General features: G+C 66.7%; 53 protein-coding genes and 1 tRNA gene (2 of these 54 only partly in view). 22 read left to right on the top strand and 32 right to left on the bottom strand.

What is annotated here, in order from left to right; all coding sequences use genetic code 11:
* On the bottom strand, positions 1-403 hold the start of the coding sequence (gene mfd, locus AC1DKV_RS18750; RefSeq protein WP_441616006.1) for a transcription-repair coupling factor. 3,056 nt of this gene lie to the left of the window's left edge; the window shows 403 of its 3,459 coding nt (coding positions 1-403); it begins with the start codon at positions 401-403; the stop codon falls past the left edge of the window.
* Positions 404-804: 401 nt separating this feature from the next.
* Here mfd and ispD point away from each other — a divergent pair, with 401 nt between their 5' ends.
* Together ispD and ispF are read left to right on the top strand one after the other, a co-directional pair.
* On the top strand, positions 805-1,572 hold the full coding sequence (gene ispD, locus AC1DKV_RS18745) for a 2-C-methyl-D-erythritol 4-phosphate cytidylyltransferase (protein ID WP_441616004.1): 768 nt from the start codon (positions 805-807) through the stop codon (positions 1,570-1,572).
* Positions 1,573-1,631: 59 nt separating this feature from the next.
* Positions 1,632-2,141 (top strand): 2-C-methyl-D-erythritol 2,4-cyclodiphosphate synthase, encoded by a 510-nt coding sequence (ispF, locus tag AC1DKV_RS18740; protein ID WP_441616002.1) that lies wholly within the window; start codon positions 1,632-1,634, stop codon positions 2,139-2,141.
* Between the two features lie 52 nt (positions 2,142-2,193).
* Here ispF and AC1DKV_RS18735 read toward each other — a convergent pair whose 3' ends face one another.
* The 6 genes from AC1DKV_RS18735 to ompR form a co-directional block, all read right to left on the bottom strand.
* Positions 2,194-2,763, bottom strand: a complete 570-nt coding sequence (locus AC1DKV_RS18735; RefSeq protein ID WP_441616000.1) for a GNAT family N-acetyltransferase — start codon at positions 2,761-2,763, stop codon at positions 2,194-2,196.
* A gap of 141 nt (positions 2,764-2,904) precedes the next feature.
* The gene (locus tag AC1DKV_RS18730; RefSeq protein WP_441615999.1) at positions 2,905-3,426 is read right to left on the bottom strand and encodes a carboxymuconolactone decarboxylase family protein; all 522 of its coding nucleotides are present in this window, start codon (positions 3,424-3,426) and stop codon (positions 2,905-2,907) included.
* Positions 3,427-3,566: 140 nt separating this feature from the next.
* Entirely contained in the window at positions 3,567-4,115 is a 549-nt protein-coding gene (locus AC1DKV_RS18725) for a peroxiredoxin (protein WP_441615997.1), read from the bottom strand.
* Positions 4,116-4,463: 348 nt separating this feature from the next.
* Positions 4,464-5,765, bottom strand: a complete 1,302-nt coding sequence (gene tcuC, locus AC1DKV_RS18720) for an MFS transporter (protein ID WP_441615995.1) — start codon at positions 5,763-5,765, stop codon at positions 4,464-4,466.
* Between the two features lie 378 nt (positions 5,766-6,143).
* Positions 6,144-7,493, bottom strand: a complete 1,350-nt coding sequence (locus tag AC1DKV_RS18715; RefSeq protein WP_441615993.1) for an ATP-binding protein — start codon at positions 7,491-7,493, stop codon at positions 6,144-6,146.
* 13 nt (positions 7,494-7,506) lie between these two features.
* Positions 7,507-8,229, bottom strand: coding sequence for an osmolarity response regulator transcription factor OmpR (gene ompR / locus AC1DKV_RS18710; RefSeq protein ID WP_006576352.1), 723 nt, complete (start codon positions 8,227-8,229; stop codon positions 7,507-7,509).
* A 292-nt stretch (positions 8,230-8,521) separates the two neighbouring features.
* Between ompR and AC1DKV_RS18705 the strand changes: the two genes are divergently transcribed.
* Positions 8,522-8,908, top strand: a complete 387-nt coding sequence (locus AC1DKV_RS18705) for a hypothetical protein (protein WP_441615991.1) — start codon at positions 8,522-8,524, stop codon at positions 8,906-8,908.
* Positions 8,909-9,021: 113 nt separating this feature from the next.
* Here AC1DKV_RS18705 and AC1DKV_RS18700 read toward each other — a convergent pair whose 3' ends face one another.
* The 3 genes from AC1DKV_RS18700 to hpnD form a co-directional block, all read right to left on the bottom strand.
* Positions 9,022-9,918: an SMP-30/gluconolactonase/LRE family protein gene (locus AC1DKV_RS18700; RefSeq protein WP_441615989.1), complete on the bottom strand. Its 897-nt coding sequence runs from the start codon at positions 9,916-9,918 to the stop codon at positions 9,022-9,024.
* Positions 9,919-10,023: 105 nt separating this feature from the next.
* Entirely contained in the window at positions 10,024-11,334 is a 1,311-nt protein-coding gene (locus AC1DKV_RS18695; protein WP_441615987.1) for a Zn-dependent hydrolase, read from the bottom strand.
* A gap of 108 nt (positions 11,335-11,442) precedes the next feature.
* Positions 11,443-12,279 carry a presqualene diphosphate synthase HpnD gene (gene hpnD, locus AC1DKV_RS18690; protein ID WP_441615985.1) on the bottom strand — a complete coding sequence of 279 codons (837 nt, stop codon included), beginning with the start codon at positions 12,277-12,279 and terminating at the stop codon, positions 11,443-11,445.
* Between the two features lie 495 nt (positions 12,280-12,774).
* On the opposite strand from hpnD, the gene AC1DKV_RS18685 reads away from it, so the two are divergent.
* Together AC1DKV_RS18685 and AC1DKV_RS18680 are read left to right on the top strand one after the other, a co-directional pair.
* Entirely contained in the window at positions 12,775-13,872 is a 1,098-nt protein-coding gene (locus tag AC1DKV_RS18685) for an efflux RND transporter periplasmic adaptor subunit (protein WP_441615983.1), read from the top strand.
* A gap of 10 nt (positions 13,873-13,882) precedes the next feature.
* The gene (locus AC1DKV_RS18680) at positions 13,883-16,996 is read left to right on the top strand and encodes an efflux RND transporter permease subunit (protein WP_441615981.1); all 3,114 of its coding nucleotides are present in this window, start codon (positions 13,883-13,885) and stop codon (positions 16,994-16,996) included.
* 37 nt (positions 16,997-17,033) lie between these two features.
* Here the strand turns inward: AC1DKV_RS18680 and AC1DKV_RS18675 are convergent, their stop codons facing one another.
* The 7 genes from AC1DKV_RS18675 to AC1DKV_RS18645 form a co-directional block, all read right to left on the bottom strand.
* Positions 17,034-17,444 carry a DUF3830 family protein gene (locus AC1DKV_RS18675; protein WP_441615979.1) on the bottom strand — a complete coding sequence of 137 codons (411 nt, stop codon included), beginning with the start codon at positions 17,442-17,444 and terminating at the stop codon, positions 17,034-17,036.
* A 93-nt stretch (positions 17,445-17,537) separates the two neighbouring features.
* Entirely contained in the window at positions 17,538-18,728 is a 1,191-nt protein-coding gene (locus tag AC1DKV_RS18670; RefSeq protein WP_441615977.1) for an amidase, read from the bottom strand.
* Positions 18,729-18,756: 28 nt separating this feature from the next.
* On the bottom strand, positions 18,757-19,737 hold the full coding sequence (locus AC1DKV_RS18665) for an ABC transporter ATP-binding protein (RefSeq protein WP_441616502.1): 981 nt from the start codon (positions 19,735-19,737) through the stop codon (positions 18,757-18,759).
* Positions 19,738-19,821: 84 nt separating this feature from the next.
* Positions 19,822-20,877 (bottom strand): ABC transporter ATP-binding protein, encoded by a 1,056-nt coding sequence (locus AC1DKV_RS18660; protein ID WP_441615975.1) that lies wholly within the window; start codon positions 20,875-20,877, stop codon positions 19,822-19,824.
* A 4-nt stretch (positions 20,878-20,881) separates the two neighbouring features.
* Positions 20,882-21,769 carry an ABC transporter permease gene (locus AC1DKV_RS18655; RefSeq protein ID WP_441615973.1) on the bottom strand — a complete coding sequence of 296 codons (888 nt, stop codon included), beginning with the start codon at positions 21,767-21,769 and terminating at the stop codon, positions 20,882-20,884.
* Between the two features lie 25 nt (positions 21,770-21,794).
* Positions 21,795-22,745 carry an ABC transporter permease gene (locus tag AC1DKV_RS18650; RefSeq protein WP_441615971.1) on the bottom strand — a complete coding sequence of 317 codons (951 nt, stop codon included), beginning with the start codon at positions 22,743-22,745 and terminating at the stop codon, positions 21,795-21,797.
* A gap of 152 nt (positions 22,746-22,897) precedes the next feature.
* Positions 22,898-24,586 carry an ABC transporter substrate-binding protein gene (locus AC1DKV_RS18645; protein ID WP_441615969.1) on the bottom strand — a complete coding sequence of 563 codons (1,689 nt, stop codon included), beginning with the start codon at positions 24,584-24,586 and terminating at the stop codon, positions 22,898-22,900.
* Between the two features lie 214 nt (positions 24,587-24,800).
* On the opposite strand from AC1DKV_RS18645, the gene AC1DKV_RS18640 reads away from it, so the two are divergent.
* Entirely contained in the window at positions 24,801-26,048 is a 1,248-nt protein-coding gene (locus tag AC1DKV_RS18640; protein ID WP_441615967.1) for a Zn-dependent hydrolase, read from the top strand.
* A gap of 77 nt (positions 26,049-26,125) precedes the next feature.
* Here AC1DKV_RS18640 and AC1DKV_RS18635 read toward each other — a convergent pair whose 3' ends face one another.
* The gene (locus tag AC1DKV_RS18635) at positions 26,126-26,965 is read right to left on the bottom strand and encodes an IclR family transcriptional regulator (RefSeq protein WP_441615965.1); all 840 of its coding nucleotides are present in this window, start codon (positions 26,963-26,965) and stop codon (positions 26,126-26,128) included.
* A gap of 402 nt (positions 26,966-27,367) precedes the next feature.
* Between AC1DKV_RS18635 and AC1DKV_RS18630 the strand changes: the two genes are divergently transcribed.
* The 7 genes from AC1DKV_RS18630 (at position 27,368) to AC1DKV_RS18600 (ending at position 32,613) form a co-directional block, all read left to right on the top strand.
* Positions 27,368-28,075 carry a GntR family transcriptional regulator gene (locus tag AC1DKV_RS18630; protein WP_441615963.1) on the top strand — a complete coding sequence of 236 codons (708 nt, stop codon included), beginning with the start codon at positions 27,368-27,370 and terminating at the stop codon, positions 28,073-28,075.
* A 37-nt stretch (positions 28,076-28,112) separates the two neighbouring features.
* Positions 28,113-28,790: a DUF2848 domain-containing protein gene (locus AC1DKV_RS18625; protein WP_441615961.1), complete on the top strand. Its 678-nt coding sequence runs from the start codon at positions 28,113-28,115 to the stop codon at positions 28,788-28,790.
* Positions 28,787-30,121, top strand: a complete 1,335-nt coding sequence (locus AC1DKV_RS18620) for an amidase (RefSeq protein ID WP_441615959.1) — start codon at positions 28,787-28,789, stop codon at positions 30,119-30,121. The genes AC1DKV_RS18625 and AC1DKV_RS18620 overlap by 4 nt, the downstream gene beginning before the upstream one ends.
* Positions 30,122-30,223: 102 nt before the next feature.
* The gene (locus tag AC1DKV_RS18615; RefSeq protein ID WP_441616500.1) at positions 30,224-31,513 is read left to right on the top strand and encodes an MFS transporter; all 1,290 of its coding nucleotides are present in this window, start codon (positions 30,224-30,226) and stop codon (positions 31,511-31,513) included.
* 239 nt (positions 31,514-31,752) lie between these two features.
* A tRNA-Leu gene (locus tag AC1DKV_RS18610) sits at positions 31,753-31,839 on the top strand.
* A 275-nt stretch (positions 31,840-32,114) separates the two neighbouring features.
* Positions 32,115-32,279, top strand: a complete 165-nt coding sequence (locus AC1DKV_RS18605) for a BrnT family toxin (protein ID WP_441615958.1) — start codon at positions 32,115-32,117, stop codon at positions 32,277-32,279.
* The gene (locus AC1DKV_RS18600; protein ID WP_441615956.1) at positions 32,263-32,613 is read left to right on the top strand and encodes a BrnA antitoxin family protein; all 351 of its coding nucleotides are present in this window, start codon (positions 32,263-32,265) and stop codon (positions 32,611-32,613) included. The genes AC1DKV_RS18605 and AC1DKV_RS18600 overlap by 17 nt, the downstream gene beginning before the upstream one ends.
* 647 nt (positions 32,614-33,260) lie before the next feature.
* On the opposite strand, the gene AC1DKV_RS18595 is transcribed toward AC1DKV_RS18600, so the two are convergent.
* Both AC1DKV_RS18595 and AC1DKV_RS18590 read right to left on the bottom strand, forming a co-directional pair.
* The gene (locus tag AC1DKV_RS18595; protein WP_441615955.1) at positions 33,261-33,752 is read right to left on the bottom strand and encodes a hypothetical protein; all 492 of its coding nucleotides are present in this window, start codon (positions 33,750-33,752) and stop codon (positions 33,261-33,263) included.
* Positions 33,753-34,289: 537 nt separating this feature from the next.
* On the bottom strand, positions 34,290-35,300 hold the full coding sequence (locus tag AC1DKV_RS18590; RefSeq protein ID WP_441615953.1) for a GlxA family transcriptional regulator: 1,011 nt from the start codon (positions 35,298-35,300) through the stop codon (positions 34,290-34,292).
* Positions 35,301-35,356: 56 nt separating this feature from the next.
* On the opposite strand from AC1DKV_RS18590, the gene AC1DKV_RS18585 reads away from it, so the two are divergent.
* Together AC1DKV_RS18585 and AC1DKV_RS18580 are read left to right on the top strand one after the other, a co-directional pair.
* Complete coding sequence (locus AC1DKV_RS18585) at positions 35,357-36,136, top strand: MBL fold metallo-hydrolase (RefSeq protein WP_441615951.1); 780 nt, start codon at positions 35,357-35,359, stop codon at positions 36,134-36,136.
* Positions 36,137-36,464: 328 nt separating this feature from the next.
* A complete protein-coding gene (locus tag AC1DKV_RS18580) occupies positions 36,465-36,827 on the top strand; it encodes a hypothetical protein (RefSeq protein ID WP_477137768.1) in 363 nt (120 codons plus the stop codon).
* Positions 36,828-36,839: 12 nt separating this feature from the next.
* On the opposite strand, the gene AC1DKV_RS18575 is transcribed toward AC1DKV_RS18580, so the two are convergent.
* The gene (locus AC1DKV_RS18575; RefSeq protein WP_441615947.1) at positions 36,840-37,154 is read right to left on the bottom strand and encodes a hypothetical protein; all 315 of its coding nucleotides are present in this window, start codon (positions 37,152-37,154) and stop codon (positions 36,840-36,842) included.
* Between the two features lie 39 nt (positions 37,155-37,193).
* Entirely contained in the window at positions 37,194-37,904 is a 711-nt protein-coding gene (locus AC1DKV_RS18570; RefSeq protein ID WP_441615945.1) for a phospholipase D family nuclease, read from the bottom strand.
* A gap of 160 nt (positions 37,905-38,064) precedes the next feature.
* On the opposite strand from AC1DKV_RS18570, the gene AC1DKV_RS18565 reads away from it, so the two are divergent.
* Positions 38,065-38,346 (top strand): excalibur calcium-binding domain-containing protein, encoded by a 282-nt coding sequence (locus AC1DKV_RS18565; RefSeq protein WP_441615943.1) that lies wholly within the window; start codon positions 38,065-38,067, stop codon positions 38,344-38,346.
* Between the two features lie 89 nt (positions 38,347-38,435).
* Here AC1DKV_RS18565 and AC1DKV_RS18560 read toward each other — a convergent pair whose 3' ends face one another.
* Together AC1DKV_RS18560 and AC1DKV_RS18555 are read right to left on the bottom strand one after the other, a co-directional pair.
* Entirely contained in the window at positions 38,436-40,025 is a 1,590-nt protein-coding gene (locus tag AC1DKV_RS18560) for an arylsulfatase (RefSeq protein ID WP_441615941.1), read from the bottom strand.
* A gap of 313 nt (positions 40,026-40,338) precedes the next feature.
* Positions 40,339-41,397, bottom strand: a complete 1,059-nt coding sequence (locus tag AC1DKV_RS18555) for a helix-turn-helix domain-containing protein (protein WP_441615939.1) — start codon at positions 41,395-41,397, stop codon at positions 40,339-40,341.
* 378 nt (positions 41,398-41,775) lie between these two features.
* Between AC1DKV_RS18555 and AC1DKV_RS18550 the strand changes: the two genes are divergently transcribed.
* On the top strand, positions 41,776-42,171 hold the full coding sequence (locus AC1DKV_RS18550) for an avidin/streptavidin family protein (protein ID WP_441615938.1): 396 nt from the start codon (positions 41,776-41,778) through the stop codon (positions 42,169-42,171).
* A gap of 4 nt (positions 42,172-42,175) precedes the next feature.
* Here AC1DKV_RS18550 and AC1DKV_RS18545 read toward each other — a convergent pair whose 3' ends face one another.
* The gene (locus AC1DKV_RS18545; RefSeq protein ID WP_441615936.1) at positions 42,176-42,979 is read right to left on the bottom strand and encodes a BPL-N domain-containing protein; all 804 of its coding nucleotides are present in this window, start codon (positions 42,977-42,979) and stop codon (positions 42,176-42,178) included.
* A 146-nt stretch (positions 42,980-43,125) separates the two neighbouring features.
* Between AC1DKV_RS18545 and AC1DKV_RS18540 the strand changes: the two genes are divergently transcribed.
* A complete protein-coding gene (locus AC1DKV_RS18540) occupies positions 43,126-43,827 on the top strand; it encodes a GntR family transcriptional regulator (RefSeq protein WP_441615934.1) in 702 nt (233 codons plus the stop codon).
* 5 nt (positions 43,828-43,832) lie between these two features.
* Here AC1DKV_RS18540 and AC1DKV_RS18535 read toward each other — a convergent pair whose 3' ends face one another.
* The 7 genes from AC1DKV_RS18535 to accB are packed head-to-tail and all read right to left on the bottom strand — an operon-like array spanning position 43,833 to position 51,941.
* Positions 43,833-45,002 carry a thiolase C-terminal domain-containing protein gene (locus tag AC1DKV_RS18535; RefSeq protein ID WP_441615932.1) on the bottom strand — a complete coding sequence of 390 codons (1,170 nt, stop codon included), beginning with the start codon at positions 45,000-45,002 and terminating at the stop codon, positions 43,833-43,835.
* 10 nt (positions 45,003-45,012) lie between these two features.
* On the bottom strand, positions 45,013-46,557 hold the full coding sequence (locus AC1DKV_RS18530; protein WP_441615930.1) for an AMP-binding protein: 1,545 nt from the start codon (positions 46,555-46,557) through the stop codon (positions 45,013-45,015).
* A complete protein-coding gene (locus AC1DKV_RS18525; protein ID WP_441615928.1) occupies positions 46,554-47,009 on the bottom strand; it encodes a Zn-ribbon domain-containing OB-fold protein in 456 nt (151 codons plus the stop codon). Before AC1DKV_RS18525 ends, AC1DKV_RS18530 begins: the two co-directional genes overlap by 4 nt.
* Positions 47,010-47,019: 10 nt before the next feature.
* Positions 47,020-48,522, bottom strand: coding sequence for a carboxylase (locus AC1DKV_RS18520; RefSeq protein ID WP_441615926.1), 1,503 nt, complete (start codon positions 48,520-48,522; stop codon positions 47,020-47,022).
* A gap of 4 nt (positions 48,523-48,526) precedes the next feature.
* Complete coding sequence (locus tag AC1DKV_RS18515) at positions 48,527-49,996, bottom strand: hypothetical protein (RefSeq protein ID WP_441615924.1); 1,470 nt, start codon at positions 49,994-49,996, stop codon at positions 48,527-48,529.
* Positions 49,993-51,444, bottom strand: coding sequence for an acetyl-CoA carboxylase biotin carboxylase subunit (gene accC / locus AC1DKV_RS18510; protein ID WP_441615922.1), 1,452 nt, complete (start codon positions 51,442-51,444; stop codon positions 49,993-49,995). The genes AC1DKV_RS18515 and accC overlap by 4 nt, the downstream gene beginning before the upstream one ends.
* Before the next feature lie 2 nt (positions 51,445-51,446).
* Positions 51,447-51,941, bottom strand: a complete 495-nt coding sequence (gene accB, locus AC1DKV_RS18505) for an acetyl-CoA carboxylase biotin carboxyl carrier protein (protein WP_441615921.1) — start codon at positions 51,939-51,941, stop codon at positions 51,447-51,449.
* 146 nt (positions 51,942-52,087) lie between these two features.
* On the opposite strand from accB, the gene AC1DKV_RS18500 reads away from it, so the two are divergent.
* The 4 genes in view from AC1DKV_RS18500 to AC1DKV_RS18485 are tightly spaced (at most 5 nt apart) and all read left to right on the top strand, a layout consistent with a single transcriptional unit that may run on beyond the window.
* On the top strand, positions 52,088-52,312 hold the full coding sequence (locus tag AC1DKV_RS18500) for a biotin/lipoyl-binding carrier protein (protein ID WP_441615919.1): 225 nt from the start codon (positions 52,088-52,090) through the stop codon (positions 52,310-52,312).
* 5 nt (positions 52,313-52,317) lie between these two features.
* Positions 52,318-53,097 carry a GntR family transcriptional regulator gene (locus AC1DKV_RS18495; RefSeq protein WP_441615917.1) on the top strand — a complete coding sequence of 260 codons (780 nt, stop codon included), beginning with the start codon at positions 52,318-52,320 and terminating at the stop codon, positions 53,095-53,097.
* The gene (locus AC1DKV_RS18490; protein WP_441615915.1) at positions 53,094-54,671 is read left to right on the top strand and encodes a class I adenylate-forming enzyme family protein; all 1,578 of its coding nucleotides are present in this window, start codon (positions 53,094-53,096) and stop codon (positions 54,669-54,671) included. The genes AC1DKV_RS18495 and AC1DKV_RS18490 overlap by 4 nt, the downstream gene beginning before the upstream one ends.
* On the top strand, positions 54,668-55,717 hold the 5' portion of the coding sequence (locus tag AC1DKV_RS18485) for an acyl-CoA carboxylase subunit beta (RefSeq protein WP_441615913.1). Its footprint extends 582 nt past the window's final position; only the first 1,050 of its 1,632 coding nucleotides appear in the window; it begins with the start codon at positions 54,668-54,670; its stop codon lies off the right edge, out of view. Before AC1DKV_RS18490 ends, AC1DKV_RS18485 begins: the two co-directional genes overlap by 4 nt.

Genomic DNA, 55,717 nt, shown 5'->3' with positions numbered 1-55,717 from the left:
AGGCCGCCAGGAAGGCAGGTGGCGCCAGCCGGTAGAGCACGGTCTGCGCCGGCACCAGCATGATGTCGCACTGGCCGCCCTGGATATCGTGCAAGGTCGCCAGGCGCTCGGAGACCAGGTCCTGGTGCGGCGAAAAGCTGTCGTACGGCAAGGTTTCCCAGTCCGGCAGCAGCCGCACGCGCAGTTCCGGCGCGAACCAGGGGATTTCTTCGGCCAGGCGCTGGGCATCGGTCGCGTTGGCGCACACCACGGCCAGCATGGGCACGCGCTCGCGGTGCTGGCGGGCGTAGGCGGCCAGCGCCAGCGCATCGGCGGAGCCAGGCAGGCCGGCGACGGTATTGCGCTGGCCTGCCTTGACCAGGGGCAGGTTGGCGAAGGGGGCGGGGCGAATGGCTTCGGGCATCGGGTACGGACTGGCGGTTGGCGTGCTGCGCGCGCTGTAGGTGTTTGGGCCTGGACGGAAAACCGCACGCAATCATGCGAAAAAGGCGCGCACGAAAGAGACCAGGCATGAATGCGCGGCCACGCAACGGCAACGCCCCGCCGGCGTCGCGGGCGGGGGGTGGGCGGTGCATGCGCCGCCCGCAAAAGACAAACGGGCCGCACGCTTTCATCGGCTTTTATCGCCCGCTTGTCCGCGGGCGAAGGCCGTATTATAGAATGCGCACCGAATCCACGTTTCAAGAAGCACGTTTCCATCGCCGCGTTTCCACGGCCGCGCCTGCCTGCCCCCCGAGGGGGCGGAATCCGCCGGCCTTGCAGCGCGTCCTGTGCCCCGCACCCACCTTGCTCCTTGCGCTATCCGTGTCTGCCCGCCGTTTTGCCCTGATTCCCTGTGCCGGTACCGGCAGCCGCGCCGGCGGAAGCCTGCCCAAGCAATACCAGACCGTGGCCGGCAGGCCGATGATCTGGTACGCACTCGCCGCCTTTGCTGCCTGTGACGCCATCAGCGCCACCGCGCTGGTGCTGGCGCCCGACGACATGCCGCTGGAGTCGCGCTTCGGCGCCGATGCCTTTGCCGGCCTGCGCTTCGATACCGCCTTCGTGGGTGGCGATACGCGCCACGCGTCGGTGCTGGCTGGCCTGCATCACCTGGCGCAGCTTGGCGCGACCGATCGCGACTGGGTGCTGGTGCACGATGCCGCGCGTCCCGGACTCACGCCCGCCATGATTCACGCGCTGGTGCGCGCGGTGGAGGGCGAGGGCGGCGAGGAAGACGGCCCCGACGCCGCCATCGGCGGCATCCTGGCCGTGCCGGTGCCCGACACGCTCAAGCGCGCCAACCCGGCGCCCGGCCAGAGTGCGGTGGTGCGCATCGGCGCCACAGTCTCGCGCGAAGGCCTCTGGCAGGCGCAGACTCCGCAGATGTTCCGCATCGGCGTGCTGCGCCAGGCCCTGCAGGAGGCGCTGGCGGCCGGCGCGGTGGTGACCGACGAGGCCAGCGCCATCGAGCGGCTGGGCCTGCATCCGCGCCTGGTGAACGGTTCGCTGCGCAACTTCAAGGTGACCTATCCGGAAGATTTCGCGCTGGCCGAACTGCTGCTGGGCGATGCCGCCGCGGTCAAGTCCTGAACTGCATTGCCTGATCCCGAATCCCGAACTCGTCTTTTTCCTCAAGGAGTGACGCTTCCATGACCCCATTCGATATCCGCGTCGGCCAAGGCTACGACGTGCACGCACTGGTGCCCGGCCGCAAGCTCATCCTGGGTGGCGTGGACATTCCCCACGACCGCGGCCTGCTGGGGCATTCCGACGCGGACGCGCTGCTCCATGCCATCACCGATGCGCTGTTCGGCGCGGCCGGCCTGGGCGATATCGGCCGTCATTTCCCCGATACCGATGCGCGCTTTGCCGGCGCGGACAGCCGCGCGCTGCTGCGCGAGGCGGCCAGGCGCGTGCGCGAGGCCGGCTACGAGATCGGTAACGTGGATGCGACGGTGATTGCGCAGGCGCCCAAGCTGGCGCCGCATATCGGCGGCATGGTAGCTAACCTGGCCGAGGATCTCGAACTGCCCGCGTCGAGTTGCAACGTCAAGGCCAAGACCAACGAGAAGCTCGGTTTCGAAGGCCGTCAGGAAGGGATCGTGGCGCAGGCCGTGGTGCTGATCTGGCGCGGCGCGATCACGCCTTCGCAGGACTGAAGACGCGGCTCGGGGGAGGTCGCCTCCAGGGGCGCGCGGGTAGTGGCGGCGTTCAGCCCGCGGGCGCGGCGGCGCCTTCGGGCGGCACGGCGTAGATGTAGTCGATCAGCCCGGCCATCGGCCCCGAGCGCGCACCGGCCTCGGTGCGCTTGACGAAGCCCATCTGCTGGCACAGCTGGTTGGCCGATTTCATCTCCGGCATGGTACGCACCAGCAGCGCACCGGCGCCGATGTCGCGCGCGCGCTGGATGCATACCTGCATCAGCGTGCGGCCCAGGCCGAGTCCGCGGGCCTGCGGGCTGACCGCCAGCAGGCGTGCCTCGGGCAGGGCCAGCGTGATGGTGCTGCCGTCCAGCGCCTGCAGGGTGGCGCCCGGGTGGCAGAACAGCACCGCGCCGCTGACGCCGTGATCGGTCTCGGCCACCCACCATTCCATTTCCGATGTGTTTGCCGCCAGTACGGATTTCATGCCCTGCTGGAACGATGCACGGCAATCCTCCATGATATCCAGCTCGTACTGCCCGTAAGCCTGCTGGGTCACGGCGGCGATGTCGCCCCAGTCATGCACGGCGGCAAGCCGGTAGCGAAAGCGCGGGGAGGTATGCGAGGGGAGGGTGCTCATGGCGAAGGGGGGCGAAGGCTGTGACCTTGCTGGATTGTAGGCCCTTCGGAGCACAAATGCAGTCAGTGAATTACCGACTTGGCGCGTCGGCAACAAAAGCCGGCGCGGCGGGACGGCTAGCGCCGTCCCGCCCGTGGATGCTTACTCTGCAGCGATCACATTGGCGGCTGCCACGATCACGGCGGCGATGCGGCCCACGTCACGCAGTTGCTGCGCCGTCATGCCTTGCTCGTTCTTGAGCAGATGGTAGTGCGACTTCACGCAGAACTGGCACTTGCCGACGATGGACGCCGCCAGCGCGTACATTTCGAAGCGGCGCTTGTCCACGCCGCCGTGCGTGGCGTACGCGTTCATGCGCAGGCCCGCGGGCTGGCTGGCCAGGTCGGGATCGTCGGCCATCTCGATGTACGGATACCAGACATTGTTCATGCCCATCAGCGCGGCGGCGGTCAGCACCGCGTTGGTTTCCTCGGGCGAGAGCACGCCGGCGTTGCGGATCGCATCGACGAGCACGCGGCTCTTGGCGGCGAAGGCGGCGGCCAGGGCCACGGCCACGGCATCATTGCCCTCGAGCGAGGAGCGCACGATGGTGCCGTCGAGGTTCAGGCGGATATCCTTGGCGTAGTCAGGAATCAGGCCCTTAATCGTGCTGATGAATTCCATACAAATCTCCTATCGGTACGGGCTCAAAAAACCCGCCATGGCGGGTTTCGAGGCGCGGGCCGAAGCCCGCGCGCAGATCGCCGCAGGCCGCCGGCAATGCATCACCGGCAGCCTGCGCAGCATGCAAGCGGTGCGGCTGCTTACAGCGTGGCGCCACCAACGGCGCGGTTGCACGGGCACAGTTCGTCCGTTTGCAGGCCGTCCAGGATACGCAGGACTTCGTCCGGGTTGCGGCCGACGTTCAGGTTGTTCACCGAGACGTGCTGGATGACATTGTCGGGGTCGACGATGAAGGTAGCGCGCAGGGCGACGCCGGCAGCGTGGTCACGCACGCCCAGCTGGTCGATCAGCGAGCCGGTCACGTCGGCGAATTGCCACTGGTCCAGCTTGCTCAGGTCCTTGTGTTCGCGGCGCCATGCCAGCTTCACGAATTCGTTGTCGGTCGAGCCGCCCAGCACGATCGCGTCGCGGTCGGCGAAGTCGCCGTTGAGCTTGGCGAAGGCAACGATTTCGGTCGGGCACACGAAGGTGAAATCCTTCGGGTAGAAGTAAATGATCTTCCACTTGCCTTCGAACGACTTCTCGGTGATGTCTTCAAAGGCCGACTGGCCATTCTCTTCATGGTTGTTGAAACCCGGCTTGACACCGACGACGTGGAAGGCTTCGATCTTGTCACCAACGGTCTTCATAGACTGCTCCTGGATACGGTTGAAGAGAGACGCTCGCGCTGCCGGCCAGCCGGGGGGGCGGGCCGCAGCGCAACGAACATGGATTATGCGTCATCCCCGCAGGCTGGGCTAATTGATATTCTCAAAGAGCCCGATAGCCAGCGCGGGAAGTCCGCGCGACCGGCAGTGCGTGCCAGGCGAGTGCCGGCTGACGACGAATGCCACGAATGCCGGCAGACGATAGTGGCCGCCTGATATTGCGGCCCCGTGTCAGCCAGGGCGGGGGCGCGCCGCACGCGTCGCATCGACCCGCCCGCCAGGGGCGGCGTGCCGGAACCGGAAGTCTACTCCACCGGCGCGCGCGGCGGTTCAGGCGGTCTTGCCCGCCGGCGCCGCATAGACGTGCTGCCGGCCGGCGCGGAAGATCACCAGCGTGGCGACCAGCCCGCACGCCGCGGCGAACATCAGCCACAAGCCGGGCGCGGCCTTGTTGCCGGTGCTGTGGATCAGGTAGGTGGAGATCGCCGGCGTGAAGCCGCCGAACAGGGCCGTGGCCAGGCTGTACGCGAGCGAAAAGCCTGCCGTGCGCACCGCGGGCGGCATCACTTCGGTCAGCGTCACCACCATGGCGCCGTTATAGCTGCCGTAGAGGAAGGACAGCCACAGCTCCACCATCAGCAGGCGGCTGAACGACGGTTCTGCCACCAGCCACGACACCGCCGGGTAGGCCGTGACCAGCGTGGCGATGGTGAAGATGATCAGCAGGGGCTTGCGGCCCACGCGGTCCGACACGGCACCCATCAGCGGCAGCCAGATGAAGTTGGACAGGCCGATGCAGATGGTCACGACCAGGTTGTCGACATCGTCGAGCTTGAGCACGGTCTTGCCGAAGGTCGGCGTATAGGCCGTGATCATGTAGAACGACACGGTGGTCATCACCACCAGCAAGCAGCCGGCAACGATGATGCGCCAGTTCTCGGCCATCGAGCGGTAGATCTCGCTGATGCTGGGGCGATGCTTGCGCGTCTTGAACTCCTCGGTTTCCTCCAGCGAACGGCGGATCAGGAACAGGAAAGGCACGATCAGGCAGCCGATCAGGAACGGCACGCGCCAGCCCCATTCGCCCATCTGCTCGGGCGACAGCAGCGAGTGCAGTATCACGCCGAGCAGGCCGGCGAAGATCACCGCCACCTGCTGGCTGGCCGATTGCCAGGCCACGTAGAAGCCCTTCTTGCCGGGCTTGGCGATTTCGGCCAGGTAGACCGAGACGCCGCCCAGTTCCACGCCGGCCGAAAAGCCCTGCAGCAGGCGGCCCGCCAGCACCAGCAGCGGCGCGGCCACGCCGATCGAGGCATAGCCCGGCACGCAGGCGATCAGCAAGGTACCCAGCGCCATCAGCACCAGCGTCAGGATCAGGCCTTTGCGGCGGCCGTGATGATCGATATAGGCGCCCAGCACGATGGCGCCGAGCGGGCGCATCAGGAAGCCCGCGCCGAAGGTCGCGAGCGAAAGCATGAGCGAAGCGAACTCATTGCCGCTGGGGAAGAACGTCTTGGCGATGGCGGCGGCGTAGAAGCCGTACACCATGAAGTCGTACATTTCCAGGAAGTTGCCGCTGACGACACGGAACACGGTACGGAACCCGTGCTGCTGGGATGGGGAGCTTGACATGTGGCTGTCTCTCGCAGACGCCGCCGGTTGGTCCCGGTGGCTTGATTGTGGTGATGACGGTCAGCGTGGCGGAGGCACCGTTCCCGGGCTTTTGCCTTGTCCTGGGGCGGCCTCCGGCTGATGGCGGGAGTGTGCGCCGGGGCGCTGTCATTCCGCTGTCAAAGGGCTTTCAAACAGATATCAATGGCTGTCGAAAACCTGTCAATGCGAGAGCGGGGTGTGGGGAGCGCCACTTGTCGGGTGCCACAGGAGTCGGCTTCGCAAGCCCGTGCGCGCCCGCAAAAGCGAAAGGCCATCGCGCGGTGCCCAGGCGGGCGCCGCGCGATGGCCTTCGATATGCGCGCCGGAACGTTGGCGCGAAGTGGCGGGAACGAGCGCCTAGGCCCGCTTGAAGAAGGCGCTGACCACCAGCCCGGTGCGCGGGGGCGGGCGGTTGGCCAGCATCAGCCTGCCGCCGTTGCGTTGCAGTATCCGGTTGACGATCGACATCCCCAGGCCTGCGCCCTTGGCTTCGCTGCGCGCGCCGTCGAGCCGGTAGAACGGCCGGGTCAGCAGCGGCAGTTGCGCCTCCGGCACGCCGCTGCCATTGTCGGCCACGGTCAGCACCGCTTCCTTGTCCTCGATGCGCGTGCTGATCTCGACCACGGCCACGCCGTTATCCTCGTCCTTGGCATAGCGCCGGGCGTTTTCCACCAGGTTGTCCAGGATGCGCTGCACTTCCATGCGGTTGGCGACGGCCATGACCGGCTCGCCGGCGCGCACATGCACGCGCACGTCGTCGTGCGCGCCGTAGACGCCCACCGCGTCCTGCACCAGCGCCGACAGGTCCACCGGCTCCACGGTTTCCAGCGCCGGCCGCGCATAGTTGAGGAACTGGCCGATGATGGCGTCCATCTGCTCGATGTCCGCGATCATGGCCTCGCGCGTGGAGTCGTCCACGGGCGACATCTCGGTCTCCAGCCGCAGCCGCGTGAGCGGGGTGCGCAGATCGTGCGAGATGCCGGCCAGCATGACCACGCGATCGTCGTCGAGCTGGCGCAGGTCGTGCACCATCTGGTTGAAGCTGTGATTGGCCAGCGCCACTTCGCTGGCGCCGTGCTCGGGCAACGTGGGCGGGTCGCCGCCGCCGCCGATGGCGCGCGCCGCGTTGGCCAGCCGCTTGAGCGGGTGGTTGACCAGCGAGGTGATGAAGGCGGCGCCGATGATCGACAGCAGCAGCGCGGCGATACTCCACCATAGCCACTGGATGCCTGGCACGCGTTCGAAGCGCTCGGGGCTGATCGCTACCCAGTAGTCATCGCCCTCGATCTCGAAGCTGACCCACACGCCGGGAATATCGTTGACGGTGGTGGCGAGGACGGTGTCCTCGCCGAGCCGGCCGCGGATCTCCTGCTGCACCAGCTGGGTCAGGAAGGGGTTCGTGGTCGGTACCGAGAAGTCGTCGTCTTTCTCGCGCGGGTAGACCTTGATGCCTTCGTTCTGCACCAGGTCGAGCAGCAGGAAGCGCCGCCGCGCGGGGTCGGAATAGAGCAGGGCAGCGCGCGTGAGCTTGACCACGCTGACCACCTGCATGGCAATCTGCTGGGCGCGCGGCGCGCGTTCGAAGAGCCGGTAGCTCTGGAACCAGATACCCAGCGAGAGGGCCAGCAGGAGGGCGATCAGCATGAAGGTTCGCCAGAATAGCGAACCGAACAGGCGCGTAGCCGTGCGGCTGAAAACAGTCGCCACGATCCCCGGCGCCTTACTTCACGCCATCGGGGATGAATACGTAGCCGAGGCCCCAGACCGTCTGGATGAAGCGCGGGTTGCCCGGGTCGGGCTCGATGAGCTTGCGCAGGCGGGAGATCTGCACGTCGAGGCTGCGGTCGAAGACTTCATACTCGCGGCCGCGCGCCATTTCCATGAGCTTTTCGCGCGACAGCGGCTGGCGCGGATGGCGGGCAAATACCTTGAGCACCGAGAATTCGCCGGTGGTCAGGGTGATTTCTTCGTCGTTCTTGGTCAGCGTGCGCGTGGCGAGGTTGAGCACGAAGTCGCCGAAGGCGAACGTTTCCGGCGTCTCCGACGGTGCGCCGGGCACTTCGGCCGGGCCCTTGCGGCGCAGCACCGCATGGATGCGTGCGATCAGCTCGCGCGGGTTGAACGGCTTGGGGAGGTAGTCGTCGGCGCCCATTTCGAGCCCGACGATGCGGTCGACGTCCTCGCCCTTGGCGGTGAGCATGATGATGGGCGTCTGGTCATTGGCGCCGCGCAGGCGGCGGCAGATCGACAGGCCGTCCTCGCCGGGCATCATCAGGTCGAGGACCAGCAGGTCGAAGCGCTCGCGCAACCACAGCTTGTTCATCGCGGTGGCGTTTTCCGCTACCAGTACCGTGAAGCCCTGTTCGCCAAGGTAACGGCGCAGCAGGTCGCGCAGACGGGGGTCGTCGTCTACGACGAGAATCTTGTGACTGGTATTTTCCATGGCGGTATCTTAGCGACAATCGCTTTCGGTCAAAATGGCTTAACAAAAGGTTACATACTTTACCGCGTGGTATGGCGGTGCGCATCCACCCTGCTTGTACACTGCCGCATACCGTTTCCGCAGCTGCCTCCGCGCGCGCTTTTTCTGCTCTGTTCGCGTGCTTTGTCAGCGCATTTCGCGGTTGCCTGCCAGGCTGGCAGGCAAGCCCCGACGGCGTGCGGCTGGATAACGGGATTTCCGGCTTCCGGCGGCCAGACGGCCGCTGTTTCAGAAGCTAAAACCGCTATTATCAATGAAAGTCACCCGCAAGCGCGCCGGGCAACTCCTTTATCATGCCGGCGCGACGGCAGTACTGCTGCTTGCCGCCGGCGCAGCGCTCCCCCAGTCGCCCGGCATCGCACATCTGCTGCCGGCACCGGGCCGGGCGGCTTCCCCCGTCGCTCCCATGCCCGCGGGCACTCCCAATGGCCTCGGCGCCCGCGACGGGTTTCCCCGCAACGACCGCGAGCGCCTGAACCAGGACGAGGCGCGCGCGCACGCCGGCAAGGCCCGCGCCGAGCGCAGCCTCAATGACCGCCTTCCGCGCACCTTGCCCAACGACAAGCTGTCGCCCGACGAGCGACGCAAGCTGCGCCAGAGCCTCTACGACCTCGGCAGGGAGATGTACCAGGGCGGCTGACGCCACTCTGGCATGAGCTTGCCACCATTCGTGGCAGCGGGGATATCGGCGTCCGTCCTACTTGGCCGGGTCCGGGCTTGCACGTGGCTGCCGGCCCCGGCGGCGCAACGCGCTCAGGGCAGGCCGGCGTGCGGCACTTCCACCTCGGTCATCAGGACATGGCCAAGGTGGGAGGCACGCCGCTGCGCCTCGTCGAAGTTCGGCGCCGCGGCGAGGAACAGGGTCCTGCCGTGCGGGCCACCCAGCGCGGCGGCAAAGACGCCCGTGCCGCAGGCGATTTCCTCGGCGATATGGCCGCCCGGCATGACCCGCAGCACGCGGTTGCCGATCGCATCCGCCACCCACAGCGCGCCTTCGGCATCCTGCGCGCAGCCGTCCGGTGCGACCCTGGCGCCGCCCAGGACCTGCGCCAGTTCGGTCCCGGCAGGCTGGCTGCCGAACAGCGCCCAGTCGCGCCGCGGGCCCAGCGAGCCATCGTCGTGCAGGTCGAAGGCCGATATGCGGTTGCCCAGGGTCTCGCCCACCACCAGCGTCTTGCCGTCCGGCGTGATCACCGAGCCATTGGGGAAGAACAGGCCATCCGCCACCACCGACACCGTGCCGTCCGGGTCGACGCGCGCCAGGCTGGCGGTGCGCATCGGCGCGCCGGCCATCAGGTCGAAGCCGAAATTGCCGACGTAAGCGCGGCCGTGCCGGTCGACCACCATGTCGTTGACGTGCCCGGTGGCGACGGCCGAGAGGTCGGCGTGCACCGCCAGGCTGCCATCGGGCTCGCGCCGCAGCAGCTTGCGGTCGCGCATGGAGACGATCAGCAGGCGCCCGTCCGGCAGCCAGCCAAGGCCGGACGGCTGCTGCGGCACCTCGGCGATCTGCTCCACGCTGCCGTCCAGGCTCACCGCGATCACCCGCTGGCTATAGAAGTCCGAGAGCCAGAGCCGGTCCTCATGCCAGCGTGGGCCTTCCAGGAAGGTGTGGCCCTCCGTCAGCACCGACAGTCTGCGTTGCGCCATGCGCGTCTCCTTTGTGATCTTTCGATCTTGTGATTGGTGTGCCTTTCATCCAATACGATTTACGGGGAGACCGCAAGCGCACCGCGCCCGGACAGCAAAGCGGGATCAGGCGCGCGGCTGGAAATGCCGCAGGAAATCGACGAACACCTCGGCCGCGAGCTGGGCGTCTTCGGCGGTGATGGTCTCCAGCGGATTGTGGCTGATGCCACCGTTGCCGCAGCGCACGAACAGCATGGCCACATCGGTGATGCGCTGCATCATCATGGCGTCGTGGCCGGCGCCCGAGGGCAGCTCGAACGCGTCCAGCCCGCGCTTCCTGAGCACGGCGCCGAACTGGTCCATCAGCCAGCGCGCGCAGGGCGCATTGTTGACCGGCGTCACCCGTTCGACCTCGGCGGCCAGGCCGCGGCGCGCCGCGATGGCCTGGATGCCGGCCAGGATGTCGGCGATGGCGGCTTCGCGGATGGCGTCCTCGCCGGCACGGATGTCCATCGAGAACACGCATTCGGCGGGAATGACGTTGCTGGACCCGTTCGGCACCTGCAACTGGCCGACGGTACCCACCAGCGTCGGCGCCTCGCCGCAGCGCCGCTCCACCAGCAGCACCATCTCGGCGGCGGCGGCGGCGGCATCCTTGCGCATGGTCATGGGCGTGGTGCCGGCGTGGCTGGCGAGGCCCTGCACGCGCACCTGGAAACGGCTGCTGCCGGCGATCTGCGTCACCACGCCGAGCGGCAGTTCGTGGTGGAGCAGGACCGGCCCCTGTTCGATATGGACTTCGACGAAGCCGTGCAGGGTGGCAGGGTCGACCGCAGCAGCCCGCAAGGCATCGGGGTCGCCCGCGCCCGGCAGGCCGGAGGTGGCCAGCGCTTCGCGCATCGTTACCCCATCGGTATCGCTGCGCTCCGGCAGGGCCGGGTCGAAGCGGCCGGCCAGCACGCTGCTGGCCAGGAAGCTGGTCTTGAAGCGCAGCCCTTCCTCCTCGGCAAAGGCCACCACGTCGAAGTGGTAGGGCAGGCGGATGCCGGCCGCGTTGAGCGCACCCGCCACGGCGACCGGCAGCAGGATGCCGAGCCGGCCGTCGTAGCGGCCGCCGTTGCGCACCGTGTCGAAGTGCGAACCCGTCATCAGCACGCGGGCCGCTTCGCCCGCGGCGGGATCGGCGGCGTAGCGGCCGATCACGTTGCCAATGGCGTCGATGCGCACCGCCATGCCGGCTTCGCGCATCCAGTCAGCCAGCTGGGCTTGCGCGGCGCGGTGGGCCGTGGTCAGGTAGGCGCAGGTCAGGCCGCCTTCCATGTCCGAGAAGCGCGCCAGCGCGGCGGCCTGGTCGAGGATGGCCTGGCCGAGCGACAGGCTGGCTTGCGGGGATTGGGCGGATTGGGCGGATTGGCTGGGTTGGGCCGATGGGGTCATGGCAGGCAGGGCAGGGGGAAGCGCAAATGGCCGCACGCCCTTGGGCGGGCAGCGCGGATCAGGACAATCAGATTCAGGATGATAGCGCCGGCGCGCCGGGGGCGGTGCCTAGCGGTTGAGCATCCACGTCTTCCATGCAATCCACAGCTTGCGCATGGGGGTGAGCGAGATGCGCTGGCCGAGCACCTGGAAGTCGCTGGCCTCGAGTTCGTCGAGCAGCGTCTGGCAGAGCGCGCCCATCACCAGGCCGGCGCGCTGGGCACGGCGGTCGGTGCGCGGCAGCAGGGCCAGCGCCTCGCGGTACAGCGTGCGCGCCTGGCCGGCCCGTTCGCGCATCAACGCCACGAAGCGGTCCGAATGCGTGCCCTGGGTGATCTCCGAGGCAGGCACCTGGAAGCGCTGCAGCGTGTTTACCGGCAGGTAGATGCGGCCGCGGCGCGCGTCCTCGCCCACGTCGCGCAGGATATCGACCATCTGCAGCGACAAGCCGAGCTTTTCGGCGAATTCGAGCGTGCGCGGATCCTGGTAGCCGAGCATGCGCGCGCTCATGGTCCCGACCACGCCGGCCACGCAATGGCAATAGCGCGCCAGCGCGATGTCGTCGAGGTAGCGGGACTGGGTCAGGTCCATCTCCATGCCTTCGAGCACCTCGCCGAACATGGCCTGCGTCAGGCCGCTGGCCTGCAGGTGCGGCTGCAGCGCCTTGGTCACCGGGTGGGTGGGGGCGCCCCTGAACATCTGGCCGAGTTCGTTGCGCCACCAGGCAAGCTGCTGGTGCGCCACGCTTTCATCGTGGGTGTCATCGACGACCAGGCTGAGTTCCTTGCACCAGGCAAAGAGCGCGGTCATCGCCTGCCGCCGCGCGGGGGGCAGGAACAGGAGGCTGTAGTACAGGCTGGAGCCGCTCGCGGCGGCTTTTTCTTGGCAATACTGATCGGGCGTCACGCCGTTCTCGGGTCGGTGAAGTGGGGCATTCCGCGGTGCGCGGCGGGGTCCGCGCGGGCGAAGCGGCGGATTGTAGCACTGCGCTCGCGCGGCCCGCGCCGCCGCCGCCGCGGGTGCAGCGGATGCAGCGAGGGGCCGGAACGCGCGCAAGGTCTCGCCCGGACACGGCTGCGGCATTTCGCCACTGGAGCCAGGCTGCGGCCTGGCGCCTGTGCTTTCTGCGCCCGGCCGGCCGGTCCGCGGGCGCTTTTGGCTGTGTCCGTCGCGGATGGCAATTTGACGCATCCGGGTCAGCCCCGCTATATTACTGACCGACGAGTTATTAAATTCGCCATCGTCCCGTGCATAGCCCGCAGTCCCACCGCGCAGTCCCACCGATCTCACGCTTAACTCATGCCAGTGCCTTGTCCCAGGCCGGATGTTGCGGCCGTCGATGTGCTTTTCCCATCGCTTCCTGATGTTGCCAGGCCCGCTTCCGGGACTGGCGGGCTGCGCATGCCCGGACGGGTCACCACGCTGGCGCTGGCCTGCCTGCTTTGCCTGCTGGCCGGCTGCGGCCCCAAGGCCGCGCGTGCGCCGGAGATCCGCCCGGTGCGCCTGATGCACCTGCAGGCGGGCGCGGGCAAGACCGATCTGGAGTTCTCCGGCGATGTCCGGCCCCGCATCGAGTCGCGGCTGGGATTCCGCGTCGGGGGCAAGATTGCCGCCCGGCTGGTGGACGTGGGCGCCACGGTGCGCAAGGGGCAGCCGCTGGCGCGTCTCGATCCGACCGACCTGGGTCTGGCCGAAGCCAGTTCGCGCGCGCAGTTCGATGCGGCCAGGACCGACCGCGATCTCGCCGCGGCAGACCTCAAGCGTTACAACGACCTGTTCGCCAAGGGCTTTATCAGCGCCGCGGAGCAGCAGCGCCGCCAGGCCACGCTGGACGCTGCCGCGTCGCGCCTGCGCCAGGCCGAGGCGGGGCTGCGCAACCAGTCCAACCAGACCGCCTATGCGGTGCTGCCCGCCGATGCCGACGGCGTGGTCACTGCGATCGATGCCGAAGTCGGCCAGGTAGTCACGGCCGGGCAATCGGTGGTGCGGGTGGCGCAGACCGCCGAGAAAGAAGTGGCGGTGGGCCTGCCCGAGGATCAGGTGGAACGCCTGCGCGGCATTTCCGACGTGACGGTGCGGACCTGGGCCGGGCCGGCTCGTGCGCTGCCCGGCCATGTTCGCGAGATCGCGCCGATGGCGGACCCGGTCACGCGGACCTACGCCGCGCGCATCAGCGTGCCCAACCCGCCGGCCGACTTCAAGTTCGGCATGACCGCGGTGGTGACCTTCACCCGTACCGGCGACAGCACGGCGCTGCGCGTGCCGCTGTCCGCCTTGCTGCAGCAGGACGGCAGCAACCAGGTCTGGGTATACGAAAGCGCTGCCGGCACGGTAAGCCCGGTCAGCGTGACGCTGGGCGAGCTGCAGGGCAACGAAGTGCAGGTCACCAAGGGGCTGGTGCCGGGGCAGACCATCGTCACGGCCGGCGTGCACCTGCTCAAGCCGGGCCAGAAGGTCAAGCCGCTGCAATCCGTGGCGCCAGCCACCGCGCGCAACTGAGGCGCGCTGCATGGAACATTCCCGCTTCAATCTTTCGCGCTGGGCGCTCGAGCACCAGCCGCTGACCCGCTACCTGCTGGTGGTGCTGCTGCTGGGCGGGCTCTTCGCGTTCTTCCAGCTCGGGCAGGACGAGGATCCGCCCTTCACCTTCCGCGTGATGGTGGTGCAAGCCTTCTGGCCCGGCGCCACCGCCGAGCAGATCGCGGTGCAGGTGACCGACAAGATCGAGCGCCAGTTGCAGGAAGTGCCGTACGCCGACAAGATCCGCAGCTTCTCCAAGCCCGGCGAGACCACGGTGATCTTCCAGCTCAAGGACACCTCGCCGGCCAGGGACACCGCGCAGATCTGGTACACGGTGCGGAAGAAGGTCGGCGACATCGCGCAGACGCTGCCGGCGGGCGTGCGCGGGCCATACTTCAACGACGAGTTCGGTGACGTGTACGGCTCGATCTACGCGCTCTCCGCCGACGGTTTCAACTACAAGGAGCTGCGCGAGTACGCCGACCTGGTGCGCCAGCAGCTGCTGCGCGTGCCCTCGGTGGCCAAGGTGGCGCTGATCGGGCTGCAGGACGAGAAGATCTTCATCGAGTTCAACCAGGCCCGCTTCGCCCAGCTCGGCCTCGATATCAACGCCATCGCCGACCAGATCTCGCAGCAGAACAGCATGAACGCCAGCGGCGTGCTGGTGACGCCGGGCGACAACCTGCAGGTGCGCCTGTCGGGCCAGTTCGCCAAGGTGGCCGACCTGGAGAACCTGGTACTGCGCGGGCCCAGCGGCGCGGCCAATATCCGCCTGGGTGACATCGCCCACGTCTACCGCGGCTATGTAGACCCGCCGCAGAGCAAGATGCGCTTCCAGGGCAAGGAAGTGATCGGCCTCGGCATCTCGATGGAGAAGGGCGGCGACATCATCGCGCTGGGCAAGAACCTGCGCGCCGCCATGGACGGCATGCGCGGGCAGCTGCCGGTCGGCATCGAGCTGGACCAGGTGCAGAACCAGCCCGAGGCGGTGGAGCGCTCGGTGGGCGAGTTCGTGCACGTGCTGATCGAGGCGGTGGTGATCGTGCTGGGTGTCAGCTTCGTTTCGCTCGGCCTGCACACCAGGCCGTTGCGGCTGGACGTGCGCCCGGGGCTGGTGGTCGCATTGACCATCCCGCTGGTGCTGGCCGTCACCTTCCTGTTCATGAACATGTTCGGCATCGGCCTGCACAAGATCTCGCTCGGCGCGCTGATCGTGGCGCTCGGCCTGCTGGTGGACGACGCCATCATCGCGGTGGAGATGATGGTGCGCAAGCTTGAAGAGGGCTTCTCCAAGATGGAGGCGGCCACCTTCGCCTACACCTCCACCGCGATGCCGATGCTGACCGGCACGCTGATCACCGCCGCCGGCTTCCTGCCGGTGGGGCTGGCACGCTCCACCGTGGGCGAGTACACCTTCGCCATCTTCGCCGTGACGGCGCTGGCGCTGGTGCTGTCGTGGCTGGCCGCGGTCTACTTCACGCCCTACCTGGGCTACCTGCTGCTCAAGGCCAGGCCGGCCGGCGAGGGCGCCCATCACGAAGTCTTCGACACGCCGTTCTACAATCGCTTCCGCCAGCTGGTGAACTGGTGCGTCACCTGGCGCAAGACCGTGATCGCCGTCACCCTGGTGGCCTTCGGGCTCGGCTTGTACGCCTTCAAGTTCGTCGAGAAGCAGTTCTTCCCGGATTCCAGCCGCCCCGAGCTGATGGTGGAGCTGTGGCTGCCCGAAGGCAGCAGCTTCGCCCAGACCGAGGCCGAGACCAAGCGCTTCGAGCGCGCGCTGCGCGCGGACCGCGAGATCGCCAGCCTGACCAGCTTCGTCGGCAGCGGCGCGCCGCGCTTCTACCTGCCGCTGGACCAGATCTTCCCGCAGAGCAACGTGGCCCAGGTGATCGTGCTGCCCGCCGACGTGGCGTTGCGCGACCGCGTGCGCCAGCGCGTCACCAGCCTGCTGGCGACCGATTTCCCGCAGCTGCGCGGACGTGTCAAGCTGCTGCCGAACGGCCCGCCCGTGCCTTACCCGGTGCAGTTCCGCGTGATCGGCCCGGACGCCGCCGGCGTGCGCAAGCTGGCCGACCAGGTCAAGGCCGTGATGAGCGCCAACCCCAACACGCAGGGCGTCAACGATAACTGGAACGAGAGCGTCAAGGTGCTGCGCCTGGATATCGACCAGGACAAGGCGCGCGCGCTCGGCGTCAGCAGCACCGCCATCGCCCGCGTGACCCAGACCGTGCTCACCGGCGTGGCGGTCGGCCAGTATCGCGACGGCGACAAGCTGATCGATATCCTGATGCGCGCCCCGCGCAACGAGCGCGATGCCATGTCGGACCTGCAGAACGTGCAGGTGCCCACGGCCAATGGCCGCGTGGTGCCGCTGACGCAGGTGGCGCGCATTGCCTTCCGCTCCGAGCCCGGCGTGATCTGGCGCGAGAACCGCGACTTCGGCGTGACCGTGCAGTCCGACGTGGTGGAGGGCATCCAGGGACCCACCGTGACCGCGCAGATCAATCCCAAGCTCGATCCGCTGCGGGCGCAGCTGCCGGCCGGCTACCGCATCACCATCGCCGGCGCCGAGGAAGAAAGCGGCAAGGCCGGCGCTTCCATCGCCGCGCAGTTGCCGCTGTGCATCTTCCTTATCTTCACGCTGCTGATGCTGCAGCTGCACAGCTTCTCGCGCGCGCTGATGGTGTTCCTGACCGGCCCGCTGGGGCTGATCGGCGCGGCCGCCACGCTGCTGCTGCTGAGCGCGCCGATGGGCTTCGTGGCCCAGCTCGGCATCACCGCGCTGCTCGGCATGATCATCCGCAACTCGGTCATCCTGGTCGACCAGATCGAGCAGGACGTGCGCGGCGGCGCGGCGGTATGGGATGCGATCGTGGAATCGGCGGTGCGCCGCTGCCGCCCCATCATCCTGACCGCGGCGGCGGCCGTGCTGGCCATGATCCCGCTGTCGCGCTCGGTGTTCTGGGGGCCGATGGCCGTGGCCATCATGGGCGGGCTGATCGTGGCCACGGCGCTGACGCTGCTGTTCCTGCCGGCGCTCTATGCGGCCTGGTTCCGGGTCAGGGCGCCGGAGGCAGGATCCGCCCTGGTGGCGCGCTGAGCGCCGGATGCGGGGCGCTGCCGGCGCGCCCCGCGACTCACATCGCTTCGAACACCACGTCCTGCGCGCCTTCCCACAGCACCTTGGTGCCGAGCGCCCGCAGGTTTTCCTTGCCTTCCACGATGGTCAGGAAGTGGTTGCCGGCAAGCTGGCCCATCTTGCTGGCGAAGCAGCAGCTGCCGTAGGCCAGGATGATCTCGGTCTCGCTGTAGCCACCCGGGTAGAACAGGATGTCGCCCACCGACGGGTGGCTGGTGTGGTTCTCGAAGTCCACGCCGAGCCTGAACTCGCCCAGCGGGATCCAGCAGCCTTCGCCGCTCCAGCGCACATGGATCAGTTTTTGCCGGTAGGGCAGCAGCTTGGTGAAGGCCGCCACGGTCAGCGGGGCGTCGGGGTTGGTCTCGGCGACGAACTGATAGCCGCCGGCGGCGATGCGGATGCGGGCCATTGAGGCTCTCCTTGTCTTGTCGGAAAATCGGGCAGAAATGCGCGCGCCGCCGGGTTGGCCGGCGGCGCGCGGGAAAAGCAGGCGCAATGTAGCTTAGCCTAGTGCCTTCACCAGGCTTTGCGCAAATGCGATCAGGCTGCGGTCGCTGCCGGCGGGGCCCATCAGGGACAGGCCGAGCGGCGCGCCGGCGCGGCCCGACAGCGGCAGGCTCATCTGCGGGAAGCCGGTCAGCGGCGCCAGGCAGAGGATCTGGGACGAGCGGTTGCGGTAATCCTCGAGCGTGTCGCCGTCGGCGTCCGAGAGCGGCGCGATGTCGGGCATGCTCGGCATCAGCAGGACGCCGTCGTCGCCGAGCAGGGCGCCGATGTGCGCGGTGACGGCGCGGCGGAGCGCGCTCGAGGCCTCGAACTGCGCCGCCGTGACCCCCTTGGAAAAGGCAAAGCGCCCGGCCACGTCGGGGCCGAGCTGCAGGCCGTATTGCTCGATCAGCTCGCCGTCGGCCTGCCAGGCTTCCCAGCCCTGCACGTAGCGGAAGGCCCACCAGATATCCTCGATCGGCCGGTCCGCCACGGCGACCGGCGCGGCCTTGCCGAGGGCGGCTTCGATGCGGCCGACCACCGGTAGCAGCGCATCCAGCGCGGGCGCGGTGGGCAGGCGGAACAGGTCTTCGGCCAGCAGCAGGCGCGGGGCCGACGGCAGGGGGCGGCTGTCGGTGCCCAACAGGACGTCGGCCACGCGCGAGAAGGTGCCGATATCGCGCGCGAAGAAGCCGCAGGTGTCGAGGCTCTCGGCCAGCGCCAGGGTGCGCTCCAGCGAGATGCGGCCGTGGGTGGGGCGGATGCCGTACAGGCCGCAATGGCTGGCCGGCGCGCGCACCGAGCCGCCGGTGTCGCTGCCGAGCGCGAAGTCGCACAGCCGGTTGGATACCGCCGAGGCCGAGCCGGACGAGGAGCCGCCGGTGATGCGCCCGGGCGCAGCGCCGTTGACCGGCGAGCCGTAGTGGGCGTTCTTGCCGTTCATCGAGAAGGCCAGTTCGTCGGTATGGGTCTTGCCGACGAAGGCCGCGCCGGCGTCCAGCAGGCGCTGCACGGCGGGTGCGGTGCCGGTCTTGATGCCGGACAGCGCCAGCACATGCGGATTGCCGCCGCCGGTGGGGTAGCCGGCCACGTCGAACAGGTCCTTGGCCGCGAAGGTGAGGCCGTGGAGCGGGCCCGACGGCGCATTGGGGACGTCGGCGGCGGGATACGGCATGAAGGCGCGGGCGGGATGGGTGGCCAGGGACATATCGGTCGGGTTCCTAGTATCGGGATTCTCAGGCGGCAACTTCTGCAACGGCGGGCTCGGACACCAGCATACAGCTCACGCGGTGTCCGTGGCCAAGATCGGTGGCGGCGGGCACCTGGGCCAGGCAGGACGGGCGCGCATGGGCGCAGCGCGGCGCAAAGGTGCAGCCGGGCGGCAGCGCGGCCAGGTCGGGCGGCGAGCCGGCAATGGTCTGCAGCCGCTGGCCGCGGTCCATGCCGTGCTGGCGGCTTTGCAGCAGCGCGATGGTGTAAGGGTGGCGGGCGGCGCGCAGCAGCGTGCGGATCGGCCCTTCCTCGACGATGCGCCCGCCGTACATCACCGCCACGCGGTCGGCGATCTCCACCGCCGCGCCGATGTCGTGCGTGACGAACACGATCGACAGGCCCAGCTCGCGCTGCAGCTCGCGCAGCAGGATCAGCACCTGGATCTGCACGGTGGCGTCGAGCGCGGTGGTGGGTTCGTCGGCCAGCAGCACCTTGGGGCTGGCCGACAGCGCCAGCGCGATCATGGCGCGCTGGCGCATGCCGCCGGACATCTCGTGCGGGTAGGCCGCCAGGCGCCGCTCGGGGCTGGGAATGCGCACCGACTCCAGCGCGCGCAGCGCGCGCTGGCGCGCCTCGGCGGCGGACACGCGCGCATGGGTGCGGATGCACTCGATGATCTGCTGGCCCACCGTGTAGACCGGGTCCAGCGCCAGCAGCGGCTCCTGGAACACCATCGCCACCGTGCCACCGCGCAGGCGCTGCAGCGCGCGCGCATCGAGCGCCATGACGTCGGCGCCGTCGATGCGGATGCTGCCTTCCATGCGCGTGCGGCGCGGCGGGTGCAGGCGCATCAGCGCGCGCAGGGTCACGCTCTTGCCCGAGCCGGACTCGCCGATCAGGGCCAGCGCCTCGCCCGGCGCCACGTCCAGCGACACGCCGTTGACGGCGCGGATGGTCTTGCCGCTGCCGGAGAAAGTCACGCGCAGGTCGCGCACCGATACCATCGGGGCCGTGGAGGCTTGCTGTTCGGTGTTGTTGTCTTGTGGGGTCACTTGTGGGGTCACTTGTGGGGTCACGATAAGCCTCGCTCAGATCCTTGCAGCCAGATGGCGGCTGTGGCCGCCGTCCGCATTGGCCATCAGGCAGGCCACGGGATGCCCGGCCAGCGCGTCGGACAGCACCGGCGCGCGGCGCGCACAGACCGCCTCGGCCATGGCGCAGCGCGGGTGGAAGCTGCAGCCGGATGGCGGGTTGATCGGGTTGGGCGGATCGCCCGCCAGCGGCGCGACCAGGGTGCGGTGGTCCGGGTCGGTGGCCGGCATCGAGGCCAGCAGCGCGCGCGTGTATGGGTGGGAAGGGTTGGCGTAGAGCGTCTCGGTGTCGCCCACTTCGACCACCTTGCCCAGGTACATCACCATCACGCGGTCGCACAGGTAGCGGATCACGTTGAGGTCGTGGCTGATGAAGACGTAGGTGAGGTCGAACTCGGCCTTGAGCTCCAGCAGCAGGTTCAGCACCTGCGCTTCGACCGACTTGTCGAGCGCCGAGACGGCCTCGTCCAGGATCACCAGGCGCGGGCGCAGCACCAGCGCCCGGGCGATGTTCACGCGCTGGCGCTGGCCGCCGGACAGCTCGTGCGGATAGCGCCCGGCGAAGCGCGCCGGCTCCAGGCCCACGCGGTCGAGCAGGGCGCGCGCCCGCGCGCTGGCCTCGGCCGCGCCGATGCCGTGCACGCGCGCGGTGAAGGCGATCGATTCCTCGATGGTCAGGCGCGGGTTGAGCGAGGAGTAGCTGTCCTGGAACACCATCTGCACCTGGCTGCGAAAGCGCTTCATCGGCAACTGCGCCGAGCCCACGCCCTGCGCGTCGAAGATCAGCTCGCCGCTGTCCTGCTCGATGAGCTGCATCAGCAGGCGCGCGGTGGTGGACTTGCCGCAGCCCGATTCGCCCACCACGCCGAGCGTCTCGCCCTTGAGGACCTCGAAGCCGACGCCGTCGACGGCGCGTACCACGCCGGCGCGGCGCCCGGGGATCTTCGACTTGAGCGGGAAATGCTTGACCAGCTCGCGGGCGATCACCAGCGGCTGGGCCGGGCCGCCGACGTCGGCGTTGCGCAGGGCTTGCGGCAAAGTGGTTTCGGTCATGGCGTCAGTCCTTGATTTCCATCGCCGAGCGGATGCCGTCGGCGAGCAGGTTGAAGGAGATCGAGGTCAGGAAGATCATCGCGCCGGGCAGTGCGGCCACCCACGGCTGCGTGTAGATGGCGGTGCGCAGCGTGTTGAGCATCAGGCCCCATTCCGGCTCGGGCGGCTTGACGCCGAGGCCGAGGAAGGACAGCCCCGAGGCCAGGATCATCGACACCGAGATCAGGCTGGTGGCGTAGACGAAGATCGGGCCCAGCACGTTGTTGAGCACGTGCGCGCGCACGATGGTGAGCGACGACGCGCCCGAGGCGCGCGCCGCGTCGACGAATTCGCGGTTGCGCACCTGGGTGGTCACGCTCTCGGCCACGCGCACGATCTGCGGCACGAACACGATGGTGAGCGACAGCAGCGCATTGCCCACGCCCGCGCCCAGCGTGCCCGACAGCGCAATGGCCAGCAGCACGGAGGGGAAGGCGTAGAGGATGTCGACCAGGCGCATGATCACGGTATTGGTCCAGCCGCCGGCGTAGCCCGCCACGATGCCCAGCGCGCTGCCGACCACGAAGGCGATCAGCACCGGCGTGATGCCCATGAACAGCGACAGGCGCGCGCCCAGCATCAGGCGCGAGAGCATGTCGCGCCCGAGTTCGTCGGTGCCAAGCAGGTAGTGCTCGGTGCCGACGGGCTTGAGGCGCTTGAGGATCGACGCGGCGTAGGGATCGGCCGGCATCAGCGCCGGCGCGAAGAGCGCCATCAGCACCAGCGCCAGCAGGATCAGCGCGGCCAGCATGGCCAGCTTGTTGCGCAGCAGGCGCCGGCCGACCGTGGTCCAGTAGCCGGGCGAGCGCTGCACGAGCGGCGCGACGGCGGGCTTCTTCAAAGTCATTTCCATGATGGCTTCCGGTTGGCTTGCTGGGTCAGTTGCGCTGGATGCGGGGATCGAACAGCGTCTGCAGCGCGTCCACCAGCAGGTTCAGCAGCACGAAGAACACGGCCAGCACGAGGATGGTCCCCTGCAGCAGCGGGAAGTCGCGCTGGAAGATCGCCGAATTGAGCAGGAAGCCGGTGCCGGGCCAGGAGAACACGGTCTCGATCAGGATCGAGCCGCCCAGCAGGTAGCCGAGCTGCAGGCCCATCACCGACAGCGCGGTCGGCGCCACGTTCTTGAGCACGTGGCGGAACACCGCGAGCTCGGACAGCCCGCGCGCCTTGAGGCCGACGATGAACTCGTTGGAGAGGATCTCCGCGACCAGCGCGCGGATGGTGCGCGCGACGATGCCCATCGGAATCACCGACATCGTGATCGCCGGCAGCAGCATGTACTGCAGATGTTCCCAGTCCCATTGCCAGTCGGCGGAGCCGCCCGGCCCCGCGCCGGTGGCGGGCAGCCAGCCGAGGAAGACCGAGAATACGATCACCAGCACCATGCCCAGCCAGTAGTGCGGCATGCTGACGCCGAACACCGACAGGAAGGATGCGGTGCGGTCGGCCACGGAATCGCGGAAGTAGCCCGCCACGAAGCCGAACAGGCAGCCGAAGGTAAAGCCGATCAACGTGGCCACGGCGGCCAGGCGCACCGAGTTGACCACCGCGGTCATCACTTCGCTCATGACCGGCCGGTTGGTGGCGATGGAGGTGCCCAGGTCGCCGTGCAGCGCACGGGCGAGCCAGTGCAGGAATTGCTCGAGGAAGGGCTTGTCGAAGCCGTACAGCGCGGTGAGCTGGCGGCGCAGGTCCTCCGAGGCGTCGGGCGGCAGCACCGACACCAGCGGATCGCCCGGCGCGATATGGACCAGCGAGAAGCACAGCAGGGCGACCCCGAGCAGGATGGGGATCGCATAGACGATGCGGCGGAGCAGGTAAGTCATGGGCTTGGCCGGCTAGAGAAAAGGAAAGAGTGGGGCAGGGCAATGCAAGGCGATGCGCTTGTTGTTTCCCCCAATCCCGCTTGTGGGCGAGGGAGCGGGGGGCCAAGCCGGCGCGGCGCATCTCCCCCTTGCGCCCGCACCGGCAACACGGCTCAGTCCATCGACATCGTGGCCAGGTCGATGAACCAGCTTTGCGGCTGCACCACGCCCTTGACCTTCTTCGAGATGGCGCGCGGGCCCACGTCATGCGCAATCAGCACGAAAGGCGATTCTTCCACGATGCGCGCGTGCAACCTGGCCAGCGCGGTGTCGCGCGCCTTGTCATCGAAGGAGGTGCGCGCGGTCTCGATCAACTTGTCGAACTCGGCGTTGCCGAAGTAGCCCCAGTTGTTGGAGACCGGTGGCTGCGTCTTGGTGCTGACGAAGCGGACCATGGCGAAGAACGGGTCCATCGCCGCGAAGCTCACGTTGATGGCGTTGGCGCCGTGCGCGCTCGGGTCCTTGCTGCCGACGCGCCAGTTGGTAAACAGCGTGTTCCACTCGACCACGTCGAAGTCCACGTCGAAGAAGCACTCCTTCAGGTTCTGCTGCACATACTCGTTCATCGGCAGCGGCTGCATCTGGCCCGAGCCCGAGGCAGACACCTGCACCTTGACCTTGAGCGGCTTGGCTGCCGAGTAGCCGGCTTCCGTCATCAGCTTGCGCGCGGCGCTGGCGTCGTACTTGACATCGAACTTGGGATTGCCCCACCACGGGCTGCCCGGCTCGACGATGCCCTTGGCCTCGGCCATGTAGCCGCCCAGCAGCGTCTTCAGGCCCGAGCGGTTGACGCACAGGTTGGCCGCCTCGCGCACGCGCTTGTCGAGCCAGGGCGAGCCGGGCGCGAAGGACAGCTGCCACGGCCACATATGCGGCTGCGCATTGGCGTAGACCTCGAAGCCGCGGCTCTTGATCTGCGCCACGGCGTCAGGCGCCGGCGCCTCGATCCAGTCCACCTGGCCGGACAGCAGCGCGGCGGTGCGCGCATTGGCTTCCGGCATCGGCAGCATCACCACCTTGTCGATCCTGGGCACGCGCTTGCTGTCCCAGTACTGCGCGTTCTTCACCACCTCGAGCCGCTCGCGCGGCACGAAGCGGCTCATCTTGAACGGGCCGGTGCCGGAGGCGTCGGCGGCGAAGGCCACCCATGCCTGCTTGCTGCGTTCGGCCGTATCGGTGACCGAGGCCGGCACCGCGGCGAGCTTTTTCTCCCACTGCGCGGGGGAGGCCATGAACAGGTTGCTCAGGTTGTAGGGCAGGAAGGAGTCGGGCTCGGAGGTGACCAGCTCCACCGTGAGGTCGTCGATCTTCTTGGCCGAGCGCAGCGTCGGCATGCGCGAGGCGGTCACGCCGACCTGGCTGGGGTCGAACTGCCTGGCAGTCTTGTCGAGCACCTTGTTCACGTTCCACACCACGGCGTCGGCGTTGAACGCCGAGCCGTCGTGGAACTTCACGCCGGGGCGCAGCTTGAAGACCCACCTGGTCTTGTCCTTGGCATCCACCTTCCATTCCGTGGCCAGGTCGGGGATCAGCAGGCTCGGGCCGTTGCCCTTGGAGAGATCCCACTGGGTCAGGCCGTCGTACATCGGGATGCCGGTGAACCGGTTGCCTTCGAAGCCCTGGTCGGGCTGGCCCAGCGTGCGCGGGATGTCGGCGGCGGTCATGCCCACGCGCAGCACCTTCTCGGCATGGGCGGCGCCGGGCAGGGCGAGCAGGGAAAGCGAAGTGAGCGCGGCGGCAGCGGCGACGGCTTTCAGGCTGGGTTTCGTGCTTCCGGCGGCGGGGGAAGAAAAAACGGTCACGGGCAGTGCTCCTGGGTGGGGGGAAGGGCGGACGCATCCCTTCAAGCAAGTCATGTGCCAGTTGCCGCGGCACCCGGCCGAGGCAGAGGCGTTGCGGCGACCGGTGTCACGCAGGCGCAAGGGGGGCGTCCGCTTCATGGCTTGTGCCTGCCTTGCCCATGGCCTGCTTTTTGCTGGCCTGTCCTTTCGTTTTCCAACCAACCGGCTTCCCGACATGGACCAGCAACACCTTCCCCGCATCAACGCAACCCGCCTGTGGCAATCGCTGATGGACCTGGCGCAGATCGGCGCCACGCCCAAGGGCGGCGTGTGCCGCATCGCCCTGACCGAGTTGGACCGCCAGGGTCGCGACCTGGTGGTGGGCTGGTGCCGCGAGGCCGGGCTCGAGGTGCGCACCGACGAAGTGGGCAATGTGTTCGCGCGGCGCGCGGGCAGCGATCCCGATGCGGCCGCCGTGGCCACCGGCAGCCATATCGACACCCAGCCCTCGGGGGGCAAGTTCGACGGCAACTTCGGCGTGCTGGCCGGGCTGGAGGTCATGCGCACGCTCAACGACCTCGGCATCGTCACCCGCGCGCCGCTGGAACTGGCCTTCTGGACCAACGAGGAGGGCACCCGCTTCACGCCGGTGATGATGGGCTCGGGCGCCTTTGCCGGCGTGTTCGAGGCCGGGTTCGTGCGCGCCCAGCGCGACCTCGATGGCATCAGCGTGGGCGAGGCGCTGGCGCAGATCGGCTACCGCGGCGAGCATGCGGTGGGCGAGGTGCCCGGCGGCATGTTCGCTGCCTATTTCGAGGCGCATATCGAGCAGGGGCCGGTGCTCGAAGCCGCCGGGCTGCCGATCGGCGTGGTCTCCGGCGCGCTCGGCCAGCAGTGGTACGACGTGACCGTGACCGGGCAGGACGCGCATGCCGGCCCCACGCCGCTGGCGCTGCGCCACGACGCCATGCTGGCGGCCGCGCGCATGATCGACGAGGTCAACCGCATTGCCGTGGCCGAGGCCCCGCATGGCCGCGGCACGGTCGGCTACGTGCACGTGGCGCCCAACTCGCGCAACGTGATCCCGGGCCACGTGGACTTCTCGGTGGACTTGCGCAATCTCTCGCAGGAGGGGCTTGACCGCATGGACGCGGCCATGCGCGCGCAGTTCGCCCGGATCGCGCGCGACGGCGCGGTGCAAGTGGAGATCCGCCAGGTGGTGAAGTTCGAGCCCTGCGCGTTCGCGCCCGCCTGCGTGGACAGCGTGCGGCGCGCGGCCGCGGCGCTGGGGCTGCCGCATATGGACGTGGTCAGCGGCGCAGGCCATGACGCCGTCTACGTGGCCCAGCGCGCGCCGACCGGCATGATCTTCGTGCCTTGCAAGGACGGCATCAGCCACAACGAACTGGAAGACGCGCTGCCCGAGCATGTCGAGGCCGGCGCCAACGTGCTGCTGCAGGCCATGCTGGAGCACGCCCGCTAGCCCGGCCTTTCCCGCTTCCTTCCGCCCCGCTTCATTCCGCCCCGCGCGGCTGTTTCAGGGCACGGCGAAGCAGCCTCTCAGTGGGCGATGGAGCGGGAGATTGCCCATGCGCACTCGATCACCATCGGCGCCAGCTTCTTCTGCGCCTCGGCCATGCTCCAGCGGCTGGCGGGCGGCGATACATGGACCGCGCCCACCGCCTGGCCCTGGCTGTTGACGATGGCCGCGCCAATGCCCATGTCGCCCAGGAACAGTTCCTCGTTGTTGCAGGCATAGCCCACCTTGCGGCAGGCCGCCACGGTCTCGAAGATCGCCGCCACATCGGTCAGCGTGGCCGGCGTGCGCGCAACGCGCGCGGAGCTTTCCAGCATCGCCATCACTTGCTCGTCCGGCAGCGTGCTGAGGTAGGCCCGGCCGCTGCTGGTGCAATACATGGGGATGCGCATGCCAACCGGGGTCAGCACCGGGATGTACTTCGACGTCATGAGCTGCGCCACGTAGACCATGTCCAGGCCGACCGGCTCGGTCAGGTTGGCGGTTTCGCCGCTGGCATTGGCGAGCTGCGACAGATAAGGGCTGGCGGCCTGGATCAGCGCGTCCGCGGACAGGTAGTTGTAGCCAATCTCCATCACCTTCGGGGTCAGGCGAAAGCGCCGCGTCTGCGGATGCTTGGCGACGTAGCCGAGCTTCTCCAGCGTATGCACGGTGCGCTGCGCCGAACTCTTGGTCATGCCGGTGAGCCCGGCCAACTCCGCCAGGGTGAGCGTGCGATGCACCGCACTGAAGGCGCGCAGGACCTCCAGGCCCTTCTCGAGCGACTGGTTGAAAAGCGGGTCCGGGCGGGTGGTGTCCTCGCTGCTTTCTGCGGTGGCCGCCGGCGTGTCGGCGTCCTCGTTTTTTTTGTACTGCCCGGTCATGTTCGCATTTTCCGTCGAGGTCGCATGCAGGTCTGGGCACCATCGCTGGGAGGTCTTGCACCACGATGAATGCATATTGCACCAATATACGACTGAATCGATTATCGATTCTAGGTCGATGTGGACATGATAGAAGGGCTGCGAGTTTTTGGGAATAGCGATAGCGGGCACGGTATTGCGCATCATGCGGGAACGCTTTTGATGGCGCACCGGAAAGCTTTGCCCAGCATGGGTTTGCGGGGAGCTCTCGCCATGCGGCGAAGCGATGCAAGGGCGGCGCTGCGTGGATTCCCGTCGCCTGGCGGTGCCGCAGCCTAGCGTTTACCCTGCGCTTCATCGTGTTGACGATCAGTGAAATATCAGGCTAGTATCACAACAACTTCAACACCGCAGGAACGCATCATGGCGAACCCGATCAGGCTCGTTGCCAGTGCCGGCGAACCCGCCGCCGAGAGTGGCGCCGCAAGCCGCGCCGCGACCGGCGCCGCCATGCGCGAGCAGGCCTACGCCGAGATCAAGCGCCGCATCATCGCCTGCGAGTTCCGCCCGGGCGAGCCGCTCAACGAGGCCCAGGTCGCGGGCCTGCTCGGGCTGGGCCGCACGCCTGTCCACCAGGCGCTGCACCGGCTCGAGGTGGAAGGGCTGGTCTCGATCATGCCGCGCAAGGGCGTGCTGGTCTCGCCGCTGTCGCTCAATGAAGTGCTCGACATGATCGAAGTGCGCGCGACCAACGAGGTCCTGTGCGCCACGCTCGCCGCCGAGCGCGGCCACGAAAGCGATTTCAAGGCCATGCGCGAGATCCTCGGCCGTTCGCCGGAGCTGATCGCGCGGCGTGACATTGCCGGCCTGGCCTCGCTCGACCTCAAGTTCCATACCGCCATGTCGGCCGCCTCGCGCAACCGCGTGCTGGCCGACCTGCTGCGCAACCTGCACGAGAAGCAGGCCCGTTTCTGGTTCCTCTCGCTATCCGATCCGCAGCACCTGGAGAACGTCTACCAGGAGCACCTGCTGATCGTCGACGCGCTCGAGCGGCGCGACATCCCGGCGGTGCGCGAGGCCATCCGGGAACACATCGACGAATTCCGGAAGAACATCATCCGGACCATCTGACCCACTGACCGTTTTTCTCCGCAACAGGTAGTACGACATGCCGACACTGCAATTCCAGGTCGCCGGCGAGGGCGCACTCGCCCTCGACATCCAGCGCCTCATCATCGCCGGCTGGACCGGCCGCGACGCCGACGCCGTCAACCATCACATCCGCGAGCTCGAAGAGATCGGCGTCAGGCCGCCCTCGACCGTGCCTTGCTTCTACCCGCTGGCCGCCTCGCTGCTGACCACCGAGACGCTGCTCGAAGTGCCGCGCGAGGATTCCTCGGGCGAGATCGAGTTCGTGCTGCTGGCCGGCCAGGACGCCATGTACATCGGCGTCGGCTCCGACCACACCGACCGCAAGGTCGAGGCCTACGACGTCACCGTCTCCAAGCAGATGTGCGCCAAGCCGCTCGGCACCGAACTCTGGCGCTTTGCCGACGTGGCGGATCACTGGGACCAGCTGCAGATGCGCTGCTGGCGCACCCGCAACGGCCAGCGCGAGCTGTACCAGGAAGGCCTGGTGACGCGCCTGCTCGATCCGCGTGACCTGATCCGGCGCCTCACCGGTGAAGACACGCTGCCGCCCGGCACCGCCATGTTCTGCGGCACGCAGGCGGTGATCGGCGAACTCGGCAGTGGCGAAGCCTTCGAAGTGGAGCTGCACGACCCGGTACGCAAGCGCACCCTGCGCCATGCCTATCGCGTGGCCTGCCTGGCGGTGGCACCATGAGCGCCGCGCAACCGACCATCGCCGCGCTCGCCGCCGAACTCGGCGCGGGGCGCACCACCAGCGTGGCGCTGACCGAGCAGGCGCTGGCGCGCATCGAAGACCATCGCGCTAAGGGCGGCGTCGCCTTCCTGGAGGTGGACGCGGCCGGCGCGCTGGCCGCCGCGCGTGCCGCCGACCAGGCCCGCGCGGCCGGCCTGGTGGCGTCGCCGCTGGCCGGCCTGCCGATTTCCATCAAGGACCTGTTCGACGTAAAAGGGCAGGTGACGCGGGCCGGATCGAAGGCGCTTGCCGGCGCGCCCGCCAGCGCAGACGCAGTCGCCGTGGCGCGCCTGCGCGCAGCGGGCGCCGTGCTGATCGGGCGTACCAATATGAGCGAGTTCGCCTTCTCCGGCCTTGGGCTGAACCCGCACTACGGCACGCCGCGCACGCCGTTCGACGAAGCCCGCATCGCCGGCGGCTCCACCTCGGGCGGCGCCGTCAGCGTGGCGCTCGGCATGGCAGCCGCGGCGCTCGGCACCGATACTGGCGGCTCCATCCGCATCCCCAGCGCATTCTGCGGCCTGACCGGCTTCAAGCCCAGCGCGCGCCGCGTGCCGCTGGATGGCGGCGTACCGCTCTCCACCTCGCTCGACTCCGCCGGCCCGCTGGCACGCTCGGTGGCCTGCTGCGCGGCGTTCGACGCCATCGTCAGCGGCGAGGCCCTGGACAGCAGGCCCGCGCCGCTGGCCGGATTGCGCCTGCTGGTTACGCGCGATTTCGTCTGCGACAGCCTCGACGCCGAGGTCGCCCAGGCCTTCGACGCCACGCTCGACATGCTCGCGCGCCTTGGCGCGCGCATCGTGCCGTTCAATTTCCCCGAACTCAAGCGCCTGCCGGACATCAACGCCGGCGGCGGCCTGACCGCGGCCGAGGCGTGGCACTGGCACAAGCAACTGCTGGCCGAACGCGGCGGCGATTATGACCCGCGCGTCGCCATGCGCATCCGCCGCGGCGAGCAGCTCGGCGCCGCCGACTACCTCGACCTGCTGGCCGCGCGCCGCGCCATGCAAGCGCGCGCCGCCGGGCTGCTGCGCGAGGCCGACGCCTGGCTGATGCCCACCGTGGCCGTACGCCCGCCACGGCTGGATGCGCTGCAAAGCGACGAAGCCTTCTTCGCCACCAACGGCCTCGTGCTGCGCAACGCCAGCGTGATCAATTTCCTCGACGGCTGCGCCGTCTCGCTGCCGCTGCCGGTGGCCGGGCAGGGCATCGGCCTTGGCGTGTGCGGCCTCAACGGGCAGGACGCGCGCGTGCTGCAGGTAGCGGGCGCCATCGAGACCGTGCTTCAGTAATCCAGGAACGAACCGAGGGCCGCAGCCACGCAGCGCGGCCCCGCCATCCACACCCAAGGAGTTACACCGATGACCACCGTGATGACCGGAGCCCCCGACGCGATGGCGCCCGCCGCCGCGCCCAGCGCCGCCGAGCGCGACCACGCCTACCGCAAGATCGCGGTGCGGCTGATTCCCTTCCTCGTCTTCCTGTTCGTGCTGGCCTGGATCGACCGCGTCAACGTCGGCTTCGCCAAGCTGCAGATGCTGCAAGACCTGCAGTTCAGCGAAGCCGTGTACGGCTTCGGCGCCGGCATCTTCTTCATCGGTTATTTCCTCTTCGAAGTCCCCAGCAACCTGCTGCTGGAAAAGATCGGCGCGCGCCGCACGCTCGCGCGCATCACCATCCTGTGGGGCCTGGCGTCGATGGCGATGATCTTCGTCAAGACTCCCATGCAGTTCTACGCGCTGCGCTTCCTGCTCGGCATCTTCGAAGCCGGCTTCTTCCCCGGCGTGGTGCTCTATCTCACCTACTGGTTCCCCGCCCAGCGCCGCGCCCGCATCAACGGCCTGTTCATGACCTCGTTCGCCATCGCCGGCGTGATCGGCGGCCCGCTTGCCGGCTTCATCATGAGCCGCATGGAAGGCGTCGAAGGCCTTGCCAACTGGCAATGGCTGTTCGTCATCGAAGGCATCCCCTCGGTGCTCGCCGGCATCGCCGTGCTCATGTTCCTGCCAGAAAAGCCCGCCAGCGCCAACTGGCTCACCCAGGGCGAGCGCGATCTCGTCAGCCGCGAGATCGAAGCCGAGAACCGCGACCCCGCCAAGCACTCATCCCTGCGCGACGCCTTCGCCAACGCCCGCGTCTGGATCTGCGCCGCCATCTACTTCTGCGTGGTCAGCGGCAACGCCACCATCGCCTTCTGGTCGCCGTCCATCATCAAAGAGCTCGGTGTGCAGGGCAATCTCCAGATCGGCCTGGTCTCCGCCATCCCCTTCATCGCCGGCACCATCGCCATGGTCTGGAACGGCATCCACTCCGACCGCACCGGCGAACGCCGCCTGCACTGCGCCCTGGCGACACTCATGGCCGCCGCCGGCCTCGTGCTCACCGGCATGTGGCTGCACAGCGCCGTGCTCGCGCTCGTCGCCCTGACCATCGCCTCCGTAGGCATCCTCGCCGCCTTCCCCGTATTCTGGTCCCTGCCGTCCGCCTTCCTCGCCGGCACCGCGGCCGCCGGCGGCATCGCCCTGATCAACTCCATCGGCAACCTGGCCGGATTCGTCGCCCCGTACATGATCGGCTGGTTCAAGACCAGCACCGGCCAGCTATCCTCCGGCCTGTACTTCGTCGCCGCCCTCGAAGCCTGCGCCACCGTCCTTGTACTCTCCTGCATCAAGGGCAAGCGCTGAAACCGTGGGCAGCGCACGTTGATTGCGCCGATGCAGGCAAGGGGCTGGATTCCCCGCGCGCTTTGCGCTAGAATCCGCAGCCTCGTTGCGCTGCATGCGCAAAGTGCGCCGGCAGCACAGGAAACACAAGCCAGGCGGGCAGTCTTGCCCGCCGCTTCTGTGACCTCACACGCTGCCCGGCCCGCCTGCAACGCCAGCGAGCACAGCGGCCTCCCGCCAGGGATGCGCCCGCAGGGACTGCGAGGGTGGCGAAATTGGTAGACGCACCAGGTTTAGGTCCTGACGCCAGCAATGGTGTAGGGGTTCGAGTCCCCTCCCTCGCACCACCCACCCCTTTCCGCAGTACACAAATCCACACCAAAGTAGACCGCAAACCTAAGCCCCACAAGGGTTTCTAGGATTTTGCACGTCCTCGCTTTCGTGTCGGGAAAGCCGCACAAAAACCCGCGAAAATACGCCTCATTACGCTTGAATTACGCCAGCACTACGTCCGGGTCTGCCGGCGCGCGGCCTGCTCGGTACAATGGCCATGTGCCAAGCGCACCACAATATCGGGATGAGCGCGTTTGCTCTGGCTCCGGGGCCCTAAGGAATTTGGGCAGTGGCAAGTCGGTTCGAGTACGGTGAAACGCGCTTTGTCGCTACAGGCATGATCGGTGAGCGTGTCTATGTGCTGGTGTACACAATGCGAGGCGAGACGATGCGCGTCATCAGCCTGCGCAAAGCCAACCGCCGCCAGGTGTTGAACTATGTCGACGAAACGTAGTGTCCATATCCCTAGCGAAGCCGAGGACAGGGCGCTGACACTCGCGGCGGAATCCGACCCCGACAACCCGCCGCTTACCGATGAGGAACTGGCGCGCATGCGACCCGCGCGGGAAGTGCTGCCCAAGCTGATCGGTGAGAAGGCAGCGCAGCCCTTGCTCAAGCCGCGCGGCCGGCCGGCGCTGCCGGCAGACCAGCGCAAGGTATCGCTCAACATGCGAGCCGACCGCGATGTGATCGACGCATTCAAGGCAACCGGAGATGGCTGGCAGACGCGTATCAACGAAGTACTGCGCGCCTACGCGAAGTCCCACCGCATGCTGCCCCGCGGCTGACCTGCTGCTTTCCTCCGTGCCACTTGCCTCTTTCCTGTGGTCGTCCCCGTAGCGGCGCCTAGAGCGCCGCTATTCGTTTCTCCTCTCCAAGCCACCACTCCGACATCGATGCCGCCGATGCACTTCCAGGTGGCGATCACGTTGCCGACCTGCGAGGCTGCCTGTTTGAATCCCTTGGCGCCGCCACGGAGGCCACAGCAGAAGCCGAATGTCTTGTACTCGCGGCGGATCGTGCGAGCACCTCGCTGTAGGAGAAAGCCTCGCTGCGGGAGGACGTAGTTCCTACATTCTGCCGATCGATCGATGCGTATGCTGGAAAAAGCCGAAGGGTGTTTAGGAGAGCCTCATGAAGACCATTCTTGTGTTGATTGCCGCATCAGTTGCGCTGCTTGGCGGGTGCGTTGTCGCACCCGATCGAGACGAGCACCGCGGGGGGTACTACGGCGGAGATGGGCGAGCAGATCATGGTGATCGCTATTGGGGGGATCATCGGGACTACAGTGGTGACAGAGATCGATGGCAGGGCGCCCCGAGGTACTAGCGTGCTCCGCACCCTCTAGCATTCCTCCATCCAAAGGCCGGATACCCGTGCTGCCCCGATAGGCAGACCTGCCAAGGATTGACGCTCGCAGCCACCTTGGGGTGGGTTATTTTTGGGTCTTGGGCTGCTGGAGCGTGGAGCCGGCCGACGACTGATACAGAGACGGTTGGGAATATGATGTTTCGCTATCGCTCGTCGCGGTGTCTCCTTTAGAGCGAGAGCGGGCACCTGCGGCGCTGTAGCGCTTTCCAAGATCGGCGTTCACTCCACCCGCGGAGTAGCCCTGCGTCTGGCCAGAACCGTAGCTGCCCATGGTGGCAGTCTGGCCGTAGCCAGACGTGCCGCCGGCTTGGCCATAACTGGCCGCACCAAGACGCGGCCCGGCCTGGGCTGTCCCAGCCAACAGCACAAGAATCAAGCAGGGTATCTGTTTCATTTGTAGGCTCCACTTCGTAGATGTAAGGCTGATTACCTGATAGGAGGTCATTGTGCTGTCCAGCCAATGACTGGCTTTCCCTACCGAAGTTGGGAACGACAAATACAACGGGCCAGGGGGCGCGTCGGCCAGCAGCTTCTTGAGCGCGGCCTTGCGTTGCATGGGGGGAGAATTCGGGCAGCTGCGGCGCCGATGCGCGCGAGGGCACGATATGGCGGAGCGCCTACGAGCCGCAGGTGGCCACGGAATCTAGACTAGTCGCCGGTCAGCCAATCGAAGAACTTGTACACACCATAGGCTGCCGCTGCGCCCAGTGCAACAGGTGCCGCGGCTGCTGCAACTGCCGAGCCACCGGCGAGGGACGCGATTCCAGCCACGACCCCGGATCCCGACGGCAAGGTACTTAACGGGCGGAGTGGTGGCCGCTAAACCCCTCATTCGGAGGGGTTTGACTGGACATGCAATCAGAATGCCGAAGGCCGGTCCGGCGGCTATAGCTTTGCGAGCGCATTCACTCCTGACGCGCGCGGCGCGGGCGCGGCATCCATCAGCGCGCCACAGGCCCGCGATGGCGGGCGGACTGCCGCTGCCGGCCACAGCAGCCAATCAGCTCGACATCCACGATGGGCATTTTCACTGTGAAGCGCAGTGGCCAGGGCGACAGCCGCCGACTGAGGCAGCCCACTCCTCCGGGGAGATTTAGGATCGTCCAAATGCCTGCCGGTATTGCGCCGGCGTAAGCGCTGTCAGGTCCTTGAACATCCGGCGCATCCCGGAGTCGCTGCTAAAGCCGAGTTCCGCGCTGATCGTATTGGCCGGCGCAGAGGTATGAATCAGGCGCTCGCTTACTTGATTGAGCTTTATCCGGCGCACATAGCTTGCGACCGGCAAGCCGGTCGCGGCAACAACTTTCCGGGCCAGGGTTCGCTCTGTCATGTTCAGTTCCTGGGCCAGGCGGGCAACTGTCGCCTCAGTAGCAGAAATCTGTTCCGCAATCATGTGCAGCTTGCGCAGTAACCGATCCGGCTGCTCGATCAGACTCCTCATCTGAAAGGCATGATGAGTGCGCTCGGGACGCGGCAAGACCATAAGCTTCGTCAGATCCCGGTAGGCTTCCCTGCTGATCCGCTTTTCTATGAAAGACTGTGCGATCGGCAGATAACCGTTGACCCCTGACGCGGTCGCAGTACGCAAGTTGTAAACACTGGTTCGTTCGGTTTGCCAAACGGCCTTGGGAAACTGCTCTCGCATCATGTCGGCCAGCCACCATGTGACCGTCGCCTTTTGCCCGTTCAGCCTGCCCGTGGCGGCAGCCAGGCAGACGCCGGTGCAGTAGCTCCACATCATCACGCTTCTTTGCAGGCCGGCCAAAGCCGTGATCATGCCCGCATTCTTCGCCAGGGCGCCGGCTATCTGCCAGGCTGATTCAGCCCAGAACCCGGGTATCAGTATTGCATTGAGGCAGGCGTCTTGAGCCGCGGACGCGGCTTTCAGCGAATGGCCGTGAGCGCATTCGACAAGGCCCGCCTGGGCCGCTACAAACACCGGCTCGAAGAGAACCATCCCGGCCCGGCGGTTCGCCGCATGAACAAGATCCGCGAACGCGAACAGCCCTGCCGGCAAGCATTCCGGGTACAGCAGCAAACCGATGCGGAAGGGAGCCGGCGGAGGCATGGCAGAAAATAATCGTTTTATGTCAGTTCTGGCCATTTTAGGAGAGCGACGCGCAGCACACAATGAATTCCTCCCATCAGGAAGGATAGATCATGAAAATAACGCAACTCCGCAATGCCACGGCCGTCGTCGAGATTGGCGCTTATACGATCCTGGTTGATCCGATGCTGGCACCAAGAGGCGCATTGCCGCCACTGAGGTTTCTCGGCCAGCGAGAGCGCAATCCCGTCGTTGATTTGCCGCCGGTGACCGATTCGTTGCTGGAATCGGTGACGCATTGCCTGATTACGCATTGCCAGAAAGGGCATTTCGACCATCTCGACCGCATGGGAAAGCACTGGCTACGCAGCAGGCAAATTCCCGTTATCTGCACGCCGCACGATGCGGAGCATCTTCGTCAACGCGGCTTAAACGTACATCCGCTGGCGGAGAATCATCAAGAACCGCAACCATTCCTCGGCGGGAAAATCAGGACAATGGCTTGCCGGCATGGGAAAGGCATGGTTGGACTGTTGATGGAGCACGGCGTCGGCTACTTAATCGAGATGCCGGGGGAGCCTAGCCTGTATCTCTCCGGCGATACCATTTTTACACCCGCAATTCGCGAATTTATCGCGCGCCTTCAACCCCAGGTTTCCCTGATCCCGGCCGGAGGAGCCAAGTTCGACGTCGGGGACGAAATCATCATGGGCACGGGTGACGTGATTGAATTCACCCAGGCCCTGAAAGGCATAGTAGTTGCCAATCATCTGGAAGCGCTGAGTCATTGCCCCGTACAACGGGCGGAACTAAGGGTCGCGGCAGCCCGTGCAGGCGTGGGCGACAGGTTGCGGATTCCCGCGGATGGGGAGGCCTTGGAATTCGCGGCTTGAAGGTTTGGCCTTGGGGTCGAGAGCAGCAGTTCGTCGGTTATCAGCTCCCGGAGCCGGACTGTCCGCTGGTGAAAGTTCCGGGGACGGCCAGCGACGTTGAGTGGTACCGCGCCGCGCTGGCCGAGTTGCTGTTGCGCGCCGGCTATGAGGTCAGGCTGAAGGCGGCGGCGGTGGCGGCGTGTCAGTGAGCGCACGCAGCGGAGCAAGGGACGCGGCTGGCGGACCCGGAGAACAATGCTAGGGCCTGCAGGGGAAGGCTTTCCTCAACTCTCGTAGCAATGTGGGGGTCACGTAGTCGACGTCGGGGGGGCTGTTCAAGATAAGCTGTTTGGCGGTGTCATTGGTCAGCGCCAAGTTGCCCGGCATGCAGAATAGCGGCGTGCCATTGATCACCCGCGCGGTAGAGGCACTCCAGGTTACGCCTTCCGTCAAGCCTTGCAGAAAGGCGTCGGTGTGCGAGTTCATGGCGGGATTTGCGGCCATTGCACGGAAGAATTTGACAGTCATGTCGGCGTGCGCGGGGGCAGCAACGGTCGCGGTGAGCGTCGCAGCAAGCAATATTCGAAGGCTAATTGACATAGGTTTCGTTTTATTTTTCAGTGGGTATGAAATCAGGCTGAGGGCGGCGATGGCGGCGATGGCGGCGATGGCGGCGATGGCGGCGATGGCGGCGATGGCCGCGTGCCTGTAGCCGGGCAGTTTCTCAGTTTCCGCCGCGTTGGGAAATGAGGTCTATGCCCTTGGTCATGGCGTCGATGATGGCTACGGCCGATTCCGCGCCCATCGCCACGACGATATGGCCGCCGCCAGACGGAATGATCCTGATGCTCAGTAGCCTGTCTCCAGCCTGGAACTCTTCGATGGCCCGCGTGACGGCAGATTCAAAGCCGATTGAGACGCTGGGGTCATCGATGCGACCAGCAGACCAGGCGAACCTGTTGTTCAGGCTCACGCCGATCAGAAGCCGCTCTCTGGCCGGCAGGTGTTTAATTTCGGTGAACGCTTCGAACACATTCATCAGTCTTGTTCCTCATGATTTCCGGTGTGCGGGTGCCGGTCAGCGCGCGGGATAGGGCTTCCCGAGATCCCAGCGCGACTGCCAGTGCGCGATGTACTGGCGCGAAACCTCCGGCATGTCTCGAATGACGACCACATTTTCGGAGTTGGCCGTCTCGGCGGACGGCGCGAAATTGAAAGAGCCCGTTTCTACCGTATTGCCGTCGACGATGATCGTCTTGTCGTGATGGATGTGGAAATGGTCGTTGGTCCGCAGTTCCACACCATTGCGGGTCACGAAGTCCATGGCCGCATTGCTGACTTTGCCCAGGTTGCGCTTCTTGTCGATCACCACGCGCACATCCACGCCGCGATTCCTGGCATCGACCAGCGCCTGCATGATGTCGGGGGCCTGGAACGCGTAGGCGAGCATCTGGATGCTGCGCTTCGCGCTACCGATCGTCTCCAGCACCAGCATCCGCGCCGAGCCTTCCGGAGAGAAGCCGACCTGAATGCTGGGTTCGGCATGGGAAAGGGATGGACTGCCGAGCAGGGCCGCCAGCGCGATGCATCGAATTGTCTTCCACGGGCCGGAGAACGATCGCTTCTCGCCGACCGGCTCCGACCGGGCATTGGTCGTGTCGAACTTGCCCACGATGATCGGCGCGGCATAGTCCGGCCAGGTCTCTGCGGGATCGTCGAGTGCAGGCGGCTCGACGCAATACACGTCACGCAGCAGCTGGCGCTGCACCGGGGCGTAGTTGTTGTACATGGGTGGTTCTCGTGGGCTTGGGCTTGCAGTATCTCACTCGGCGCCGTCGACTGGCTCGGCCCGGCAGGCTGACGCCAGCGGCTTCGGGCCGGAGTTCATTCAATAGTGTCAGCGTTCGGTGTCCGGTTGTGGCATTCTTCGCACAAAGAAAAGGGGTCACATGAACAAGCTTCTATTGCTCTGCGTCGCGGCGGCGGCCGCTTGGTTCTACTTCAAGCAATCACCCAAGGTTGAGCAAGCTGCCCAAGCTGCTTTGCCCATGATTGAAAAAACAGCACCTCCTGCGGCTTCGCCAGTCTTTCAATGCCAGGGGAAGCAGCACTGCAGCCAGATGACTTCATGCGAGGAGGCTCGTTTCTACCTGCGCAACTGCCCGAGCGTGAAGATTGACGGCGACCACGATGGCATCCCATGCGAGACGCCGCCGCTGCAGTGTTCGTAGATGGCGCGGGCCCGGCGCGCGACGCAGCTACACCCGCTTGAAGGCGGGCGTAGCTGCGTGTCGGTGAGTTCGCGGATTGCGGCGGACGGTCAGCGTGAACCCGCTCCCGTCCTGAGTTGCTCTTCTATCTTGGTAAGATTGAACGAGCCGGGTGACTGACTTGGCGGGTATTCTTTCATCGATTGCAGGAACTGAGCAGCCATTGCCTGAATCGGTACGATGACATACACCCTGTCCAGGAGCCAGTCGTTATAGGTGTTGGAGTTATGCTGGGATTTCTCGAATGGATCTCGACGCAGGTTGAAAACCAGCGGGACGCGCAGCTCCGTAAAAGGCTCTCGCCACACACCGAACGCTTCCCCCCGATTCTCCAGGAACACTACCTTCCAATCCTGATACCGGGCGGCGACGACCTGGCCGTCATCATTGACATACCAAAACTCCTTGCGGGGCGATTCCTTTGCCTTGCCCGACAGGTAGTCGTTCAGGTCGTAACCATCGCAATGTGCCCGGTATTTCCTGCCGGCAAACGTAGCTCCCTTCAGAAGGCGCTCCTTTACGTCTGGCATGCCGGCGGCCGCCAACAGCGTTGGCATCCAGTCCTCATGTGCGACGATGCCGGTGAGTATCGTGTCGGCTTGCCAATGACCCGGCCATCGGACGAAAGCAGGGACGCGGTAGGCACCTTCCCAATTGGAGTTTTTCTCGCTGCGGAACGGCGTGGTGCCCGCGTCGGGCCAGGTGTTGTAGTGAGGCCCGTTGTCGGTCGAATACATGACGATGGTGTCGTTGGTCAACCCCAGGCTGTCCAGCTCCTTAAGCAAGTCCCCGACCATGCGGTCATGCTCGACCATTCCGTCGCTGTATTCGTCCTGTCCCGAGATGCCGCGATTCTGGGCCTTCACATGGGTCCTGAAATGCATCCGAGTCGCATTCCACCAGATGAAGAACGGCTTGTCGGCTTTCGCCTGCCGGCCCATGAACTCCTTGGCGGCGGCGAGCGTCTCTTCATCAATTGTCTCCATCCGCTTCTTTGTGAGTGGCCCGGTGTCCTCGACCGTCTGCCCGCCCTTTCCATCCGCCTTGGACCGGATCACGCCGCGCGGGCCAAACTTCTTGGCAAATCCCGGATCCTTCGGGTAATCGAGGTTTTCGGGCTCCTCCGATGCGTTCAAGTGATACAGGCTTCCAAAATACTCGTCAAAGCCTTGCATGGTGGGCAGGTGCTCGTCACGGTCTCCAAAGTGATTCTTGCCAAACTGGCCGGTAGCGTACCCCTGCGCTTTTAGCAGTGCGGCAATTGTGGGATCGGATTTCTGCCAGCCTTCCTTGGCCCCCGGCAGCCCGACCTTTGTCATCCCGGTGCGCACCGGGACCGCGCCCCCGATAAAGGCCGCGCGCCCGGCGGTGCAACTCTGCTGTCCGTAGTAATCGGTGAACCCCACGCCTTCCTTGGCCAAGCGGTCAATGTTTGGCGTCGTGTAGCCCATCATGCCGTGGCTGTTCCGACTGATGTTCCAGGTGCCGATATCGTCGCCCCAAATAATGAGAATGTTGGGCTTCTTCCCGGTGGCCTGGGCCTGGGCCGGAGGACCGGCGATCAGCAGTGACAGGCAGAAAATCGGCAAGAGGAGCGCTGCGCCCCAAGTTGAACGCGAGCGTTGGAGTGCCTGGAGCATGCTGTACCTCACATGTATACGCGCAAGACGATGTGGATGCACCGAGATCAGGCTAGCAGAGAGGCGGCAGAAGCTGAATTAACTGTTATGTGCGGCGGTCTTACTTATTTCGCCTGCGCCCTCTGGCGAACGGAAGTGAACGGAGTCTCCTCCACTCGGCGGAGGCCCGGCAAAGTATTTGGGCGTTTCCTACCTGTAGGGGTTCGGCGGACGCGTTGGCTGGTTCCCGTATATGCCTTGTCAAGGGCGAGCGGGTTTCGAAGTTTCCGAAATCTTCCTGAGCACGGGATCGGCGTTGGCCGTGACGGCCCGGCTATGTGAAGCGCTCCCGTGCTGCCTGCTTGCGCTGGAGCAACGGCGCGTACTCGTGCAATTCCCGTGGCGCGATGTCGAAGGCGCGGCGGAATGCGCGCGTAAAGCTCGACGCATCATTGAAACCCAACCCCAGGGCAATATCCTGGACCTCCATATGCGGAAAGCGCACAAGCTCATCGGCCGCCATTCGCAGCCTGCGGCTGCGGATATAGGCGGCCAGGCCGCCTTCATGCTCAAAGAGACGGTAGACGCTGGCGCGCGAGAGATGCAGCGATGCCAACACGCTGTCAGGCGACAAATCCGGATCGTGCAGATTGGCCTCGACATGTCGCCGCACCTGTCCATAGACGGCAGCGCGTACCGCTGCGCGCCGATTGCCGGAAAGCCCTGCCTGACGGCTGAAAGCGGTGGCGAGTAGCTCTACCGTGGTGAGAAAGCGCTGACGCGCTTCCTGCCGGTCGAGACCGCTGATTTGTCGGTTTAATGCAACGAGATGCTCAATGATCAGGCGTGTCAAGGGGGTGGTGGCTTGAATCGAGCGACCATGCAGCGAGGCGGCATCGGGAAACGAGCTTTCCACCAGATCGCGTGGCACAAAAAGGAGCAGTATCCGGCCATCAAAATTCCGGATTGTGCACGGCTGGTCCATGTCCAGCGCGAGGATACTTGGCGCGTGCGGTATCTGTGGCGCGTCGAGCCGTGGCTTGCCGTTCAGGAACTGCCCCGGCGGCCCTTCAAGGAACACGCTGAAGCTTATGTCATGAATGCTCTCGGTCGATACCCGGCCCAACGATCGCACGGCCAGGTTCGGCCCGGTGCGGAAGTCGAAGAGGCTCAGATTGTCGATCGTGTAGCGAGACAGCGATGCGTCGAACCTATCCTCGGCTTGCTTTGACGAAGGCCGTATGTCGTAGACAGGGCTCATGCGCTCCTGCCAGGCCCGGAAGCTTTGACGGGCGTCGCCCTGCACGCTGAAATTGCTGTGCACGATGCCGGGCGCAAGCGTCGGCGGCTCTGGCGGCAATAACAAGCGGCCGTGTAGCGGGTCGTCGTTCAATGCAGCGCTCCTGGCTGATTTTCGTCCAGATAGGGTCCGCCCCGTGTGGCTGAACTTTATGTTGAGCCACCAGCCCGCGCGGAGCGAGCTATGGCAGGTTGCCAAGCATATCAGTACTTGTTTTGCCGGAGCACACAGCGAGCGGCTCGCCGGAAAAGCGATGGCTTTCAGTACTCGGAAAACCACACACGATCCTGAGCGCGGACCGCCTGCCGGCGGCCGCTTTCGAGGAGGGATAGCGTCTCTCCCGGGTCGACATCGCGGCCAGCGCGTGGTGCCCGGGCAATCCCGACAAAGTTGTCCCCGGCAAACCGCTGTCCTAAACTAAGTGCGCAGTTCTCCCCGTTCAAACATGCTGGGCAATACCAAGGAGACACCATGACAATCCGGGTCGGACGATGGCTCAGCCGCAACGGCGGCGGGCTCGAAATCCTCTCCATCGGGCCGGGTGCCCACTTTACCGGGCGCTACCAGACCAAGGTCGGGAAGCCCGATCCCAGCGCCTGGTTCGAGACGCACGGCATGACCGACGGCGCGCTGATCGGATTCACGGTGCTCTGGAAGAACCAAGCTGAGCAGCATGCCTCGCTGACCACCTTTGCCGGTCGCTACCTAGCCGCGGGCGAGCAGGATGGCCTGGGCGATCCATCGCGCGAGCGCATCGAGGCCCAATGGGTACTGGCCCGTCGCTACGAGGACGATGATCCCGCCAAGCCGCACGCCATGTGGGAGACCTTTATCTCCAACTCCGCCATCTGGTACTGGACGCCCTGAGCGGTCAACCCAGCGCGAGCCCGGCATGGAACAGTAACTGGCGGAACACCGCCAGTCGCGCCTCGCCCGTCTGCGCCAGCCTCTGGCAGACGTGGATGTGCGCGGTCCTGTCGCTGTGACCTAGCAAGGCGTCCTTGCACTCGCGCTCCGAGATCTCCAGGTGCACGCCGGTCAGGATCGCGCTGCCCTTGCCCACGCGTGAGCTCACGATCGCGGGCGGGTCGCCTTCGATGCCGGTATAAACGGCCAGGACCTGGGTCTCCGGCCCCGGCGCATCGCCGAAATCGAAGCGGCAGCCGCCGTGGTAGTGCGTGTAGAGCGACACCGGCGCAGCGGTCAGCCGTTCCGTCGTCCGGATCTCCACCGCGGCGGTGCTGCGCGGCGTGCCGTCATAGGCGACGCCTCCCGTGAGTTCGGGCAAGGAGCCCACCGCAACCGCGTCCACGAAGCTCAGCTCCCGCGTGCCGCAGATCTCGCCCGCGCTGCCGGCGTGAAAGGCGAGTTCCCTGCAGGCGTAGTACGCACCCGCGCAGATGCCCAGGTAGACCCCGCCTTGTTCGACAAAGCGCCGGATGCGCGCGTTGGGGGCGCCGTTCAGCGCTGCGCAATAGGGCAGGTCGGCGCCACCCGGCATGACGAACAGCACTGCGTCATCGAACAGCGATGCGTCATGCCGGATGTCATCGGCCATGACCGTGCGGATCTCGTACATACCGGAACGAAGCTGCTGCCCGATGGTGCGCATCAGGCGCGCGGTGCCGTCGGAGGTGCCGGCATCGATATAGGTCAGGATCTGGGGCTTTGACATGATGGTTCGTCGTGATTCGTCGTGGTTTAGCGCAGTCTGTCTTCACGGCTCGTGATCTTGCGCGCGCAGTTGTGGTCTAATCTCGTGCTTACATTGCGTTTGTCTACAATCGTAGTTTCATAATTGCGCAGTTTCGAGCTTTCGACATGACCACACAATCCAATCGTCCCGCCAGCCGCCAGCTGAGGACACTGCCCGAGCAGATCGCCGACAGCATCTTCACTGCCATCGCGAATGGCGAATACGCCCCGGGCGAGCGTATCCGTGAAGAAGCGCTGGCCGAGCAGTTCGCGGTCAGCCGCGGACCGGTGCGCGAGGCCTTGCGCATCCTTGAGAAGGATTCGGTGGTGAACATCCTGCCCAACAAGGGCGCCCACGTCACCCAGCTATCGATCAAGGAGGTTGCAGACATCTTCGAGATTCGCGGCAAGCTTTCCGGCACCATGGTAAGCCGGCTAAGCCCGGAAGAGGCGGCGCAGATTGCGGCGACCATCGATGCCGACGTGCGCGCGCTGGAAACGCTGGCGCAGGAGGCGGATAGCACCGTCGCCTTCATCGAAACCTCGTTCCGCCTCGGGCGCGTCATGCGCGAGGCTTGCACCAATGAGCGCCTGGCCGAGATCCTGGGTTCGCTGGCGCGGCAGACGCTGCGTTACACCCAGCTTGGCCTGTCCACGCCGGCACGGCGCAAGGAATCGGCCCGCAACTGGCGCACGCTGCAAAAGGGCCTCAAGTCGGGCAACCTCGATGCCGCGGCGGAAGCGGCCGAGAAGCTGATCGGCGATTCGATGCGCGAGGCGATCAGGCAGCTCGAAGCGCAGCGGGATGCCGCGCCGCGCACCGTCTGAATCGGCTAAGCCGTTCCCAGCACCATCACCATATACGCGGACATCACCAGGCCGCCCGCCTGCACCAGGCAGTTGCGGGCGCCAGGCACCTGGCGCTCCCCGCAATCCCCGCGTAGCTGACGGACCGACTCGATCATCAGCGGCATGCCGAACATGCCGCCGTGATTGAAGGACAGGCCGCCGCCCGAGGTATTCAGCGGAAATGCCCCGCCCGGCGCAATGCGCCCGCCTCGCACGAAGGCGCCGCTCTCGCCGCGCCCGCAGAATCCCAGCTCCTCCAGGCCGATCAGCACGTTGCTGGTGAACGCGTCGTAGATCTGCACGATGTCGATCTCGCTACGGCTCAGGCTGGCGCGCTCCAGCGCCAGCCGGCCCATCTCCGCGAGCACGCCATTGTCGATCCAGTCGTCCATGCCAAACGGCGTGGCGTGCTGGATATATTGCTCCGCGAACCCTTGCACCAGCACCGGCGGACGGCGCAAGTCGCGCGCGCGCCCGGTCCGCACCAGCACCATGGCGCCGGCGCTGTCGGTGACCTGGCAGATATCGAGCTTGCGCAGCGGGTCGGCGACCATGGGCGAGGCCAGGTAGTCGGCCATGGTCAGCGGCTCGCGCGCGACCGCATTCGGATTGCGCTGTGCCCAGCGCCTCGCCGCGATCGCGACTTCCCCAAGGTCTTCGGCAAGCGTGCCGTAGCGATGCATGTGCAGGCGTGCCTGCATCGCGTAGAAGCCGATCGGGCTCAGCATGCCGTACGGCTGCACGAACTGGCCGTTCGGCATGCGGGCATCCTGCGCATGGCCGCCGCGCGCGCGGCTGCGGTCCAGGCGCTGCGTGCTGCCATAGGTGATCAGCGCCACATTGCACAGTCCCGCCTCCATCGCCGCCATTGCATGGGCGATATGCGTCAGGTTGGATTGCCCGCCGACCACGGTGCTGTCGACATAGCGCGGTTGCAGCCCCATGTGCTCGGTCACCAGCAAGCCGGCGGCGCGGTCGTCCCAGTGCGCGAAGACGGCGTCGATGTCGGAGGGCTTCAGCCCCGCGTCCAGGATCGCGAGCCGCGCCGCGTCGCATTGCAGCGACAACGCGGTGTCGCCCGGCAGGGCCTTGCCCATGCCGGCCTCGCCGACGCCCGCGATGGCATAGCGGCCACTCAGTGCTTTCGGGTCCATGTCCATCCTTTCAAACCGGCTTTGATGCAGCCGTAAGCTGCGCTCGCACATCCTTCTTCAGCACCTTGCCGACCGGGCTGCGTGGCAGCGTGGGCCAGAACTCGACCTGCTTGGGCGTCTTCAGGCTGCCGAAGCGCTTGCGGCACAGCTCGACGATCTCGTCGGCGGTGGCATTGCAACCGGGCTTGAGCTCGATCACGGCGGTCAGGCGTTCGCCCCAGTCGGCGTCGGGTATGCCGACCACGGCGCAGTCCTGCACCGCCGGGTGGCCCCAGATCACCTGCTCGATCTCGCTCGGGTAGATGTTGAAGCCGCCGGAGATGACCATGTCCTTCTTGCGATCGACCACATACAGGTAGCCGTTCTCGTCAAACACGCCGATGTCGCCGGTGTGGTGCCAGCCAAAGGCGCGCGCCTCGGCGGTGGCTTCGGGGTTGTTGTAGTAGCCGGGCGAGACGAGGTCGCCGCGGGCCACGATCTCGCCGCGTTCGCCCGTGCCCACGATATTGCCCTCGTCGTCCATCAGCGCCACCTCGCAGGCGCCCGAGGGGCGGCCGGCGGAGCCGAGGTGCTTGTCGAGTTCGGGGTCGTCGTGCACGAAATGATCCTTGCGCGACAGGCAGGTGATGACACCGGGCACTTCCGACTGGCCGTAGCTCTGCATGAACACCTGGCCCCAGAGGGCGATGCCTTCGCGCAGCTTGTCGACCGACATCGGCGCGGCACCATACAGCACGTACTCGAGCGAGGAGCAGTCGCGTGTGCGCGCATCGGGGTGGGCGAGCAGGCGATAGATCATGGTCGGCGGCAGGAAGATATGCGTCACGCGTTCGCGCTCGATCGCTTCGAGGATCACGCCCGGATCGGCCGACGCAGCGATCACGTTGCGCGCGCCGATGCGTGCCAGTGCCACCATCGTGGCGCCCGCGGCATGCGTGAGCGGCGCCACCACCAGGTGCACGGGGTCCTTGCGCGGTGGCGTGAACTGGTTGCTGATCCGGTAGGCCGTCTCGAGCGAGCGGTGGCTCTGCATGATCGCCTTCGGACGGCCCGTGGTGCCGCCGGACGACTTGATGATGGCGATGTCGTCCGCTTCGCGCCGCACCGTCACGCGCGTCCCGGCGAAGTCCTTCACCCATTGCGCGATGCAGTGGCCGTTCGGCTCCAGCGGCTCCGTCAGCCCGATGACGCGCCTGAGCGTCGGGATCTCCTGCTTCAGGCGTTCCAGGTGCGGCGCGTACTGCGGATGGCAGATCAGCACGGTGATCTCGCAGAAACTGGCGAACCAGATGATGTCCTCGATGGGATCGCGCGCGTTGAGCGGCACGAAGACCGCACCGCTGCGCATCACGCCCAGCATCGCCGGCAGCACCATCGGATGATTGGGCGACAGCATGCCGACGTGCGTGCCCGGTTGCACGTCGCGCACCAGCGCGGCGGCAACCGCGTGCGATGCGCCGGCCGCGTCCTGGTAGCTCAGGCGCACGTCGCCTCCCTGGACGAAGATGCGGTCGGGATATGCCGTGGCGCCGGCGTCGAAGGAATCGATGATCATGGTTTGTCTCTGGTATCGGGAACGGGCCGGGCATTGGCGCTGCCCGTGAGCCGGAACATCGGCAGTGCGACGTCGTCGCTGATGCGTTCGAAGCACACCTCGACCGGCGCGCCGACGGCAAGGCAATCGGGGTCGGCGTCGACAATGCCTGCCAGCATGCGCACGCCCTCGTCGAGCTCGATCATGCCGATCGCATACGGCACGTCCGACGCGAAGGCGGGATGCGCGGCGACGTGGCACACGGTGTAGGTATAGATCCGCCCGTGGCCGCTCGCCTGCACCCATTCGAGCTGGTCGGACAGGCATTGCGTGCAGAAGCGGCGCGGGTAGAACTGGTGGCGCGTACAGGCCGGGCAATACTGTATTTCGAGCCGGCCTTCGTGCGCCGCCTGCCAGTAGTGCGCGGTCTCGGCGGTGGGAATCGGCTGCGGCCTTGCGAGGGAAACGTTCATGTGGCGCTCCTCAGTTCGCGCTCAGCGAGAACTCGCTGCCGCGGACCTGCACCTTCGCCTTGCTCTGGCGCTGTGCCAGGCCGGCCACGAGATCGACGACCGGGTGGTGGACGCTGAAGCTGTCGCCCGTGCCCGTCGGCGCCAGGCCGTTTACCTTCTCGTCGCCGTACATATAGCGCAGCAGCAGTTCGTCGTCGCCCATGTTCTTGTAGCGCTGGCGCAAGCCCGGCAGCACCGGTTCGATCACGGGGGGCGTCAGGCTCACATCCTTCGAGCCGTTGGCGATGACCTTGTCCTTCACGTTCGCGTCGACCGGCAGCGGCAGGGCGCCGAAATACCCGCAGACGTACTTCTTCACTTCATCCGGGACGGCCTTGTAGCGCTCGCCGTTGATGACATTCATCACCGCCTGCGCCCCGATGATCGCGGGATAGGGCGTGACCATGATCGGCGAGCCGAGCTCCACCCGCACCCGCCCGATCTCTTCCAGCACCGCCGGCAGCTTGTCGGAAATGCCGGCGAGCTTGAGCTGAGATTCCAGGTTGCTCATCGCGCCGCCCGCGTACTGGGTGATGTAGTGGCTGGGCTCGTATTCGGCAGGCACGCCGACCGGATGGCCTTCCCGCTCGGCCAGCGCGCCAAGATACGCGCCCACTTCGTCGAGCAAGTCGTCATTGACCACCACGTCGAAGCCGATCTCGCGCAGGTTGCGCGCAATCATCTGGCTGGCCGGCAGCGAATTGCCATTGGCCATCGGGTCCACCGCCGTCAGGATGCTGTCGGCGCCGTGCACCGCGGCCTCGAGTGCGAGCAGCGGCCCGAGTCCGGTCAGGCAGTGGGTGTTGAATTCCAGTCGTGCTCGATCACCGATGGCCTGCTTCATTGCCGGCACCAGGGTGCGTACGCGGTCGATCGTCAGGATGCCGGCCGCATCGGCCAGCGTGACGGTCTGCACGCCAAAGCGCTCGACGGCCTCGCGCGCCTTGCGCGCATACAAGGCGTCGTCATAGCCGGGCGCGATGTTGTAGCCGAGCAAGAGCGTCACGTTGGCGCCGAGCCGGCGCGCCGTGGCGATGCTGGGGGCGAGGTTGTCCGAGCACATCAGCGCATCGAAGATGCCGATGTCGCGGACGCCGTTGGCGATCTGCCGCTCGACGAAGAGCTCGGTGATGTCGTCGGCCACCGGAAAGAAGCCGCGCATCAGGTTGCTGCGGATGGCGGCGCGCAGCGGCGTGCGCGTGAAGCGCTCGCGCAGCAGGCGGATGCGTTCGAACGGGTCCTGGTTCAGGAACAGCACGCTGGCATCGAACTGCACCAGCGCGATCGCCTGCAGCGACAGGAAGCCGGCCTGGTCCATGCGTTCCGCTATCGGCAGCATGTGCTCGGTGCGCATGCGGGTGGCCCACAGGCATTGCTGGCCGTCGCGCAGCGTGTCGTCGGTCAGGTGGATGGTGCGGCGCTTGCCGGTGCGCGCGGTTTCCGCGGCGACCAGTTTCTTGAGGTCTTCGAGCATGAGTTCAGCCCTCCGTGCCCTGGAGTTGGATCGAAACGCCGGGGCCCTGCACGCTGAGTTGCGCATAGGGTGCGGCGCGTGCCGTGAGTCCGGCCAGGAGTGCATCCGCTGGCGTGGTGGGTACATAACGCAGCGCGTCTGGTGAAGCCGGTGCAGGAAGCGATTCCGGTGCGACGCCGCAGGCAAGGAAGAGCACCAGCGCCGCGTCATTCGACGTGGGATGTGCCGCGCGCAATGCGGCGAGCGATGGTGCCGCTGCCTTGGGCACCGCACCGACACGCTGGAGCAACCCGGCGTCGACATTGCCTGCCGCCGCGCCGTGAACCTGCTGCAAGGCGCGGCGCACGCCGGGCCGAAGCTCGGCATAGCGCGGCAGGCCCTGCAGGTGCCGCAGCGCCTGTTCCGCAATCGGCCGCGCGAACGGCGCCAGCATCGGCGGCATGCCGATCTCGCTGCGGACCAGCGCGCACTCGTTGGCAAAGGCGTGCAGCTTGTGCGTCAGCCCCAGTTCGGCCAGCCGTTGCATGCACTGCGCAGCGACTTCGCCCGGCAACTGGTGTGCGTAGGGGGCGAGGTCAAAGACCCACGGGCGGGCCGGCGCGAAGCCGTGGCGATCGGCCAGTTCCGCGAGCAGGCGGCCGGCGTCGCCCACGGCGTGCAGTGTCTGCTCGCTCGCCGGTGTTCCCAGGGCCAGCATGCGCAGCGATTTCAGCAGCGTGCCCAGCGCCGGCACCGAGGCGCCGTTGGCGAGCGGCGCGAACGCGGTGTCGAGCCCGGCGATACCCAGCCGTATCGCCTCCAGCGCAACCATGGGACCGAGCGCGGTCTGGCAGCGCAGATGCAGATCCAGCGGCGTGGCGCCCGGTCCCGTGCCCAGTCCCGCGCGCAGCGCGGGCAGCAGCGTGGCCAGGCGGTCCGGGGTCAGCAGGCCGGCTTCGTCGCGCAGCATCACGCGGGCCGCGCCTGCCTCGGCCAGGGCCGCGGCCTGCTCCTGCAACGCATCGTCGCTGTGCGTGGAGCCGGGCGCGAACGGCAGGGCCGCGATCATGGTCAGGCCGAGCGCCTTGCCAGCCTTCAGCACCGGCGCGATACGCGCGATCTCCACCATCGGGTCGAGCAGCACGATCTCGGACACGCCGCGCTGCGCCAGTTCGCGCAACCACAGCGTGACGGCCTCGGTCGGTAGCACATCGATGCCGCGCCTGCCATGTTCCGTCAGCAGCGCAATGGCGGCGCGCAGCGCAATGCCGGGGCAGCGTTCGCGCAGCAGCGCGATGCGCTGCCAGGGGTCTTCGCCCCTCGTCACGCATTGCTGCAGCGTGGCCGGGGAGGCGACTTCGATCGCCGCCGGGGCGGCCGCCGCCAGCCGCGCGGCGACGGCAAGCATCATCGGGGTCGTCATGGCGCCGGCCCAGCGCGCGCTCTGGCCGTCGGTCAGGCTGACGTCGGTGTAACGCAGGGCGGGCGTGCTCATGACTTCACCTCGGCGGCAGCCAGTGCCTGCTTGGCGGCCTGCGCAGCGGCCTTTTGCTCCGCCTTGCGCTGCGGCAGGAAGGTATCTTCGACCCAGCGCGTCGTGACCCGGCCGCCGACGAAGTCTTCATGCGCCAGCACGGCGTCATGGAAGCGCGCGGTCGTGGTCGGGCCTTCGACCTGCAGGCCTTCCAGTGCGGCGCGCATGCGCGCGATGGCTTGCTCGCGCGTGGCCGCATGCACGATCAGCTTGCCGAGCAGCGAATCGTAGTAGGGCGGCACGGTGTAGCCGGCATAGCAATGCGTATCGACGCGGATGCCTTCGCCGCTTGGCACGTCCCAGCGCGAGATCAGCCCCGGACGCGGCAGGAAGTTGCGGTCCGGGTCCTCGGCGTTGATGCGGCATTCGATGGCATGTCCCTGCAGCTGGACGTCGTCCTGCGTGAACGACAGCGGCAGCCCGGCCGCAACCCGGATCTGCTCGGCGACCAGGTCGAAGCCGGTGATCATCTCCGTCACCGGGTGCTCGACCTGGATGCGCGTGTTCATCTCCAGGAAGAAGTACTTGTTATCGCGCTGGTCGACCACGAACTCGATCGTGCCCGCGCCGCAGTAGCCGGCGTTACGTGTCAGGCTCACCGCGCACTCGCCCATGGCCTGGCGCATTGCCGCATCGACCGCCGGGGAGGGTGCCTCTTCGATCAGCTTCTGGTGGCGGCGCTGCGTCGAGCATTCGCGTTCGCCAAGGTAGACCACGTTGCCGTGCGCATCGGCCATCACCTGGATCTCGATATGGCGCGCATGCTCGATGAATTTCTCCATATACAGCGTGGCGTCGCCGAACGCGGACTGCGCCTCGTTGGCGGCCGAGCTCATCAGCGATTCAAGTTCGCTTTCTTCCCTGACCACCCGCATGCCGCGCCCGCCGCCGCCGGCGGTGGCCTTGATCAGCACCGGGTAGCCGATCTGCGCCCCGACGTGGCGCGCATGCGCCACATCGGCCAGCGCGCCGGAGCCGGGTACGCGCGGTACGCCAGCCTGCTCGGCCAGGCCCACGGCGGTGATCTTGTCACCCATCGCATCGATGGCTTCGGCAGACGGCCCCACGAACACCAGCCCGGCCTTGATGCAGGCGCGCACGAACGACGAGCGTTCGGACAGGAAGCCGTAGCCGGGATGCACCGCGTCGCAGCCAGTGCGCAAAGCCGCCTCGACGATCTTGTCGGCACGCAGGTAGCTCTCGGCAGCGAGCGGGGGACCGAGCACGACCATTTCGTCGGCCAGCCTGGCGGCTAGCGTATCGGTGTCCGCTTCGGAGACACCTGCCACCGCCTCGATACCCAGGGTGCGGCAGGCGCGAATCACGCGCACGGCGATTTCGCCACGGTTGGCGACGAACACGCGCCGGATATCGCGCTTTGCCACGGGGGCTTGTGCATTGTTGTTCATATTCAGCCCTCCTGTGCCGGCTTCATCAGCATCACGATCTGGCCGTGCTGCACCGGCTTGCCGTCCTCGACCACGATGCGCTCGACGGTGCCTGCCACTTCGGCCTTGACCGAGTTGAACATCTTCATCACCTCGACCAGACACACCGTGTCGCCGATATCGACCGTGCTGCCCACCGCGACAAAGGCCGGCTGGTCGGGGCTGGGGTGCAGATAGAAGGTGCCGACCATCGGCGCGCGTACCGCAACCAGGCCCGCAGGCACGTCTTCAAGAGGGGGTGGCGCGGCAGACGCACCGGTGGTGCCGGGGGCTTGCGCCGCAGGCACGGCGGCGCGCGGGGCGGCGGACTGCGGTGCCCGCTCTGGCGCGAACGCCGCGGCCCCGGGCTTGCGGGCATGCAGCGCGAACTCGCCGACCGTCACGTCCAGCGATTCCAGGTGTTCAGCGCTGTCGAGGATTTCGAGGATACGACGTACGTCGGTATGGGAAAGGGGCATGGCTTTGTCTCCATCTACGGAAGTGTGCGCGTCTTCGTCAGCGCATGGATTCATTAAATCATGCTCACATTCCTATTGTCAACAATCGTAATGTAGAATAAAGTCCAGTCATCCGACGTGGGGTCGGGCTAATTCAGGAACTCGACATGACGACAGAGACGATTCGATCCGAGATCACCGGCACCGTGTGGAAGGTAGTGGTGGAACCAGGCACCGCGCTGCAGGCCGACGACACCATCATGATTCTCGAATCGATGAAGATGGAGATCCCGGTGCTGGCGCCCGAAGTCGGCAGGGTCCTCAAGCTGCTGATCGCCGAGGGCGAGCCGGTGCGCGAAGGGCAGGAAATCGCGGTCTTCGAAGAAGAGTGAGCGCCATGAAGCACCCGGACGCGGCAGGGGACTCGCAAGGGGCGCCGATGCGCGCCGGCGCGAGCCATCACTTGCAGACGGTGCCGGAGCAGATCGCAGAGCGCATCTTCGCGGCCATCGAACGGGGCGAGTACGCGCCGGGCGAACGCATCCGCGAAGAAACGCTCGCCGAGCAGTTCGCGGTGAGCCGCGGACCGGTGCGCGAAGCGTTGCGCATCCTGGAGAAGGACTCGGTCGTGCGCATCCTGCCCAATCGTGGCGCCCACGTCACGCAGCTCTCCATCAAGGAGGTCTGCGACCTCTTCGATATCCGCCGCGACCTGGTGGCCGCGATGATCCGCCGGCTTGGCCGCCGCAACGATGCGGTCATTGCCTGGATCGACGCCGAAGTGCGCGAGCTTGAAACGGTGGTGCAGGGCTGCGGCCCGGGCGACGCCTATCTCGCCATCATCGACCGCCTGGGCCGCATGCTGGCCGACAGTTCCGGCAACGAGCGGCTCGCTGAAATCCTGGGCTCGCTGGCGCGGCAGACGCGGCGCTACGCCAGGCTCGGGCTGGCCACCGCGGCGCGACGCGAAGCATCGGCACGCATCTGGCGGACGCTGCTGAACGACCTGAAGGCCGGCGACGCGAACCGCGCGGCCAATGCCATCGAACAACTGATCGACGCTTCGCGCCACGAAGCCGTGAGGCAACTGGAGGCGGACACGGCGAGCGCCGGGCGCGAAGCCGCCGGACACGAAAGGGCGAGTGCCGCCCTCCGAACAAAGGACTTGCTCCAATGAGTGCAAAGAGAATCGCAGGCCATGCCCTGTCATGGGCCGCAGCGCAGTTTCGCGACCGGCCCGCGGTCGTGTTCCGCGACCGCAGCTTCAGCTATACGCAGATCGAACGGCGCAGCAATCAGCTCGCCAACGCGCTGATCGGCCTGGAACTGCGTCCCGGCGAACGGCTTGCCGTGCTGCTCAACAACTCGGTGGAGAGCATCGACAGCCAGTTCGGCGCCGAAAAGGCGGCGCAGGCCTACGTGGCCCTGAACGCGCGCCACACCTTGCGCGAGCAGGCGGCGATCCTCAACGACGCCGAGGCTTCGGTGCTGATCGCCGGCGCCGAGTTTCGCGAGATTGCGCAGCAGGTGCGCCATCACGTGCCGTCGCTGCGGCACGTGATCGGCGTGGGCTGGCATGACGCCGGCGTGCTCGGGTTCGATGCGCTGCTCGCCCGCGCTTCGGACCGTTTCCCGGGCCTTGAGGTGCCGGCCGGTCTGCTGCTGCGAATCGCCTACACCTCGGGGACGACCGGCCAGCCGAAGGGCGTTGCCTATAGCATCGAGCGCTGGGAAGCACGCCTGGCCAACCAGTTTGGTGCCATGGAATACGGCCTCGGCATCGATGACGCGATGCTTCACGCCGGCCCGCTCACACACGCGGCCGGGGTGCACCTGCTGCCGTGCTACTTGCGTGGGGCACGCAATATCGTGGCCGACCGCTTCGATGCCGGGCAGGTGCTGGCGCAGATCGCCAGCGATCGCATCACCCAGTTGATGGTGGTGCCTACCATGCTGAGCCGCCTGCTTGAAGCGCTGGCCGCCAACCCCGCCGCGGACGTGTCTGCCCTGCGGCGCGTGCACTACGGCACCGCGCCGACGCCAACCAGCACGATCCATGAGGCGCTGCAGCGGCTGGGTCCGATCCTGCGCCAGCAATACGGCATGACCGAAGCGGTCCAGCCCTTGTCCGTGCTCTACCCGCACGAGCACCTGGAGCACGGCCAGCCCTCGGCGCGCATCGCCTCGTGCGGCCGGCCGACCATGAATGTCGGGATCACGGTGCGCGATGCCGACGGGCAAGCCTTGCAGACCGGTGAGGTGGGCGAGATCGCACTGGCGCACCAGGGCATCGGCGCCGTGGCGTTCTGGCGCCGGCCAGACCTGGAGCGCGAATCCATCCGTGACGGCTGGTATTACAGCGGCGACCTTGGCCGCTTCGACGACGAAGGCTTTCTCTACATCGTCGGCCGCAACAAGGACATGATGATCAGCGGCGGCTTCAACGTCTATGCGCGCGAAGTCGAGGACGCGCTGCACGCGCATCCGGCTGTAGCGGAGGTGGCGGTGCTGGGCCTGCCCGACGCCGAGTGGGGCGAGGTGGTCGCGGCATTCGTGGTGCGCCGGCCCGGACAGGGCGGCGACGCCGATGCGCTCGGCCGCCATTGCGCCGGGCTGATCGCCGGCTACAAGAAGCCACGCGTGATCGAGTTTGTCGACGCGCTGCCGCGCAACCATGCCGGCAAGGTGACCAAGAACGACTTGCGCGACGCCTACCTGGCGCGCCATGCAGAAGGAGCGATTTCCAAATGAACACGACTCAGGCAACCCAGCCCGCAACGCAGTCTCCAACCCAACCTGCAACCCAACCTGCCAATGGCGAATGGACGGACGAGCTCCATGAGCTGACACAGCGCCGCGCCATCGCGCATGCACTCGGCGGCGAGGAGCAGGTCGCGCGCCATCACGCACAAGGCAAGCTCACCGCGCGCGAACGTATCGATTACTTGCTCGACGCCGGCAGCTTCGCCGAGATCGGCGTGCTGGCCGGTTCCGTCAAATACGGCGCGGATCGCAAGCGCGAGCAGTTCACGCCCAGCAATGCGGTCGTCGGCATCGGCAAGATCGACGCGCGGCGCACGGTGGTGGCGGCCGACGACTTCACGATCCGCGCCGGCTCGTCCGAAGGCTCGGTATCGGAAAAGTGGATCTACGCTGACCGTTACGCCTGGGAGTACAAGCTGCCGATCGTGCGCATGGTCGACAGCGCCGGCGGCAGCGTCAAGCTGCTCGACAAGCTCGGCCACACCAAGATCCCGGGCTACGCCATGTTGCCGATGACGCAGCTGCTCGGCGCCGTGCCGGTCGTTGGTATCGCGCTGGGCGCCTGCGCGGGCCTTGGCGCGGTGCGGGTCGGTTCCGCCCACCTGTCCATCATGATTCGTGGCAAGAGCCAGGTCTTCGCCGGCGGGCCGCCGGTAGTGAAGCAGGCGCTGGGCCTCGACATCGACAAGGAGGGGCTGGGCGGCTACGACGCGATGCACCGATTCAGCGGCGCGGTGAGCCTGGCCGTCGAAACCGAAGAGCAGGCCCTGGAGGCCACGCGGCGTTTCCTTTCGTACCTTCCCGGCAATGTGTGGGAACAGCCGCCGCGCGTGGCCTGCGAGGATCCGGTCGATCGCTGCGACGAGTGGCTCAACCGCGCGATCCCCGCCGACAAGCGCAAGGTGTTCCAGGCGCGCAAGATCCTGAAGGCGATCTTCGATGAAGGCTCGCTGTTCGAGATGTCGCCGGACTTCGGCGGCTCGACCATCACCTGCCTGGCGCGCCTGAACGGCCATGCGGTAGGCGTGATGACC

Source organism: Cupriavidus sp. 05T41 (assembly GCF_056396525.1).
Note: the sequence above shows the minus strand (reverse complement) of the source record. Positions and strands in the feature narration are given on the sequence as shown.

Excerpts from the sequence above, each read along its gene's own strand:
- ispF (WP_441616002.1), top strand. The coding sequence starts at position 1,632 with ATGACCCCATTCGATATCCGCGTCGGCCAAGGCTACGACGTGCACGCA.
- AC1DKV_RS18735 (WP_441616000.1), bottom strand. The coding sequence starts at position 2,763 with ATGAGCACCCTCCCCTCGCATACCTCCCCGCGCTTTCGCTACCGGCTT.
- AC1DKV_RS18730 (WP_441615999.1), bottom strand. The coding sequence starts at position 3,426 with ATGGAATTCATCAGCACGATTAAGGGCCTGATTCCTGACTACGCCAAG.
- AC1DKV_RS18725 (WP_441615997.1), bottom strand. The coding sequence starts at position 4,115 with ATGAAGACCGTTGGTGACAAGATCGAAGCCTTCCACGTCGTCGGTGTC.
- tcuC (WP_441615995.1), bottom strand. The coding sequence starts at position 5,765 with ATGTCAAGCTCCCCATCCCAGCAGCACGGGTTCCGTACCGTGTTCCGT.
- ompR (WP_006576352.1), bottom strand. The coding sequence starts at position 8,229 with ATGGAAAATACCAGTCACAAGATTCTCGTCGTAGACGACGACCCCCGT.
- AC1DKV_RS18705 (WP_441615991.1), top strand. The coding sequence starts at position 8,522 with ATGAAAGTCACCCGCAAGCGCGCCGGGCAACTCCTTTATCATGCCGGC.
- AC1DKV_RS18700 (WP_441615989.1), bottom strand. The coding sequence starts at position 9,918 with ATGGCGCAACGCAGACTGTCGGTGCTGACGGAGGGCCACACCTTCCTG.
- AC1DKV_RS18695 (WP_441615987.1), bottom strand. The coding sequence starts at position 11,334 with ATGACCCCATCGGCCCAACCCAGCCAATCCGCCCAATCCGCCCAATCC.
- AC1DKV_RS18685 (WP_441615983.1), top strand. The coding sequence starts at position 12,775 with ATGCCCGGACGGGTCACCACGCTGGCGCTGGCCTGCCTGCTTTGCCTG.
- AC1DKV_RS18680 (WP_441615981.1), top strand. The coding sequence starts at position 13,883 with ATGGAACATTCCCGCTTCAATCTTTCGCGCTGGGCGCTCGAGCACCAG.
- AC1DKV_RS18675 (WP_441615979.1), bottom strand. The coding sequence starts at position 17,444 with ATGGCCCGCATCCGCATCGCCGCCGGCGGCTATCAGTTCGTCGCCGAG.
- AC1DKV_RS18670 (WP_441615977.1), bottom strand. The coding sequence starts at position 18,728 with ATGTCCCTGGCCACCCATCCCGCCCGCGCCTTCATGCCGTATCCCGCC.
- AC1DKV_RS18665 (WP_441616502.1), bottom strand. The coding sequence starts at position 19,737 with ATGGTATCGGTGCGCGACCTGCGCGTGACTTTCTCCGGCAGCGGCAAG.
- AC1DKV_RS18660 (WP_441615975.1), bottom strand. The coding sequence starts at position 20,877 with ATGACCGAAACCACTTTGCCGCAAGCCCTGCGCAACGCCGACGTCGGC.
- AC1DKV_RS18655 (WP_441615973.1), bottom strand. The coding sequence starts at position 21,769 with ATGGAAATGACTTTGAAGAAGCCCGCCGTCGCGCCGCTCGTGCAGCGC.
- AC1DKV_RS18650 (WP_441615971.1), bottom strand. The coding sequence starts at position 22,745 with ATGACTTACCTGCTCCGCCGCATCGTCTATGCGATCCCCATCCTGCTC.
- AC1DKV_RS18640 (WP_441615967.1), top strand. The coding sequence starts at position 24,801 with ATGGACCAGCAACACCTTCCCCGCATCAACGCAACCCGCCTGTGGCAA.
- AC1DKV_RS18635 (WP_441615965.1), bottom strand. The coding sequence starts at position 26,965 with ATGACCGGGCAGTACAAAAAAAACGAGGACGCCGACACGCCGGCGGCC.
- AC1DKV_RS18630 (WP_441615963.1), top strand. The coding sequence starts at position 27,368 with ATGGCGAACCCGATCAGGCTCGTTGCCAGTGCCGGCGAACCCGCCGCC.
- AC1DKV_RS18625 (WP_441615961.1), top strand. The coding sequence starts at position 28,113 with ATGCCGACACTGCAATTCCAGGTCGCCGGCGAGGGCGCACTCGCCCTC.
- AC1DKV_RS18620 (WP_441615959.1), top strand. The coding sequence starts at position 28,787 with ATGAGCGCCGCGCAACCGACCATCGCCGCGCTCGCCGCCGAACTCGGC.
- AC1DKV_RS18615 (WP_441616500.1), top strand. The coding sequence starts at position 30,224 with ATGGCGCCCGCCGCCGCGCCCAGCGCCGCCGAGCGCGACCACGCCTAC.
- AC1DKV_RS18600 (WP_441615956.1), top strand. The coding sequence starts at position 32,263 with ATGTCGACGAAACGTAGTGTCCATATCCCTAGCGAAGCCGAGGACAGG.
- AC1DKV_RS18595 (WP_441615955.1), bottom strand. The coding sequence starts at position 33,752 with ATGCAACGCAAGGCCGCGCTCAAGAAGCTGCTGGCCGACGCGCCCCCT.
- AC1DKV_RS18590 (WP_441615953.1), bottom strand. The coding sequence starts at position 35,300 with ATGGCCAGAACTGACATAAAACGATTATTTTCTGCCATGCCTCCGCCG.
- AC1DKV_RS18585 (WP_441615951.1), top strand. The coding sequence starts at position 35,357 with ATGAAAATAACGCAACTCCGCAATGCCACGGCCGTCGTCGAGATTGGC.
- AC1DKV_RS18575 (WP_441615947.1), bottom strand. The coding sequence starts at position 37,154 with ATGAATGTGTTCGAAGCGTTCACCGAAATTAAACACCTGCCGGCCAGA.
- AC1DKV_RS18570 (WP_441615945.1), bottom strand. The coding sequence starts at position 37,904 with ATGTACAACAACTACGCCCCGGTGCAGCGCCAGCTGCTGCGTGACGTG.
- AC1DKV_RS18565 (WP_441615943.1), top strand. The coding sequence starts at position 38,065 with ATGAACAAGCTTCTATTGCTCTGCGTCGCGGCGGCGGCCGCTTGGTTC.
- AC1DKV_RS18560 (WP_441615941.1), bottom strand. The coding sequence starts at position 40,025 with ATGCTCCAGGCACTCCAACGCTCGCGTTCAACTTGGGGCGCAGCGCTC.
- AC1DKV_RS18550 (WP_441615938.1), top strand. The coding sequence starts at position 41,776 with ATGACAATCCGGGTCGGACGATGGCTCAGCCGCAACGGCGGCGGGCTC.
- AC1DKV_RS18545 (WP_441615936.1), bottom strand. The coding sequence starts at position 42,979 with ATGTCAAAGCCCCAGATCCTGACCTATATCGATGCCGGCACCTCCGAC.
- AC1DKV_RS18540 (WP_441615934.1), top strand. The coding sequence starts at position 43,126 with ATGACCACACAATCCAATCGTCCCGCCAGCCGCCAGCTGAGGACACTG.
- AC1DKV_RS18535 (WP_441615932.1), bottom strand. The coding sequence starts at position 45,002 with ATGGACCCGAAAGCACTGAGTGGCCGCTATGCCATCGCGGGCGTCGGC.
- AC1DKV_RS18530 (WP_441615930.1), bottom strand. The coding sequence starts at position 46,557 with ATGATCATCGATTCCTTCGACGCCGGCGCCACGGCATATCCCGACCGC.
- AC1DKV_RS18525 (WP_441615928.1), bottom strand. The coding sequence starts at position 47,009 with ATGAACGTTTCCCTCGCAAGGCCGCAGCCGATTCCCACCGCCGAGACC.
- AC1DKV_RS18520 (WP_441615926.1), bottom strand. The coding sequence starts at position 48,522 with ATGCTCGAAGACCTCAAGAAACTGGTCGCCGCGGAAACCGCGCGCACC.
- AC1DKV_RS18515 (WP_441615924.1), bottom strand. The coding sequence starts at position 49,996 with ATGAGCACGCCCGCCCTGCGTTACACCGACGTCAGCCTGACCGACGGC.
- accC (WP_441615922.1), bottom strand. The coding sequence starts at position 51,444 with ATGAACAACAATGCACAAGCCCCCGTGGCAAAGCGCGATATCCGGCGC.
- accB (WP_441615921.1), bottom strand. The coding sequence starts at position 51,941 with ATGCCCCTTTCCCATACCGACGTACGTCGTATCCTCGAAATCCTCGAC.
- AC1DKV_RS18500 (WP_441615919.1), top strand. The coding sequence starts at position 52,088 with ATGACGACAGAGACGATTCGATCCGAGATCACCGGCACCGTGTGGAAG.
- AC1DKV_RS18495 (WP_441615917.1), top strand. The coding sequence starts at position 52,318 with ATGAAGCACCCGGACGCGGCAGGGGACTCGCAAGGGGCGCCGATGCGC.
- AC1DKV_RS18490 (WP_441615915.1), top strand. The coding sequence starts at position 53,094 with ATGAGTGCAAAGAGAATCGCAGGCCATGCCCTGTCATGGGCCGCAGCG.